Origin of the sequence: Streptomyces sp. NPDC003035 (assembly GCF_042888285.1) — a bacterium.
In the GTDB taxonomy this organism is placed as follows: Bacteria; Actinomycetota; Actinomycetes; order Streptomycetales; family Streptomycetaceae; genus Streptomyces.
In genome coordinates this window covers 140,860-198,530 of sequence record NZ_JBIAPJ010000006.1, presented here as the reverse complement: position 1 = coordinate 198,530, position 57,671 = coordinate 140,860, and the positions used below count along the sequence as shown (strand labels likewise).

48 protein-coding genes and 2 tRNA genes (1 of these 50 running past the window's edge) are annotated in these 57,671 nt (G+C 71.1%); 25 read left to right on the top strand and 25 right to left on the bottom strand.

All coding sequences use genetic code 11. The features are described 5' to 3' along the window. The 8 genes from ACFYV5_RS20760 to ACFYV5_RS20725 all read right to left on the bottom strand — a co-directional run. Positions 1–839: the 5' portion of a hypothetical protein gene (locus ACFYV5_RS20760; protein WP_389170374.1), read on the bottom strand. The gene continues 598 nt to the left of window position 1, outside the view; the window shows 839 of its 1,437 coding nt (coding positions 1–839); its start codon is at positions 837–839; the stop codon falls past the left edge of the window. A gap of 235 nt (positions 840–1,074) precedes the next feature. Beyond that, positions 1,075–2,058, bottom strand: a complete 984-nt coding sequence (locus ACFYV5_RS20755) for a BadF/BadG/BcrA/BcrD ATPase family protein (protein WP_355115509.1) — start codon at positions 2,056–2,058, stop codon at positions 1,075–1,077. After that, positions 2,055–3,320 (bottom strand): 6-phospho-beta-glucosidase, encoded by a 1,266-nt coding sequence (locus ACFYV5_RS20750; protein WP_389170371.1) that lies wholly within the window; start codon positions 3,318–3,320, stop codon positions 2,055–2,057. The genes ACFYV5_RS20755 and ACFYV5_RS20750 overlap by 4 nt, the downstream gene beginning before the upstream one ends. Before the next feature lie 9 nt (positions 3,321–3,329). Further along, entirely contained in the window at positions 3,330–4,226 is an 897-nt protein-coding gene (locus ACFYV5_RS20745) for a carbohydrate ABC transporter permease (RefSeq protein WP_389170368.1), read from the bottom strand. Between the two features lie 3 nt (positions 4,227–4,229). Then, the gene (locus ACFYV5_RS20740) at positions 4,230–5,192 is read right to left on the bottom strand and encodes a carbohydrate ABC transporter permease (protein ID WP_389170365.1); all 963 of its coding nucleotides are present in this window, start codon (positions 5,190–5,192) and stop codon (positions 4,230–4,232) included. Between the two features lie 18 nt (positions 5,193–5,210). After that, positions 5,211–6,548: an ABC transporter substrate-binding protein gene (locus ACFYV5_RS20735; protein WP_355115437.1), complete on the bottom strand. Its 1,338-nt coding sequence runs from the start codon at positions 6,546–6,548 to the stop codon at positions 5,211–5,213. A 76-nt stretch (positions 6,549–6,624) separates the two neighbouring features. Beyond that, complete coding sequence (locus ACFYV5_RS20730; protein WP_389170361.1) at positions 6,625–7,839, bottom strand: ROK family protein; 1,215 nt, start codon at positions 7,837–7,839, stop codon at positions 6,625–6,627. Between the two features lie 202 nt (positions 7,840–8,041). Beyond that, a complete protein-coding gene (locus ACFYV5_RS20725; RefSeq protein ID WP_389170357.1) occupies positions 8,042–9,109 on the bottom strand; it encodes a mechanosensitive ion channel family protein in 1,068 nt (355 codons plus the stop codon). Positions 9,110–9,357: 248 nt separating this feature from the next. Between ACFYV5_RS20725 and ACFYV5_RS20720 the strand changes: the two genes are divergently transcribed. Then, on the top strand, positions 9,358–9,921 hold the full coding sequence (locus tag ACFYV5_RS20720) for an HNH endonuclease (protein ID WP_355115443.1): 564 nt from the start codon (positions 9,358–9,360) through the stop codon (positions 9,919–9,921). 61 nt (positions 9,922–9,982) lie between these two features. On the opposite strand, the gene ACFYV5_RS20715 is transcribed toward ACFYV5_RS20720, so the two are convergent. Beyond that, the gene (locus ACFYV5_RS20715) at positions 9,983–13,012 is read right to left on the bottom strand and encodes a beta-N-acetylglucosaminidase domain-containing protein (RefSeq protein ID WP_389170352.1); all 3,030 of its coding nucleotides are present in this window, start codon (positions 13,010–13,012) and stop codon (positions 9,983–9,985) included. A gap of 201 nt (positions 13,013–13,213) precedes the next feature. Here ACFYV5_RS20715 and ACFYV5_RS20710 point away from each other — a divergent pair, with 201 nt between their 5' ends. Genes ACFYV5_RS20710 through ACFYV5_RS20700 form a run of 3 tightly spaced genes read left to right on the top strand, consistent with a single transcriptional unit; the run spans position 13,214 to position 15,841 of the window. After that, positions 13,214–13,402 carry a hypothetical protein gene (locus ACFYV5_RS20710; RefSeq protein ID WP_389171129.1) on the top strand — a complete coding sequence of 63 codons (189 nt, stop codon included), beginning with the start codon at positions 13,214–13,216 and terminating at the stop codon, positions 13,400–13,402. A gap of 43 nt (positions 13,403–13,445) precedes the next feature. Next, complete coding sequence (gene malQ, locus ACFYV5_RS20705; RefSeq protein WP_389170349.1) at positions 13,446–15,593, top strand: 4-alpha-glucanotransferase; 2,148 nt, start codon at positions 13,446–13,448, stop codon at positions 15,591–15,593. 20 nt (positions 15,594–15,613) lie between these two features. Then, a complete protein-coding gene (locus tag ACFYV5_RS20700; protein ID WP_315893271.1) occupies positions 15,614–15,841 on the top strand; it encodes a hypothetical protein in 228 nt (75 codons plus the stop codon). A 67-nt stretch (positions 15,842–15,908) separates the two neighbouring features. On the opposite strand, the gene ACFYV5_RS20695 is transcribed toward ACFYV5_RS20700, so the two are convergent. Next, positions 15,909–16,430 carry a MarR family transcriptional regulator gene (locus tag ACFYV5_RS20695; protein WP_355115451.1) on the bottom strand — a complete coding sequence of 174 codons (522 nt, stop codon included), beginning with the start codon at positions 16,428–16,430 and terminating at the stop codon, positions 15,909–15,911. 121 nt (positions 16,431–16,551) lie between these two features. Between ACFYV5_RS20695 and ACFYV5_RS20690 the strand changes: the two genes are divergently transcribed. The 4 genes from ACFYV5_RS20690 (at position 16,552) to alc (ending at position 20,660) form a co-directional block, all read left to right on the top strand. Then, complete coding sequence (locus tag ACFYV5_RS20690) at positions 16,552–17,499, top strand: EamA family transporter (protein ID WP_389170344.1); 948 nt, start codon at positions 16,552–16,554, stop codon at positions 17,497–17,499. Between the two features lie 25 nt (positions 17,500–17,524). Then, positions 17,525–18,472, top strand: coding sequence for a DMT family transporter (locus tag ACFYV5_RS20685; protein WP_389170341.1), 948 nt, complete (start codon positions 17,525–17,527; stop codon positions 18,470–18,472). Between the two features lie 40 nt (positions 18,473–18,512). Next, positions 18,513–19,427, top strand: coding sequence for a LysR family transcriptional regulator (locus ACFYV5_RS20680; protein WP_389170338.1), 915 nt, complete (start codon positions 18,513–18,515; stop codon positions 19,425–19,427). Positions 19,428–19,517: 90 nt separating this feature from the next. Further along, positions 19,518–20,660: an allantoicase gene (gene alc / locus ACFYV5_RS20675; RefSeq protein ID WP_389170335.1), complete on the top strand. Its 1,143-nt coding sequence runs from the start codon at positions 19,518–19,520 to the stop codon at positions 20,658–20,660. Positions 20,661–20,792: 132 nt separating this feature from the next. Here the strand turns inward: alc and pepN (ACFYV5_RS20670) are convergent, their stop codons facing one another. The 5 genes from pepN (ACFYV5_RS20670) to ACFYV5_RS20650 form a co-directional block, all read right to left on the bottom strand. Continuing rightward, entirely contained in the window at positions 20,793–23,366 is a 2,574-nt protein-coding gene (gene pepN, locus ACFYV5_RS20670) for an aminopeptidase N (RefSeq protein ID WP_389170332.1), read from the bottom strand. A gap of 52 nt (positions 23,367–23,418) precedes the next feature. Further along, complete coding sequence (locus ACFYV5_RS20665) at positions 23,419–24,744, bottom strand: TerD family protein (protein WP_389170329.1); 1,326 nt, start codon at positions 24,742–24,744, stop codon at positions 23,419–23,421. Between the two features lie 142 nt (positions 24,745–24,886). Further along, entirely contained in the window at positions 24,887–25,906 is a 1,020-nt protein-coding gene (locus tag ACFYV5_RS20660) for an aspartate-semialdehyde dehydrogenase (RefSeq protein WP_389170326.1), read from the bottom strand. Between the two features lie 170 nt (positions 25,907–26,076). Beyond that, positions 26,077–29,403, bottom strand: a complete 3,327-nt coding sequence (locus tag ACFYV5_RS20655) for a S8 family serine peptidase (RefSeq protein WP_389170322.1) — start codon at positions 29,401–29,403, stop codon at positions 26,077–26,079. A gap of 197 nt (positions 29,404–29,600) precedes the next feature. Continuing rightward, the gene (locus ACFYV5_RS20650) at positions 29,601–30,143 is read right to left on the bottom strand and encodes a CGNR zinc finger domain-containing protein (protein ID WP_389170319.1); all 543 of its coding nucleotides are present in this window, start codon (positions 30,141–30,143) and stop codon (positions 29,601–29,603) included. A 116-nt stretch (positions 30,144–30,259) separates the two neighbouring features. Between ACFYV5_RS20650 and ACFYV5_RS20645 the strand changes: the two genes are divergently transcribed. The 5 genes from ACFYV5_RS20645 to ACFYV5_RS20625 all read left to right on the top strand — a co-directional run bounded on the left by ACFYV5_RS20645 (position 30,260) and on the right by ACFYV5_RS20625 (position 33,919). Continuing rightward, positions 30,260–30,715 carry a VOC family protein gene (locus ACFYV5_RS20645; RefSeq protein ID WP_389170316.1) on the top strand — a complete coding sequence of 152 codons (456 nt, stop codon included), beginning with the start codon at positions 30,260–30,262 and terminating at the stop codon, positions 30,713–30,715. Between the two features lie 127 nt (positions 30,716–30,842). Then, positions 30,843–31,700 carry a pyridoxamine 5'-phosphate oxidase family protein gene (locus tag ACFYV5_RS20640; protein WP_389170312.1) on the top strand — a complete coding sequence of 286 codons (858 nt, stop codon included), beginning with the start codon at positions 30,843–30,845 and terminating at the stop codon, positions 31,698–31,700. Beyond that, on the top strand, positions 31,701–32,201 hold the full coding sequence (locus ACFYV5_RS20635; RefSeq protein ID WP_389170309.1) for an HPP family protein: 501 nt from the start codon (positions 31,701–31,703) through the stop codon (positions 32,199–32,201). A 9-nt stretch (positions 32,202–32,210) separates the two neighbouring features. After that, the gene (locus ACFYV5_RS20630; RefSeq protein WP_355115471.1) at positions 32,211–32,678 is read left to right on the top strand and encodes an NUDIX hydrolase; all 468 of its coding nucleotides are present in this window, start codon (positions 32,211–32,213) and stop codon (positions 32,676–32,678) included. Positions 32,679–32,770: 92 nt separating this feature from the next. Further along, positions 32,771–33,919: a serine hydrolase domain-containing protein gene (locus ACFYV5_RS20625; protein ID WP_389170304.1), complete on the top strand. Its 1,149-nt coding sequence runs from the start codon at positions 32,771–32,773 to the stop codon at positions 33,917–33,919. 3 nt (positions 33,920–33,922) lie between these two features. On the opposite strand, the gene ACFYV5_RS20620 is transcribed toward ACFYV5_RS20625, so the two are convergent. After that, on the bottom strand, positions 33,923–34,930 hold the full coding sequence (locus ACFYV5_RS20620; RefSeq protein ID WP_389170301.1) for a hypothetical protein: 1,008 nt from the start codon (positions 34,928–34,930) through the stop codon (positions 33,923–33,925). 154 nt (positions 34,931–35,084) lie between these two features. Next, positions 35,085–37,652, bottom strand: a complete 2,568-nt coding sequence (gene pepN / locus ACFYV5_RS20615; RefSeq protein WP_389170298.1) for an aminopeptidase N — start codon at positions 37,650–37,652, stop codon at positions 35,085–35,087. A 136-nt stretch (positions 37,653–37,788) separates the two neighbouring features. Here pepN (ACFYV5_RS20615) and ACFYV5_RS20610 point away from each other — a divergent pair, with 136 nt between their 5' ends. Beyond that, entirely contained in the window at positions 37,789–38,424 is a 636-nt protein-coding gene (locus ACFYV5_RS20610) for a DsbA family protein (RefSeq protein ID WP_389170294.1), read from the top strand. A 121-nt stretch (positions 38,425–38,545) separates the two neighbouring features. Here ACFYV5_RS20610 and ACFYV5_RS20605 read toward each other — a convergent pair whose 3' ends face one another. From ACFYV5_RS20605 to ACFYV5_RS20595, 3 genes are all read right to left on the bottom strand, one after another. Further along, positions 38,546–39,190, bottom strand: coding sequence for a superoxide dismutase (locus ACFYV5_RS20605; RefSeq protein ID WP_355115480.1), 645 nt, complete (start codon positions 39,188–39,190; stop codon positions 38,546–38,548). A 165-nt stretch (positions 39,191–39,355) separates the two neighbouring features. Continuing rightward, positions 39,356–40,774 (bottom strand): amino acid permease, encoded by a 1,419-nt coding sequence (locus tag ACFYV5_RS20600; protein ID WP_389170291.1) that lies wholly within the window; start codon positions 40,772–40,774, stop codon positions 39,356–39,358. A 115-nt stretch (positions 40,775–40,889) separates the two neighbouring features. Continuing rightward, entirely contained in the window at positions 40,890–42,284 is a 1,395-nt protein-coding gene (locus ACFYV5_RS20595) for an amino acid permease (RefSeq protein ID WP_389170288.1), read from the bottom strand. Between the two features lie 267 nt (positions 42,285–42,551). On the opposite strand from ACFYV5_RS20595, the gene ACFYV5_RS20590 reads away from it, so the two are divergent. Next, positions 42,552–43,145, top strand: coding sequence for a biotin transporter BioY (locus ACFYV5_RS20590; protein WP_389170285.1), 594 nt, complete (start codon positions 42,552–42,554; stop codon positions 43,143–43,145). Between the two features lie 4 nt (positions 43,146–43,149). Here the strand turns inward: ACFYV5_RS20590 and ACFYV5_RS20585 are convergent, their stop codons facing one another. Next, complete coding sequence (locus ACFYV5_RS20585; RefSeq protein WP_389170282.1) at positions 43,150–44,481, bottom strand: FAD-binding oxidoreductase; 1,332 nt, start codon at positions 44,479–44,481, stop codon at positions 43,150–43,152. Between the two features lie 80 nt (positions 44,482–44,561). Next, positions 44,562–46,007, bottom strand: coding sequence for an amino acid permease (locus tag ACFYV5_RS20580; protein WP_355115488.1), 1,446 nt, complete (start codon positions 46,005–46,007; stop codon positions 44,562–44,564). A 184-nt stretch (positions 46,008–46,191) separates the two neighbouring features. On the opposite strand from ACFYV5_RS20580, the gene ACFYV5_RS20575 reads away from it, so the two are divergent. Next, the gene (locus ACFYV5_RS20575; protein WP_355115489.1) at positions 46,192–46,680 is read left to right on the top strand and encodes a ribose-5-phosphate isomerase; all 489 of its coding nucleotides are present in this window, start codon (positions 46,192–46,194) and stop codon (positions 46,678–46,680) included. A 64-nt stretch (positions 46,681–46,744) separates the two neighbouring features. Next, entirely contained in the window at positions 46,745–47,554 is an 810-nt protein-coding gene (locus ACFYV5_RS20570; RefSeq protein ID WP_389170278.1) for an Fpg/Nei family DNA glycosylase, read from the top strand. Positions 47,555–47,588: 34 nt separating this feature from the next. Here ACFYV5_RS20570 and ACFYV5_RS20565 read toward each other — a convergent pair whose 3' ends face one another. Beyond that, entirely contained in the window at positions 47,589–48,818 is a 1,230-nt protein-coding gene (locus tag ACFYV5_RS20565; protein WP_389170275.1) for a GNAT family N-acetyltransferase, read from the bottom strand. Between the two features lie 107 nt (positions 48,819–48,925). Here ACFYV5_RS20565 and ACFYV5_RS20560 point away from each other — a divergent pair, with 107 nt between their 5' ends. From ACFYV5_RS20560 to ACFYV5_RS20550, 3 genes are all read left to right on the top strand, one after another. Beyond that, positions 48,926–50,071, top strand: a complete 1,146-nt coding sequence (locus ACFYV5_RS20560; protein WP_389170272.1) for a PP2C family protein-serine/threonine phosphatase — start codon at positions 48,926–48,928, stop codon at positions 50,069–50,071. A gap of 46 nt (positions 50,072–50,117) precedes the next feature. Further along, a complete protein-coding gene (locus ACFYV5_RS20555; RefSeq protein WP_355115495.1) occupies positions 50,118–50,567 on the top strand; it encodes an HD domain-containing protein in 450 nt (149 codons plus the stop codon). A gap of 175 nt (positions 50,568–50,742) precedes the next feature. Further along, the gene (locus tag ACFYV5_RS20550) at positions 50,743–50,937 is read left to right on the top strand and encodes a hypothetical protein (RefSeq protein ID WP_147978023.1); all 195 of its coding nucleotides are present in this window, start codon (positions 50,743–50,745) and stop codon (positions 50,935–50,937) included. Between the two features lie 59 nt (positions 50,938–50,996). On the opposite strand, the gene ACFYV5_RS20545 is transcribed toward ACFYV5_RS20550, so the two are convergent. Further along, positions 50,997–52,565 (bottom strand): hypothetical protein, encoded by a 1,569-nt coding sequence (locus tag ACFYV5_RS20545; RefSeq protein ID WP_389170267.1) that lies wholly within the window; start codon positions 52,563–52,565, stop codon positions 50,997–50,999. 142 nt (positions 52,566–52,707) lie between these two features. Further along, positions 52,708–52,781, bottom strand: a tRNA-Gly gene (locus ACFYV5_RS20540). A gap of 131 nt (positions 52,782–52,912) precedes the next feature. Between ACFYV5_RS20540 and ACFYV5_RS20535 the strand changes: the two genes are divergently transcribed. The 5 genes from ACFYV5_RS20535 to clpX all read left to right on the top strand — a co-directional run bounded on the left by ACFYV5_RS20535 (position 52,913) and on the right by clpX (position 57,569). After that, positions 52,913–52,989: transfer RNA gene (locus ACFYV5_RS20535), tRNA-Pro, on the top strand. Positions 52,990–53,150: 161 nt separating this feature from the next. Then, positions 53,151–54,545 (top strand): trigger factor, encoded by a 1,395-nt coding sequence (gene tig / locus ACFYV5_RS20530; RefSeq protein WP_355115499.1) that lies wholly within the window; start codon positions 53,151–53,153, stop codon positions 54,543–54,545. Positions 54,546–54,786: 241 nt separating this feature from the next. Next, complete coding sequence (locus tag ACFYV5_RS20525; protein ID WP_355115501.1) at positions 54,787–55,404, top strand: ATP-dependent Clp protease proteolytic subunit; 618 nt, start codon at positions 54,787–54,789, stop codon at positions 55,402–55,404. Positions 55,405–55,466: 62 nt separating this feature from the next. After that, entirely contained in the window at positions 55,467–56,129 is a 663-nt protein-coding gene (locus ACFYV5_RS20520; protein WP_137994695.1) for an ATP-dependent Clp protease proteolytic subunit, read from the top strand. Between the two features lie 156 nt (positions 56,130–56,285). Next, on the top strand, positions 56,286–57,569 hold the full coding sequence (gene clpX, locus ACFYV5_RS20515) for an ATP-dependent Clp protease ATP-binding subunit ClpX (protein ID WP_355115503.1): 1,284 nt from the start codon (positions 56,286–56,288) through the stop codon (positions 57,567–57,569). Positions 57,570–57,671 lie beyond the last annotated feature (102 nt).

Here is a 57,671-nt window from a genome sequence, read left to right as displayed (position 1 = left end):
ACCACGGAGGCGGCGGTGGCGGCGAGGAGACCGTGGTTGAACACCCGGTTCGTCAGGGCGTAGTTGCGGCGCTGGGCCCACACGAGGGCGGCGAGGGCGAGGATCCCGAGCGCGAGGGAGAGGTACGGCCGGTCCCGGGCGTCCTCGTCGTCCTGCTGGAGCCGCGCGGTCTCCGCCTCGTAGAGGCGCTCGGCGGCGGGCAGCAGCTCGTTCGTCATCTGCTGGTTGGCGTACCGCAGATAGGCGCCGCCGAGCGGCAGCCCCTGCCGGTTGGCGGCGCGGGCCCGCTCGATCAGGCCGGTGTAGCGGGGGAGCTGCTCGTTGAGGGTGGCGATCTCGCGGCTCGACTCGGTCGACCCCTCGGTGCTCGCGGCGGCCTTGACCAGCAGACGGGAGGCGGTCCTGATGTCGTCGGCGTACCGCTTCTGGACGTCCGGGGGCTCCTGCGCGCCGGCCAGGAAGGCGCTGGCCGCGGCGGTGTCGGCGTCGGCGAGGGAGCGGTAGATGTCGGCGGCGTCGGCGCTCAGCGGCTGGCTGCGGCTCACGACGTCGTCGGCGGAGGAGGCCCGGTCGGCGACCTCGAAGGCGGTGACGCCCCCGAACGCGACGACCAGCAGGGCCAGGACGGCACCGAGGATCTGCAGCCGTCCGGGCTCGGTCGTGGCGGCGCGGCGCAGCCGCGCCCTCGCCTCCTCCCAGGCCCCCCGCCCGGGCGGAGGCGTCGCGGCCGGCTGGATCGCGGCGGGCGGCGGCGACTGCTGTGCGGGCACGCCGGGTCCCGGCTGCACCGGAGCGGTGCCCGGCGCCGAGGCGGCGGGCGCATTCGGCGGGTATGTCAACGTGGCCTCCCCCTCGGTCCGACGTAGTGCCCGGAGGGCAGTATGACCTCAGCGGCCCCACCCGCACACCAGGATTGACGCGATCTTGTTCCTATCGTGCCTCACCCCTGCGCCGCCCCCGCGGGCGAACCCCCTGCTATGAATACGCCGCCCGGCCGGAATCGGTTCCACCACGTACGGGTGAACACGACGACGGGGCGCCCCTTTCGGGACGCCCCGCGCCGGTCGTGCGCCGTCAGGCGCCGTAGTGCTCCCGCAGCCGCGCGGCGGCCTCGGGGCCCGCCGCCACCTCGTCGAGCGCGAGCAGGGCCGCGCCCAGGACCGGTGGCGAGGTCACGACCCGGATCACGGCCTTCGGGGCCTTCACGGCCAGCAGTTCCGCGATCCCGGCGTCCAGTTCCGGGTGGCGCGCGGCGAGCACGCTCCCGCCCAGCATCACCGGCACCTCCTCGTCGAGCAGGCCCAGCCGCCCGAGGGCGACCGTCGACAGCACGACGACCTCCTCCGCGAGCCGGCGCACCAGCGACCGGGCGATCGCGTCGCCCTCCGCGCTCGTACGGAACAGCACGGGCGTCAGTTCGTGCCGCCGCTCGAACGGGATACGGCCCAGGTGCAGCGCCTCGATCAGCGCGTACATCGTCGGCAGCCCGAAGTGCGCGGGCAGGGTGCGCGCCAGCTCGGTCGGCTCGCCCCGCCCGTCCTCCGCACGCGCCGCGAACCAGAGCGCCTCCTCGGCGAGCCCGCTGCCGCCGCCCCAGTCGCCGGAGATCTTCCCGATGGCGGGGAAGCGGGCGGTACGGCCGTCCGGCGTCATGCCGACACAGTTGATGCCCGCCCCGCACACCACGGCGACGCCCCGCGGCTCGTCGAGCCCGGCGCGCAGGATCGCGAAGGTGTCGTTGCGCACCCGTACGGAACGGCTCCACCGCCGCGCGCGCAGCGCCTGTTCCAACTCCGCCTCCTCCACCGCCAGATCGGCGTTGGCCAGACAGGCGGAGACATGGGCGAACCGGGGTGGGAGACCGGCGCCGCCGGCCTGCTCCCACGCCCGCCCGACGATCTCCGCGAGCGCGTCGACCGCCGGCGCCACCCCCACCACCGGGGGCTGGAACCCGCCGCCGCGCGCCGCGCCGAGGACGGTGCCGTCCGGCGAGACGACCGCGACGTCGGTCTTGCTGTTCCCCGCGTCGATCGCGAGGAGGACCCCGTTCAGGTTCACGCCCACGCGAGGTGCTCCCGGTTGTGCGCGATCAGCCGGTCGGTGAGCCCGTCGGCGTACGCGTACTGCCCCACCAGGGGGTGCGCGAGGAGCGCCTTGAACACCCGCTCGCGGCCGCCGCGCAGCGCCGCCTCCAGGGCCAGGTCCTCGTACGCGGTCACGTTCGCGATCAGCCCGGCGTACAGCGGGTCGAGCGGGGCGACGGGCAGGGGCACGGCCCCCTGCGAGCCCACCGCCGCCTGCACCTCGATCACGGCGTCGTCCGGCAGGAACGGCAGTGTGCCGTTGTTGTACGTGTTCACCACCTGGTACGGCGATCCCCCGCCGCCCAGCAAGGACGCGGCCAGGTCCACGGCGGCCTCGGAGTAGAACGCGCCGCCGCGCTTGCCGAGCAGCGCCGGCTTCTCGTCGAGCGCCGGGTCCCCGTACATCTCCAGGAGTTCCTTCTCCATCGCGGCGACCTCGGCGGCCCGCGAGGGCTTGGTGCCCAGCTCCCGTACGACCTCGTCGTGGGCGTAGAAGTACCGCAGGTAGTACGAGGGGACGACGCCCAGCCGGTCCACGATCGCCCGCTCAATGCGCAGGTCGTCGGCGATGGCGTCGCCGTGCTCGGCGAGCAGCCGGGGCAGCACGTTCTCGCCCTCGGGTCCGCCGAGGCGTACCGCGGTCTCCCAGGTCAGGTGGTTGAGCCCGACGTGGTCGAGATGGACGTCCGCCGGGGCGACGCCGAGGAACGCCGCGAACTTCCGCTGGAAGCCGATGGCCACGTTGCACAGGCCCACGGCCTTGTGCCCGGCCTGCAGCAACGCGCGCGTGACGATGCCGACGGGGTTCGTGAAGTCGATGATCCAGGCGTCCGGGCTGGTCCGCCGGACCCGCTCGGCGATGTCCAGGACCACCGGGACGGTCCGCAGCGCCTTGGCGAGGCCGCCGGCGCCGGTCGTCTCCTGTCCGACGCAGCCGCACTCCAGCGGCCAGGTCTCGTCCTGGTTCCGGGCGGCCTGTCCGCCGACCCGCAGCTGGAGCAGGACGGCGTCGGCGCCCTCCACCCCCGCGTCGAGGTCCGAGGTGGTGACGATCTCGCCGTCGTGCCCCTGCTTGGCGAAGATCCGCCGGGCGAGCCCGCCGACCAGCTCGAGACGGTCGGTGGCCGGGTCGACGAGGACGAGTTCGGTGATGGGCAGGGTGTCGCGCAAGCGCGCGAAACCGTCGATCAGTTCGGGGGTGTAGGTGGAGCCGCCCCCCACGACAGCGAGCTTCATTGCAGTCAGCTAGCCCTTCACTCCGGTCAGTGTGACTCCCTCGACGAACGCCTTCTGGGCGAAGAAGAAGACGAGGATCACAGGGGCCATGACCAGTACGGTCGCGGCCATGGTCAGGTTCCAGTCGGTGTGGTGCGCGCCCTTGAAGGACTCGAGGCCATAACTCAGGGTCCAGGCTCCCGGATTCTCGGAGGCGTAGATCTGCGGTCCGAAGTAGTCGTTCCAGCAGGAGAAGAACTGGAACAGCGCCACGGCGGCGATGCCGGGCCTGGCCATCGGGAGCACGATCGTGAGGAGGGTGCGGAACTCTCCGCAGCCGTCGATCCTCGCCGCCTCGATGTACTCGTTCGGGATCGTCAGCAGGAACTGACGCAGCAGGAAGATCGCGAACGCGTCGCCGAACGCCATCGGGACGATCAGCGGCCACAGCGTTCCGGAGAGATCCATCTGCTTGGCCCAGAACAGGTACATCGGGATGATGACGACCTGCGGCGGCAGCATCATCATCGAGATGACGAGCAGCAGCGACAGATGCCGGCCGCGGAAGCGGAACTTCGCGAGCGCGTACGCCACCGGGACCGAGGACACCACGACGAGCACGGTGCCGAGCCCCGCGTACAGCAGGGAGTTCTTCCACCAGATGAGGAAGCCGGGGGTCTCGAAGACCCGGACGTAGTTGTCCCAGTGCCAGGAGTTCGGGGTCAGGTCGCGGGTGAGCGCCTGCTGGTCGCTCATCAGGGACGTGAGGAAGACGAACACGAACGGCAGCACGAAGAACAGGGCCGCGGCGATCCCGAGGGAGTGCACGGCGATCCAGTGCAGTGCCGCCGTGCGGCGGGCGCGCCTCTCGGCGGGGCTCGTCCCGGTGCGGGCGAGCGGGGACGCGGTGGTGGTCATGGGTGTCATGGGTCAGTCACCCGAGCCGATCAGGCCGCCGCGCCGGCGCATCAGCAGCGCGGTGCAGGCCATGGAGAGGGCGAACAGGACGAGGGCCACGACGCAGGCGGCGCCGTAGTCGAAGCGGCCGAAGCCGAGGTTGTAGACGAGCTGCGGCAGGGTCAGCGTGGAGTCGTCCGGGTAGCCCGGCTCGAACGTCTGGCCGGAGCCGCCCATCACCCCCGAGGCGACCTTCGCGGCCACGATCGGCTGGGTGTAGTACTGCATCGCGCCGATGATCCCGGTGACGACCGCGAAGAGCACGATCGGCGAGATGTTCGGCAGCGTCACGTACCGGAACCGCTGCCAGGCCGAGGCCCCGTCCAGCTCCGCCGCCTCGTACTGCTCCTTCGGCACGTCGAGCAGCGCGGCCATGAAGATGACCATGAGGTCGCCGACGCCCCACACGGCGAGGACGGTCAGCGCGGGCTTGGCCCAGGCCGCGTCGTTGAACCAGGAGGGGGCGGGGATGCCGACCGCCTCCAGGAGCGAGTTGACCGGTCCCGTGCCCGGGTTGAGCAGGAAGACGAAGGCCAGCGTCGCGGCCACCGGCGGGGCCAGGTACGGCAGGTAGAAAAGGGTGCGGAAGACCCCGGCGCCCGTCTTGATCCTGGTGATCAGCAGCCCGACGCCGAGGCCGAACACCACCCGGCAGGCGACCATGACGACGGCCAGCCAGAGGGTGTTCCGCATCGCCGGCCAGAACTTCGGCAGGTCCGAGAAGACATACGTCCAGTTGTCCAGGCCCCGCCAGGTCGGCGGATTGAGCCCGTCGTACTTCATGAACGAGAAGTACAGGGTCGAGACGAGCGGATAGGCGAAGAAGACGCCGAATCCGATCAGCCAGGGCGCCATGAACGCCGCGGTGCGCAGCGTGCCGCGCACGCGCTTCGACCGCAGCGCGGCCTGACGCCCGGCGAGGGTGTCGGTGGACATGAGAACCGGTCCTGACTCTTACTTCGCCTGGGCGATGTCGCGGTCGATCTGGGCCGCCGTCTCCTCAAGGCCCTTCTTCAGGTCCTTGACCTGGCCCTTCTCGTACTTCTGGGCGAAGTCCTGGAAGGTGTCCTGGTACGTGGAGCCGTTCACCGCGCCGTCGGAGGTGGAGGACTCGGGGTGCTGGGCGATGTCCAGGAAGACCTTGAAGCGCTCGTCGACCTTCAGGTTCGGGGACTTCAGGGCGTCCAGGGTGGAGGGGACGTTGCCGATGCCGTTGGCGAAGTTCACCACGGCCTCGGTGTCCATGGTCATGTACTTGACCAGCTTCCAGGCCGCGTTCTGCTTCCTGCTCTGCGGCGCGATGCCGATGATCGTGCCGGAGAGGTAGCCCTTTCCGTACTCGGCCACCTCGTCGTCCGCCACCGGCAGCGGCGCGACGCCGACCTCGAAGCCGACCTCGGCCTCCTTGATGAAGTTCAGCCGCCACTCGCCGTCGAGCTGCATGGCGACCTGGCCGGTGTGGAAGGGGTGCTTGGCGCCCCACTCGTCACCGAAGGTGGTGCGGTACCTGTCCAGCTTCGCGAACCCGCCCAGTCCGTCGACCAGCGACTTCTGGTACGTCAGCATCTCGGCGAAGGCCGGGTCCTTGGCGAGGTTGGACTTGCCGTTCTCGTCGAAGTACGTGTGGTCCCACTGCGACATGTAGTGGCTCGGGACCGTCTCGTAGCCGAGGTAGTTCGGCATGAAGCCGAGCTGCTCGTAGCTGTCGCCCTTCTCCTTGGTCAGCTTCTTCGCGACGGTCGTGAACTCCGACCACGTCTTCGGCGGGGCGGTGATGCCGGCCGCCTTGAAGGCGTCCTTGTTGTAGTAGAGCCCGTACGCGTCGGAGAGCAGCGGCAGAGCGCAGCGCTTGCCCTCGAACTGGGTGTAGTCCTGGAGGACCTTGGAGAAGGTCCTGTCCAGGTCCACCTTGTCCTTCTCCAGGAAGGGCTTCAGGTCCGCGAGCGCGCCGGAGGCGCAGAACTTGCCGACGTTGGACGTGGTGAAGGAGGCGGCCACGTCCGGGCCGTTCGAACCGCCCGCGCGCAGCGCCTGGTTGAGCTTGTCGTCGTTGATGTTGCCGACGACCTTCACCTTGATGTTCGGGTGCGCCTTCTCGAAGCGGGCGACGTTGTCCTGGATGGCCTTGACCTCGGTGGGCGCCGACCAGCCGTGCCAGAAGGTGATCTCGGTCGTGGCGTCGGGGTCGTCGCTCGCCTTGTTCTCGGCGGAGCCGGTACAGGCCGAGGCGAACAGGGCGATCGAGGCGGTGACGGCGAGTGCGGCAGCGGCTCTGCGCGGGCGTACGGGCATGACGAAGTCTCCCTGTGGCGGAGGGCGGGGGGCGGGGGCGGAGGGCGGAGCGGGCTGGAGGGGTGGTCCAGAGGTACTACCGGGACGTGTCGAAGACCTCGTCACGGGTGGTGGCGAGGGCGCTTTCCAGCGCCCCGCGCAGGACGGGGTGCCGGTCCACGTCCCCGAGGACGAGCCGGGGCCGGGAGGCGGCGAGCTCGGCCAGTTCGGACTGGACGCGCTCCCGCAGGGGTTCCCCGCCGGAGACGGTCACCTCGCCGGACAGGACGAGGAGTTCGGGGTCGAGTACGGCGACGAGGGAGGCGAGACCGGTGGCGAGGCGCTCGGCGTACTGGTCGAGGAGCGCCGCGTACCGGGGGTCGTCGCCGTGGTGGGCGGCGGCGTGGGTGAGCAGCCGGGTCGCGACGGGCACATAGGGCTGTTCCGGGGTGTCGATGCCGAGCGACCGGGCGATCCGGGGCACGGACTGGACGCCGGCGAGTTCCTGGAAGCCGCCGGAGTTGGCCTTGGTGACCTGCCGTACGAGCGGGGTGCCGGGCACGGGCAGGAAGCCGACCTCGCCGGCGCCGCCGGTGAAGCCGCGGTGGAGCCGGCCGCCCAGGACGAGGGCGGCGCCGATGCCCTCCTCGTTCCACAGCAGGACGAAGTCCTCGTGGCCTCGGGCGGCGCCAAGCCGCTGCTCGGCGACGGCGACGAGGTTGACGTCGTTCTCGTACTCGAACGGCATCGGGAGCACCGCCGCCAGCTCCTCCAGGAGGGTGGGGGAGTGCCAGCCGGGCAGGTGGGAGGCGTACCGCAGCCGTCCGGTGGCCGGGTCGAACGCGCCGGGGGTGCCGATGACGAGGCGGTGCACCTCGGCGCGGGTGATCCCGGCGTCCTTGACGGCACCGTCGAGGGCGGTGGTGACCTGCTGTACGACGCCTTCCGCGGCGCGCCCCGTGGTCCTGAGCTCGAACTCGCCGACGACCTCGCCGGTGATGTCGGCGACGGCGGCGCGGATCCGGTGCGGGGTCACATCGAGTCCGGCGGCGAAGGCGACCCGGGCGTTGACCGCGTACAGCTGGGCGCTGGGTCCCGGCCGGCCGGCGGTGGTGCCGGTGGCGACGACGAGCCCGGCGGCTTCGAGCCGGGCGAGAAGCTGGGAGGCGGTCGGCTTGGAGAGCCCGGTGAGCTTCCCGATCCGGGTCCGCGAGAGCGTGCCGTGCTCCAGGAGCAGGTCCAGGGCGGCCCGGTCGTTCATGGCCCGCAGGACACGCGGGGTGCCGGGGGTCCCCGGGGTCGTACCGGCCATGACGAGGCACCTGCCCTTCGGTTCTGGAGGGGCCATTCTGCTGCCCCGTAGCCCGCTCCCCCAACAACACTGTTAGGAAAGTTTCCTATTCGGTGGAAGGACCGTAGGCCGGGCATCACCGGGGCGTCAATACCCGTGGACGCACGACGCCCCCGAAGGCAACCAAAGCGTTACCTGCGGGGGCGTCGTCCGGATCGGGGTGCTACTTGCTGAGCTCCGGCTTGGCGGGCGGGATCGGGGTCGCCGCCGCGGACTGCGGGGAGGTGGTCGAGGCGAAGGCCGAGGGCGCCGCCATGGCCGCTGTCGGGTCCGCCGTGGACTCCTCCGCCTGGGCGGGGGCTCCGCCGACGATACGGATGCCGGCCGCGTCCAGCGCCCGCTTGATCCGCCACCGCAGCTCGCGCTCGACGCCCAGGGCCTTGCCCGGCATCGTCTTCGCCGAGACCCGGATCGTCATGGAGTCGAGCAGCACCTCGTTGAGGCCGAGGATCTCCACCGGGCCCCACAGCCGCTCGTTCCAGGGCTCTTCCTTCGCCATGGACGCCGTGGCCTCGTTGATCACCGACTGCACCCGGTCCAGGTCCTCCGTCGGGCGCACCGTGACGTCCACCGCCGCCGTCGCCCAGCCCTGGCTGAGGTTGCCGATCCGCTTGATCTCACCGTTGCGGACGTACCAGATCTCGCCGTTGTCGCCGCGCAGCTTCGTCACCCGCAGGCCGACCTCTATGACCTCGCCGGAGGCCACGCCCGCGTCGACCGAGTCACCGACGCCGTACTGGTCCTCCAGGATCATGAAGACACCGGACAGGAAGTCGGTGACCAGGTTCCGGGCGCCGAAACCGATCGCGACACCCGCGACACCCGCCGAGGCGAGCAGCGGCGCCAGATCGATCTGGAAGGCGCCCAGGATCATCAGCCCCGCCGTGCCGAGGATCACGAACGACGCCACCGAGCGCAGCACCGAGCCGATCGCCTCCGAGCGCTGTCTGCGCCGTTCGGCGTTGACCAGCAGCCCGCCGAGCGCCGTCCCCTCCACCGCCTGGGCGGAGCGGTTCATCCGCTCTATGAGCTTCGTCAGGGCGCGGCGAATCGCCATCCGCAGCAGGAACGCGACGATGAGGATGAGGAGGATGCGCAGACCCGTGTTCAGCCAGGTGGACCAGTTCTCCTCCACCCAGCCCGCGGCGTTCGTCGCCCTCTCCGCTGCCTCGTCCAGGGTGACGGGGACGGGCTGCGGATCGTCGGCGGTCAGCAGGGCGGACCAGGACACGTAGAACCTCCAGGCGTGATGTACGCAGAACATCCACACTAACGGGGCATCGGTGGTGGTCCCGTGCCCTGTTCGAGGGAGAGACGGACCTCACGCGGGGATGATCCGGGGTGACGATGCCGATGTGGTCGAGAACACCCCAAGCCCGTTACCGCGACGTGGTGGCGTTCCGACCAGGCATGAGGAGAGACTGAGAGCAGTTCGTCCCGGCGCGAGCCACGCGCCGCCGGCGTATTAGGAGGCCATCCGTGCCGCATGTCCTGGTCCTCAACGCGTCGTACGAGCCCCTCGGCGTCGTACCGCTCCGCCGCGCGCTCGTCCTCGTCCTCGAGAACAAGGCACTCTGCCTCGAGGAGTCCGGCGCCTTCATGCACAGCGAGACCCGCGTCATCCCCGCACCCAGTGTGGTCCGGCTGAAGCGGTTCGTGCGGGTCCCCTACCGGGGGCCCGTTCCTCTGACCCGCAGAGCGCTCTTCGCCCGCGACGGCGGACGCTGCATGTACTGCGGTGGCGTCGCAACCAGCGTCGACCACGTCGTTCCGCGCAGCCGCGGGGGTACGCACGCCTGGGACAACGTCGTGGCGGCCTGCCGCCGCTGCAACCACGTCAAGGCCGACCGGCACCTGCGCGAGCTGGGCTGGCGGCTGCGGCACCAACCCGCTCCACCCACCGGCCTGGCCTGGCGGATCATCGGGACCGGACATCGGGACCCGCGCTGGCTGCCCTACCTCCAGCCGTACGGCGCGGACGATGTGATGGCCCGGATCGACGCCGTCTCCACCACCCCCATGGGGGCCGTGAAGACGGGTTGAGCCGGGCCTTCGTCGTCCACCGGCCGGCCTCCGTCGGAGGGGCGCCTTCGGTGAGGCGTCCCTATTCGGGCTGCTGCTCCGGCTGCTGCTCCGGGTCTTCCCGCTGTCCGGGCTGCTCGGGCCGCTCGGGCTGTCCCGGCTGCCCGGACCCGCCCGCCGGCTGGGCCACCGCGTACGTCTCCACCGACCAGAGCGAGTAGCCGTACTCCGTCGCCCGCGCGTCGCCCTGGACCCGCAGGAAACGGGTGTCCGCCGCGTCCATCCGCACGCTCTCGCGCCCGCCCCGCCCGTCGGAGACCGTCGCGGCGGTGCGCCAGGTGCGGCCGTCGGCGGAGACCTGGACGCGGTAGCGGGAGGCGTACGCGTCCTGCCACCGCAGGACCACCTGCCCTATCCGGGCCGGCCGAGCGAGTTCCAGCTGCCACCAGGCGCCGTCCACCAGCTCCGAGGACCAGCGGGTGGCCGGGTCACCGTCCACGGCCGCGGCCGCGGGGAAGTCGGGCGTCTCGTCGCCGGAGGAGGAGGCCGTCGCGGTCCGCGCCAGGTCGGGGCCCGCCGTGCGGGGGAAGGCCCGGACGGTCAGGACCCGCTCCTCGCCCGCGAACGACACCGGCACCCGGTACGAGCCCGCCGGCACGTCCGGGGCCACCGATATCTCCAGCGGGACGGTCGCGCGCGTGCCGCGCGGCACCCGGGTCTCCTTCGGGAGCCGCACCGTGATCCCCTTCGGGGCCCGCGCCGCCAGCTCCCCGCGCACCTCGTCGGCGCGCCGCCCCGCCAGCCGGACGTCCACCCGCTGAACGGGCCCGCCGATCTCGGCGTCCGTCTCGCTCCGGGCCAGCTCCAGCTCGGCGCGCGGCTCGTCGGCGAACCACGGCACCAAGGAGCGCACCTCGGGATCCGTGCCCTCCCACGCGACGCGGACCGCGTCCACGCGCAGCCCCTTCACGTCCGCCTGCGTCCAGCCGGACGGGGACACCGGGCCCAGCGACCGCCAGCCCTCGCCGGGGACGAACGCCTCCACGCGCGCGGAGTCGCCCGCGCCCGGCTCCGTCATCACCGTCACCGTCTCGACGGGGCGCGCCCGCTCCAGCCGGACGGTGTACGCCGCCGGCTCACGGTCCGCCCGCCGCCCCGCGCGCTGCTCGCGGTCCGCCCCGGTCCAGGCCGCCGACTCCGTCACCGCGCGCGTGAGGAAGGGATCGAGGACCCCCTTGCCGACGGTCACCTCGCTCGCCTTCAGCGCCTCTCGCAGCGGCTCAAGGCGCAGCTGGGCCTGCCAGGCCGCCGCGCCGTCGCCCCTGGCCTGCGCCAGCAGCATGTCGACGGCCGTCTCCCCGGCCAGACCGTAGCGGGACAGCTGCTCCAGCCAGGGCCGTACCTCGTCGTCCAGCGTGCCGTCCGCGGTCGCCGTCAGGCGCTCGGGCGCCTCGCGCATCACGGTGAACGCGGCCCGCAGTTCCCGTGCCGCCTTCTCCCGCGCCGCGGGGTCCGCGGTCGTACGGCTGTGCCAGAACGCGGTCATCAGCGGCTTGAGGTACGCCGACTCGCCCGTCGGGTCCAGGATCGAGGAGGCGTCGTTGCCGGCCAGGGCCCGCAGCGCCTCGCGGGCCGCCGGGTCCGGTCCGGCCAGCTCGTCCACGGCCGCCCGCCAGGACTCCTGCGGCCGGTAACCCTTCGGGTTCCAGGCGTAGTCCGCGGCGGTGAAGAGCGGGACGCGGGAGACCGCCGCCTGTTCCATGGCGTTGGCGAGGAAGGCGGCCGAACCGGCGGCCACGGCCGGCTCGCGGCCCGTGGCGGGGCCGAGGAAGAGCCGGTCCTGGGCGTAGTCGTTGACCGGGTAGTTGTCCATGGTGACCAGCGGGTGGCGCAGCGCGTCCCGCGCGCCGGCCAGTTCCCGTCCGGTGATCGTGCGGGGGACGGCCCCCACGCCCGTCCAGGCGACCTGCACCCGGTCGTCGAGCGCGGCCGCGAGCGCGGTGCGGTACTTCGTCGCGCCGTCCTGGTAGTACTCCGTCGGCATCAGGGTGAGCGGTTCGGCGTCCGGGTGGCGGGCGGCCAGGTGCCGGGCCACCTCGCTCGCCACGCGCGCGTGGGCGGCCGCCGCCGCCTCGGGTCCGCGGCCGAAGGTGTCCGCGTCCTCGGAGCAGTGCCACTCGCTGTAGCTGACGTCCTGGAACTGGAGCTGGAAGGAGCGCACTCCCAGCGCCCACATGGCGTCGAGCTTGCGGGTGAGCGCCTTCACGTCGTCGTCCGACGCCAGGCACATGGATTGGGCGGGTGCCACGGCCCAGGCGAGGGTCACATGGTTGGCGCGCGCCCGCTCGGCCAGCGCGCGGAAATCGGCACGCTGCTCGGCGGGGTAGGGCTCGCGCCACTGGGTCTGGCGGTACGGGTCGTCACCGGGCGCGTAGAGGTAGCGGTTCAGCTTGGTGCGGCCCATGAAGTCGAGCTGGGCGAGGCGCTGTTCCTGGCTCCAGGGGCGGCCGTAGAAGCCCTCGGTCAGGCCGCGCACGGCGGTGCCGGGCCAGTCACGCAGGACGACACCGGGGAGGGACCGCCCGCCGTCGGCCGGGCCGCCGATCAGCTGACGCAGGGTCTGTACGGCGTGGAACAGGCCGTCCTCGCCGACTCCGTCCAGGGCGACCGTGTCCCGGCCCTGGATCCGGCCGGTGGCCAGCCGGTACCCGCCGCGCGGCAGATCGGCCCGCTCGGGCACGCGCAGCGTCCGCAGGGCCTCCGCGGAGGCGGCGTAACCGGCGCGGATCACGGTCCCGCCTCCCGGCAGGGACGTGTGGACGGTCCGTACCCCCGCCGCCCGCAGCACCTCGCGCAGCGCGGCGACGGCGTACGGATCGGCGTCGGCGTCCGTGAGCAGCGTCACCTCGTCGCCGAGCGGCACCGACGGACCCGTGGTCTTCGCCAACTGTGGCCGAGGCCACACCGAGGGGGCCGCCCCCTGCTCGTCGGGGACGGTGACGGGGGAGACGGGCGCGGCCTGGGCGAGACCGGGCACGGCGCCGCCGAGGAGACCACCGATCACCGCGGCGGCCACGGCCGTCGCGGTCCGCTTCCTGCGCCCGAGGTGCACGTGCGACTCCCTATGTCACGAGTGGATGACGAGCCCACCACCCGGCCGACGAGAGTGTCAATGCAGCTGGCCGAAGTGTCCGCTTTGCCTGGTCCGCTTTCGGCGAGGTGACGTTCTTCGGCCACGTTCCGCCGGTAAAACGGGGTGCGATGGGTAGGTCTGAGTCGTTGTTCACCTGTCGAGACGAACCGGGAGACCCCCGTGGCCGCGACCACCACCCCCCACTTCACCCACATACGCGTACCGAAACAGGGCCCGCTCACGAGCGAGCCGCCCCTTGCCGACGCCGCCCCTCTCACCAGCGAGCCGCCCATGACCCAGGCGGCCCCGCTCACCAGCGAACCCACCGCCCCCGGCACCGCGGGCGGCACGGAGTCCCCCGGAGCGTGACCGGTGGGCCGGCCGCCACCGTCCCAGACCTCTGGAGTGTGAAGTGACCCTGGCCCGCCTCGCCGAACTCCACGGCGTCGCCACCGCGTACGAGCCGTCCGAGGGCGTCACCGTCCAGGTGCCCGACGCCACGGTCGTGGCCGTGCTCGGCGCCCTCGACGTGGACGCCACCACCCCGGAGGCGGTCGCCGCCGCCCTCGGGGCGGCGCGACGGGCCACCGAGGACCGGTTGCTGCCGCCCACGCTGGTGCGGTGGCGGGACGAGGGCCCGGTGCGCCCGCCGGAGGACCTGCCGCCGGGCACCCGGCTGCGCGTCACCACCGAGGAGGGCGAGGTGGTGGAGGGCCCGGACTGGCAGCCGCTGCCGCTCGGCGTCCACCGCGTCGAGGCACTGGCCCCCGACGGGCGCGCCGGAGGGAGCACGCTGATCGTCGCCCCCGCGCGCGTGCCCCGGCCCGAGCGGCGGGTGTTCGGCCTGCTCGCCCAGCTGTACTCGGTGCTCTCCAGCCGCTCCTGGGGCATGGGCGACCTCGGCGACCTGCGGGAGCTCGCGAGCTGGGCGGGCCGGACGCACGGCGCCGGGTTCGTCCAGGTCAACCCGCTGCACGCGGCGGTGCCTGGGGCGCCCACCGACCCCTCCCCGTACCGCCCCTCCTCGCGGCGCTTCCCCGACCCCGTCCATCTGCGGATCGAGGACATCCCCGAGTACGGCTTCCTGGCCCCCGAGTACCGCGACGCACGCGATGCCGTCCTCGCCGACGCCGCCGAACTGCGCGAGCGGGTCCTGCGCAAGGGCGCGTTGATCGACCGGGACGCGGTGTGGGACGTCAAGCGGCGCGCCCTGGAGCTCCTGCAAACGGTGGAACTCGGCCCCGGCAGACGGGCGGAGTACCGCGACTTCCTCGCCGAGCGCGGTCGCGCCCTGGAGGACCACGCCACCTACTGCGCCCTCGCCGAGCGGCAGGGGCACCACTGGCGGAGCTGGCCCGAGGAGCTGCGCGACCCCCGCTCCGCCACCGCGGTGGTCCGCGCCGACGACGAGCTGACCGCACGGGTCGACTTCCACTGCCGGCTGGCCTGGCTGACGGACCGGCAGCTCGCCGCCGCCGCCGAGGCCGCCCGGGAGGCGGGCATGGCCGTCGGGATCGTCCACGACCTCGCGGTCGGTGTCCATCCGGACGGCTCCGACGCCTGGGCCCAGCAGGACGCCTTCGCCGCCGGCATGTCGGTCGGCGCCCCGCCCGACGCCTTCAACGCCCGCGGCCAGGACTGGGGCCTGCCGCCCTGGCGCCCGGACGCGCTCGCGGCCTCGGGCTACGCCCCGTACCGCGGCCTCCTGAGGGAGCTGCTGCGCCACGCCGGTGCGCTGCGCATCGACCACGTGATGGGCCTGTTCCGGCTCTGGTGGGTTCCCGAGGGCCGCGAGCCCACGGAGGGCACGTACGTGCGCTACGACTCCGAGGCGATGCTCGCCGTCCTCGCCCTGGAGGCCCACCGGGCGGGCGCGCTCGTCATCGGCGAGGACCTCGGCACCGTCGAGCCGGGCGTCCGCGAGCGGCTCGCGCGCCGCGGGGTGCTCGGCACCTCCGTGCTCTGGTTCGAGCGGGACTGGTCCGGCACGGCCCGCCCCCTCGCCCCGGAGGAGTGGCGCACCGACTGCGTGGCCACCGCCACCACGCACGACCTGCCCTCGACCGCGGCCCGGCTCTCCGGCGACCACGTCGCCCTGCGCCACCGCCTCGGGCTGCTCACCGGCGATCTCGGGCGGGAACGCGCCCTCGACGCGGCCGAGGTGGGCGACTGGCTCACGTATCTGGAGCGGCTCGGGCTGCTGCCGGAGGGCCCGGGCGACGAGGAGGCCGAGGTCCGGGCCGTCCACCGGTTCCTGCTGCGCACCCCGGCGGCGATGGTCGGGGTGTGGCTGCCCGACGCGGTGGGGGACCGGCGGCCGCAGAACCTGCCCGGCACCTGGGATCAGTACCCCAACTGGCGGTTGCCGGTGGCGGGCCCGGAGGGCCAGCCGATGAGCCTGGAGGAGCTGGCCGCCTCGCCCCGGCTCCACCGCCTCCTCTCGGTCTTCGGATCCCTCGGGGAGCACCGTGCCGAGCCGGGCACCTGGCCGGGCACCGGGGCGGGTGCCGGGTCAGCTGCCGGGTCCCGTACGGCACCCCCGGACGCGCGGCCCGTTTGAGGGTTCGCTACGTTTGCACCGTGGACAAGAAGAACGCCCTGCGCGCCGGTGCTGTCGCGGCCGGTACGACGCTGATGATGCTGCTCATGTCGTCCCCCGCGCTCGCGCTCACCCGCGACGACGGTGACGACCCGGCCCCCAAGCTGAGTGTCGTCGAGACCCTCGGCCTGTACGTGGCCGCGCCGATCGTGCTGTTCCTGGTGATCGCCGGTCTCGTGATGGTGCTCGACAAGTCCAAGAAGGCCTAGAGCCCCAGCCTCTCGACGAGGGCGCCGCGGCGGTACGCACGTACCGCCGCGGCGCCCTCGTGTGCGTTCACCCGGCCGTGGTCGCCAGCAGCCTGCGCAGCAGCCCGGCCAGCTGCTCCGCCTCCTCGGGCGTGAGCGCCTCCTCCAGCGCCGCCCGCTGCTGGGCCAGTCCGGCGGCCACGGCCTGGTCCACCAGCTCGCGGCCCCGGTCGCTGAGCGTCACCCGCAGCCCGCGCCGGTCGTTCGGGTCGGGGCTGCGACTGAGCAGCCCGGCCTTCTCCAGCTTGTCCAGCCGGCCCGTCATCCCGCCGGTGGTGATCATCAGCGTCGCCGTGAGCTCGCGAGGCGAGAGCGTGTAGGGCTCACCCGAGCGGCGCAGGGTCGCCAGCACGTCGAACTCCCCGAGCGCCATCCCGTAGGGGGCGTACGCCTTGTCGACCCGGCCGCGCATCGCGGCGGCCAGCCGGTAGATCCGCCCGAAGACGGCCATCGGCAGCGTGTCCAGGTCGGGGCGGACGGCCGCCCACTGGTCGGTGATGGCGTCGACGGCGTCGTGCGCGGGAGTTGCGGCAGGTTCGGTGCTTTCCATGACGGCAGTCTCCTGATCGATCGACTCGGCGGCAAGTAAGCCACTTGTCAATAAGTAGCTTACTGCTAAGCTACTTATCAGCAAGCAACTCGGACCAGTCCTGAATCAGGGGGGACCTGCCATGTCCCGCAAGGCCGCCGTCGTCGCCCTCACCGCGCTCGCCCCGATCTCCTGGGGCTCCACCTACTTCGTCACCACGGAGTTCCTGCCGCCCGACCGGCCGCTCTTCACCGGTCTGATGCGCGCGCTGCCCGCCGGGCTGCTGCTGCTCGCCCTCACCCGCAAGCTCCCGCGGGGTGCCTGGTGGTGGAAGTCCGCGGTCCTCGGCGGCCTCAACATCGGCGCCTTCTTCCCGCTGCTCTTCCTCGCCGCGTACCGGCTGCCCGGCGGGGTCGCGGCCGTCGTCGGCTCGGTCGGCCCGCTCTTCGTCGTCGGTCTGGCCGCTCTCTTCCTCGGCGACCGCCCCACCGTGCGATCCCTGCTCACCGCGATCGCCGCCGCCTTCGGTGTCAGTCTCGTCGTTCTGAAGGCGGGCGCGGCCCTCGACCTCGTCGGCGTCGCGGCCGGCCTTCTCTCCGCCCTGTCGATGTCGGCCGGCACCGTCTTCACCAAGCGCTGGGGGAGGCCCGAGGGAGTCGGTGCGCTGGCACTGACCGGATGGCAGCTCACCGCCGGCGGGCTGATCATCCTGCCGATCGCCTTCCTGGTCGAAGGTGCCCCGCCGGCCCTGGACTCCACCAGCCTGCTCGGCTACGCCTACCTCGCCTTCGGCAACACCGCGATCTCGTACTTCCTCTGGTTCCGCGGGATCGAGCGGCTGAGCGCCTCCTCGGTGACCCTCCTCGGCCCGCTGTCGCCGATCGCCGCGGCGGTCATCGGCTGGGTGGCGCTCGGTCAGGCGCTGGGGCCGGTACAGCTCGCCGGTATGGGCGTCGCCTTCGGCGCCACCCTCTTCGGCCAGCTGAACCCCCGTACTCGCGCCTCCAGGAAGACCCAATCGTTCAGTTCAGCTGAAAGGAATGGTCAGGAACTTTCGATGGACCTGGAGGTTTCCTCGGTGCGACGGTAGAGCCACACCGACCGAAGGGATCACCGTGGCACTCCTGGACCGCGTCCGCACCGAACCGAGCACGACCGACGAGCCGGCCACCGCGAAGAACCTCGCGCGGGGGGCCGGCCTCGGCGCTCTGCTCGCGCTCGTCGCCACGGTCGTCTGGTCCGGCAGCTTCGTCGCCTCCCGCGCCCTGCACGACTCCGTCCCGCCCGTCCAGGCCGCGTTCTGGCGCTGGATCGTCGCGATCCTGGCCGTCGCGCCCTTCGCGGCCCGCGCGACCTGGCGGCAGCGCCGGGTGATCCGCCGTCACCTCGGCTTCGTCACCCTCTCCGCCCTGCTCGGCATCACCGTCTACAACACCCTGGTCAACCAGGCCGGACTCACCACCTCGGCCGGCAACATGGGCATGATCATGGCCGCCTCCCCGGTCCTCATGGCCCTGTACGAAAGGCTCGGCGGCGCCCGGCTCGGCGCCCGGCGCGTGACCGGCATGATGATCGCCTGCGTCGGCGTGCTGCTCCTCGTCGGCAACGGCGCGCTGCCCACCTCCCTCGCCGCGGGCGACCTGTGGATGCTGGCCGCGGCCGTCAGCTTCGCCTCGTACAGCGCCCTGCTCAAGCGCCGCCCGGCCGAACTCGGCGGTCCCGTCTTCCTCTTCGCGACCTTCGTGCTCGGCGCGCTGATGCTCCTTCCGGCGTACGGCGTCAGCCTCGCCGTCCAGGGCGGCTTCGAGCCCTCCTTCGGCACAGTCGGCCCGCTGGTCTACGTCGGCGTCCTCTCCTCCGCCCTCGCCTTCTTCGCCTGGAACAAGGCCATCGCCCTGATCGGCGCGGCCCGCGCCGGGGTCGTCTACTACCTCCAGCCGGTCTGCGTGGCCCTGCTCTCGTACGTCCTGCTCGGCGAGGAGCTGGGGGCGGCGGGCGGCGCGTCCATGGCGCTCATCCTGGGCGGTGTGGCGCTGGCGAGCGCCGCCCGTGCCCGCGGATGAGCGGTCCGACCACGTGCGGACGGCCCGATAGGTTGCGCCCATGACCGAGTGGGACATCAAGAAGCTCCAGATCCTCCGCACCCTCCGCGACCGCGGCACCGTCACCGCGACCGCGGAGACCCTGCTCATGACCCCCTCGGCCGTCTCCCAGCAGCTCACCAACCTCGCCAAGCAGCTCGGTGTCCAGCTCCTGGAGGCGCACGGGCGCCGGGTCCGGCTCACCGACGCCGCGCATCTCGTGCTCCGGCACGCGGAGGCCGTCTTCGCCCAGTTGGAGCGCGCCGACGCCGAGCTGGACGGTTATCTCCGCGGTGAGGTGGGACAGGTCCGGGTCGCGGCGTTCTCGACGGCCGTCCCCGCCCTCCTCGTCCCCGCCGTGCAGCACCTGCGGACCGCCCACCCTCGGCTCGACGTCCGGATCCGCGAGGCGGAAGCCTCCGAGGCGTACGAACTGCTCGCCGCCGGCGACGTCGACCTGGCTCTCTCGCTCGCCGCCCACGCCCCCTCCGTGCGCGACCCCAAGTTCAGCCGGGTCCCGCTCCTCGCCGACCCCCTCGACGTCGCCCTGCCCGCCGGGCACCCGCTGGCCGACGCGCCCGGGCTGCGCCTCGCCGACCTCTCCGCCGAGCCCTGGATCTTCGGCGGCTCCGGCCCGTGGTCCGAGATCACCACCGCCGCCTGCGAAGCCGCCGGATTCGTGCCCGAACAGGCCCACAGCGCCTCCGGCTGGACCGCGATCCTCGCCATGGTCGAGGCGGGCATGGGCGTTGCCCTGGTGCCCCGGATGGCCTCCGCCGAGCGCCGCGCCGGAGTCGTCATGCGCGTCCTCTCCGCGGATCAGCCGCGCCGCCATGTCGTCGCGGCGGTACGACGCGGGGCGGAGGAGGGGATCGCGGTGGCCCGGGTGCTCGCCGCGCTCCGCCAGGCGGCCACCCAGCGGGAAACCGTTCAGTAGAAGTGACTGCGACATTGTTCAGCAGAGCTGAAAATATCTGTCGAAAACATTCGATGGACCGACCAGGTCTCGCGGGTGCACAGTCACGGCATGACCTTCGAGACGAGCCAGGACCAGGACCCGCACGCCAACGACGCCGCCCCGTACGGCGGAGGCGACCCGTACGCCGACTACCGCACCGGTGACTTCCCCTTCACCGAGCTGGTCGACCTGGCCGACCGCCGTCTCGGCGCCGGCGTCGTCGCCGCCAACGACGAGTTCTTCGCCGAGCGCGAGAACCTCCTCGTCCGCGAGCGCGCCGTCTTCGACCCGGAGCACTTCGGCCACAAGGGCAAGATCATGGACGGCTGGGAGACCCGCCGCCGCCGTGGCGCCGACGCCGAGAACGTCTTCCCCGCCCCCGAGGACCACGACTGGGCGATCGTCCGCCTCGGCGCCCCCGGCGTCATCCGCGGGATCATCGTCGACACCGCCCACTTCCGCGGCAACTACCCGCAGCGGGTGTCGATCCAGGCCACCGCCGTCGAAGGGTCCCCGAGCCCCGAGCAGCTCCTCGCCGACGACGTGAAGTGGGAGGAGATCGTCCCGCCCACCCCCGTCCGCGGCCACGCCGCCAACGGCTTCGAGATCGACGTCGAGCGCCGCTTCACCCATCTGCGCCTCTGCCAGCACCCCGACGGCGGCATCGCCCGCCTGCGGGTCCACGGCGAGGTCGTGCCCGACCCCGAGTGGCTGGAGCTGCTCGGCACCCTCGACCTGGTCTCCGTACTCAACGGAGGCGTGTACGAGGACGCGTCGGACCGGTTCTACTCCTCGCCGACCCAGATCATCCTGCCCGGCACCTCCCGCAAGATGGACGACGGCTGGGAGAACCGCCGCCGCCGGGTCCGCGGCACCAACGACTGGGTCCGCTTCCGGCTCGCCGCCCAGGGCGCCGTACGCGCCGTCGAGATCGACACCGCCTACCTCAAGGGCAACTCGGCCGGCTGGATCGCCCTCCAGGGCTGCAACGGCGATCCCTCCGCCGGCGCGGAGTGGTTCGAGATCATCCCGCGCACCCGGCTCCAGCCCGACACCCTGCACCGCTTCAAGCTCCCGGCCCAGGCCGTCGTCACCCACGTCCGACTCGACGCCTTCCCCGACGGCGGCGTCGCCCGGATGCGGCTGCACGGCACGCTCACGGAGCAGGGCGCGGCCGACCTGCGGGCCCGCTACGCGGCGCTCGGCGGCTGACACCTCCGACGCACAGCTTCCGCCCGGCGGAGCGGCCGCGCGCCGACGCCCGTCCGCCGGGCGGACCTCAGACACGACGAAGGGGCACCCCCACGGGGGAGGGTGCCCCTTCGTCGTGCGTTTCCCGGGCCGCTAGGCGGCTGCCGCGTCCGCCGCCCGCGCCTTCAGCGCGCGCTCGACGCCCGCACGGCACTCCGTCACCAGACGCCGCAGCGCCGGAGCCGGCTCGTGCTCCGCGATCCAGGCGTCCGTGGCGTCCAGGGTCTCCTGCGAGACCTGGATCGTCGGGTAGAGGCCCACCACGATCTGCTGGACGATCTCGTGGCTGCGGGTCTCCGAGATGCCCTTGATCGAGGCGAAGTACTTCTCGGTGTACGGGGCGAGCAGCTCACGCTGGTCGGTCTGCACGAAGCCGCCGATCACCGCCTCCTGCACCGCGTTCGCCAGCTTGTCGGACTCCACGACCGACGCCCACGCCTCGGCCTTGGCCGTCTCGGTCGGACGGGCCGCCCGCGCGGTCGCCGCGTGGCGGTCGCCCGCGGCGGTCCTGTCCCGCGCCAGCTCGCCCGCGATCTCCGGCTCGTCGTACACCCCGGTCGCCGCCAGCCGCTGCACGAACGCCCAGCGCAGCTCGGTGTCCACGGCCAGGCCCTCGATCGTCTCGTTGCCCTCGAGGAGCGCGGCGAGCAGGTCGAGCTGCTGCGGCGTGCGGGCGGTCGCGGCGAACGCGCGGGCCCAGGCCAGCTGGTGGTCGCTGCCCGGCTCGGCCGCCTGCAGATGCGCCAGCGTCGCCTCCGTCCACCGGTTGAGGCCCGTCTCGCGCCACTCCGGCGCCGCGTACAGCTCCAGGGCCGCCTTCGTCTGCCCCTGCAGCGACTGGACGACGCCGATGTCGCTCTCCTTGCCGATACCCGAGAGCACCAGCTCCAGGTAGTCGCGGGTGGCCAGCTCGCCGTCACGGGTCATGTCCCAGGCCGAGGCCCAGCACAGCGCGCGCGGCAGGGACTCGGCGAAGTCCCCGAGGTGCGCGGTGACGTTCCCCAGCGACACCTCGTCGAGCCGGACCTTGGCGTACGACAGGTCGTCGTCGTTGAGCAGCACGACCGCCGGACGGGCCTTGCCCTCCAGCTGCGCCACGGGCGTCAGCTCGGTGGCGGTGACGTCCAGCTCGACCCGGTCCGTACGGACCAGCTTGCCGCTCTCGTCGAGGTCGTAGAAGCCGATCGCGATCCGGTGCGGGCGGAGGATCGACTCGCCCTTGGCACCGACGGGCAGCGCCGGGGCCTCCTGCTTGACGGCGAACGAGGTGATGACACCGCTCGCGTCCGTCTCGATCTCCGGGCGCAGGATGTTGATGCCGGCCGTCTCCAGCCACGCCTTCGACCATGCCTTCAGGTCACGCCCGGAGGTCTCCTCCAGGGCGCCGAGCAGGTCCGTCAGACGCGTGTTGCCGAAGGCGTGCGCCTTGAAGTACGCCTGCACGCCCTTGAAGAACTCGTCCTGGCCGACGTACGCGACCAGCTGCTTCAGGACGCTGGCGCCCTTCGCGTAGGTGATGCCGTCGAAGTTGACCAGCACATCCTCGAGGTCGTTGATCTCGGCCATGATCGGGTGCGTGGACGGCAGCTGGTCCTGGCGGTACGCCCAGGTCTTCTCCGCGTTGGCGAAGGTGGTCCAGGCGTTCGGCCAGCGGGTGCCCTCCACGGAGGCCTGGCAGGCGACCGAGGTGAAGGTAGCGAACGACTCGTTCAGCCACAGGTCGTTCCACCACTCCATGGTGACCAGGTCGCCGAACCACATGTGCGCGAGCTCGTGCAGGATCGTCTCGGCCCGGCGCTCGTACGCCGCGTCCGTCACCTTCGAGCGGAAGACGTACTGGTCGCGGATGGTGACCGCGCCCGCGTTCTCCATCGCGCCCGCGTTGAACTCCGGGACGAAGAGCTGGTCGTACTTGGCGAACGGGTAGTCGTACGCGAACTTCTCCTGGAACCAGTCGAAGCCCTGGCGCGTGACGTCGAAGATGTGGTCCGCGTCGAGGAACTCGGCCAGCGACGGGCGGCAGTAGATGCCGAGCGGGACGACCTGCCCGTCCTTCTCGTAGGAGGAGTGCACGGCGTGGTACGGGCCCACGATCAGCGCGGTGATGTACGTCGAGATGCGCGGGGTGGGTTCAAACACCCATACGTCGTCCTTGGGCTCCGGCGTCGGCGAGTTGGAGATCACCGTCCAGCCGCTCGGCGCCTTCACGGTGAACTGGAAGGTCGCCTTCAGGTCCGGCTGCTCGAAGGAGGCGAAGACGCGACGGGCGTCCGGCACCTCGAACTGCGTGTAGAGGTACGCCTGGTCGTCGACCGGGTCGACGAACCGGTGAAGGCCCTCACCGGTGTTCGTGTACGCGCAGTCCGCGACGACCTTCAGCTCGTTCGGGCCCTGGTGCAGGTGCCTGAGCGTGATCCGCGAGTCCCGGAAGACGGCGGCCACGTCCAGCGCGTGCCCGTTGAGCACGACCTCGTGCACGGCGGGGGCGACGAGGTCGATGAAGGTCTCCGCACCGGCCTCGGCGGAATCGAAGCGGACGGTGGTGACGGACCGGTAGGTGCCGCCCTCCTGCGCACCGGAGAGGTCCAGTTCGACCTCGTACGCGTCCACGGTCAGCAGCTTCGCCCGCTGCTGCGCCTCTTCACGGGTCAGGTTTGTGCCAGGCACCCGGTCAACTCCTCGGTTTCGTGACGTTTGGCTCATCCTTCCACGGCGTGGCTCAGCGACGCACCGCACATTTCCACGGCCCGTCGCCGCTGATCCGCAGCAGTCCGGGACCGGAGACGGGCGCGCTCACACGGACCTCACCGATCTCGTTGACCAACATGTCCTGGTCCTCGGCGTCGTACTCCGGCTCGCGGGGCGGGGTGTGGTGATGCACGGTGAAGTTGGACTCGCCGTGATGGAAGAAGTCGAGGACACCGGGCGGTCCGTCGTAGACGACGAGATCGTGCGCGAGGCCCTCGATGTGGCTGTCGAAACGGCGCGCGTGTGTCAGAGGCAGCACCCGCAGCGTCCAGGGGGTGTCGGCGTCGACCCGCAGCGTCAGCGGCCGGCCGCGCGGGACGAGCGCGACGGTACGGGCCCGGACGTCGTCCTCGTACGCCATGAGCAGGAAGTCCTCGGCCCGGCCGTACGCGTCGCAGGACTCGATCGTGGTGGAGATCGAGTGGTACGACTCGATCTCCAGGAGGGCCCAGCCAGGGGGGAGGGACGGGTCGCACCGCACGGTCTCCTTGCCGCGGCCCTGGTGGACGGAGGGGCGGAAGGAGGAGGAGAAGGGGTCGACGTCGGCGACGGGGGCGACGGGGGCCGCCGGGGAGGGTGGCGCGAACGGAGCGGAGGGGGCTGCCGGGACGGTCGGGGATCCGTACGCCGAGGCCGCGGGAGAGCCGTACGACGGGACCGGCGGAGCCGGCGGGGCGGCCGGGAAGCCGTACGACGGGGCCGCGGGGGAACCGTACGCCGGGGCGGGGGTGACGTAGCCCGGGCCCGGGATCGGCGGCGGCGGGGCCTCCACCACGACGCCGAAGTCCGTCGCGAGGCCGGCGAGACCGGAGGCGTACCCCTGCCCCACGGCACGGAACCGCCAGCCGCCCGCACACCGGTAGAACTCGCCGAAGACGAACGCCGTCTCCGTCGTCGCGTCCCCGATGGGGAAGTACGCCACCGGTGCGCCCGTGACGTCCGTGACCCGCACGTCCAGGGCCGGCACCTGTCCGAAGGCCCCGCCGTCCGCGGAGGCCACGACCGCGATCCGGTCGATACCGGGCTCCACGCGCGCGAGGTCCAGCCACAGCCAGTCCGCGGCCGTGCTGCCGGGCGCGCCCGGCGCCGACTTGCCCAGATGCCGCACCGCGCCCGAGGGGTGATCGACCTGGTTGTAGAAGACGAGATCCGTGTCCCCCCGCACCCGCCCGCCGCCGTCGAGCAACAGCGCCGAGACGTCCACCTCGGGCGCCCCGGGCACGACCTGCCAGGCCACGGCGACCTGGAGGACCTGGGAGGGCACCGCGACGTTGGCACCCTTCGGTATCTGGGTCATGCGCGGATCCTGTCATCCCGGATCCCGGCTTCGAACGCGTTGTCCGAATTTCGACGGGTCGCCGGGCCGAGACCAGGGGACGCCGCGGGAAACGCCGCGGGGGCGGCCGGATGCCGGCCGCCCCCGCGTGTGTCGCACCCGATCAGGCCTGGCGGAGCTCCGCCGCGACCAGCTCCGCGATCTGCACCGCGTTGAGCGCGGCGCCCTTGCGCAGGTTGTCGTTGGACAGGAAGAGCGCCAGCCCGTTCTCGACGGTCTCGTCCGCGCGGATGCGGCCGACGTACGAAGCGTCCTTGCCGGCCGCCTGGAGCGGGGTCGGGATCTCGGAGAGCTCGACGCCCTCGGCGTCCTTCAGGAGCTCGTAGGCGCGCTCGACGCTGATCGGACGCTCGAAGCGGGCGTTGACCTGGAGCGAGTGTCCGGAGAAGACCGGGACACGCACGCAGGTGCCGGAGACCTTGAGCTCGGGGATCTCCAGGATCTTGCGGGACTCGTTGCGGAGCTTCTGCTCCTCGTCGGTCTCGAAGGAGCCGTCGTCGACGATCGAGCCGGCCAGCGGGACCACGTTGAACGCGATCGGACGCTTGTAGACGTTCGGCTCGGGGAAGGCGACGGCCTCGCCGTCGAAGGCCAGCTGGTCGGCCTGCTCGGCGACGGCGCACGCCTGGGTGCGCAGCTCGGCGACGCCCGCGACACCCGAGCCGGACACGGCCTGGTAGGTGGTGGCGATCAGCGCGGTGAGGCCGGCCTCCTCGTGGAGCGGCTTGAGGACCGGCATCGCGGCCATCGTGGTGCAGTTCGGATTGGCGATGATCCCCTTGGGACGGTCCTTGATCGCGTGCGGGTTGACCTCGGAGACCACCAGCGGGACCTCGGGGTCACGGCGCCAGGCGGAGGAGTTGTCGATCACGACCGCGCCCTGGGAGGCGACCTTCTCGGCGAGGGCCTTGGAGGTGGCGCCACCGGCCGAGAACAGGACGATGTCCAGTCCGGTGTAGTCGGCGGTGGAGGCGTCCTCGACCGTGATCCCGTCCACGACCGTGCCGGCGGAGCGGGCGGAGGCGAAGAGCCGCAGCTCATCGGCCGGGAACTTTCGCTCGGCCAGGATGGTGCGCATGACTGTGCCGACCTGACCGGTGGCTCCGACGATTCCGACCTTCACGGGGTTCCTCCGTACGTTTGTGCAGGCTGCTGCCCTCCATGATGCGTATGACCGGGCCCGCCTTGTCCAATCCATTGTCCGGGGATCGGGACGCGGAAGGGGCGGGCACCGGTTCCGGCGCCCGCCCCTCACGCGTACAGCGGTGTCACGGGGTACTGCGTCACGGGGTACTACGGAGTGACGCTGCCGATCACGACGCTGCCGGAGCCCGCGACCGTGCCGCGCGCGTTCAGCAGCTGGACCTCGCCGAAGAACTGCCGGCCCTCGGGCGCGGCACCGGCGACCAGGACCTCGGCGCCGACCGTGGCGCTCGCGCCGTTGGCCAGCGGGTAGCTCTTGGACGCGTCGACCTGGACGCTGCCCAGGGCCGCCGAGTAGTACACGTCACGGTAGTCGAAGGTCGTACCGCCCTCGGCCTGGACCGAGTAGCCGTCGATCACGACGGTGTAGGTACCGGCGGCCGGCTTGACCAGCGAGACGGCCTCCTCCGAGTCGCCGTCGGCGGCCTGGCCGACCTGCTTGCCGTTGAGCAGGACCGTCAGGTCCAGGTCGGCGGCCTTGTCGGAGGTGTTGCCGATCGCCACGTCCAGCCGCTCGACACCCTCACCGATGGTGACGGTCTTCGTCTGCTGCTCGTGGTGCTTGATCGTCGGGGTCTCGACCTTGGCCGAGCCCAGCGAGCCGCCCTTCAGCTTGCCGTCGATCGCGGCGAACTTGTTGGTGACGGTCCACTCGACGGCGGCCGGCGTGCCGACCTTCGCCTCGGCGACGGTCTTCACGGCCGGATCGAAGTCGGCACCGAGCACCGAGACGTCCAGCTTGTACGGGTTGTCCAGATCGGGCGAGGTGCGACGCGACTCGACCTCGATCTCCCAGACGCCCGGCGTCGGGTTGGCGTACGAACGCAGGTCCGGACGGCAGGTGTTGGCCGGGTTGTAGTGCGGGTAGCACGCGGTGGACGCCGTGGACTCGATGGCCACGCCGTACGGGTGGATCGCGATGAACCGGGTCTGGCTCTTCGCCTTCAGGCCGCCGAGGGCGACCTCGAGGGTCTTGGCGCCCTCCGGCACGGTCACGAAGTACGACGCGTGGCTGTTGCGCTGCACCGTGCCGGACGCGGAGGTCGCGAAGCCGGGAGCGGTCAGGTCCTTGGCGACCACGACGGTCGACAGGATCTGCTTGTCGACGCCCTCGGTGCGCTCGTCGTCCAGCTCCAGGATGGCGCTGTGGACACCGGCCGTGCGCGGCAGCGCCTCGACCTTCACGGTCACCGGCTTGTTCAGCGGCAGCGTGATGTGGTCGTACGCGGTCGCGGCCCGGAAGGTGCCGTCGTTGTACTTCCAGTTCAGCTCGTGCCGCACGCCGTACGCCGGGCCGGAGGTCCGGGTGACGGTGACGTCGTACGTCTTCTTCTGGCCGGCCTTGAGGCCGCCCTCACGGTCGTACACACCGGTGCCGGTGTGCGGGGCCGGGAAGATCGCCGTGTCGACCGGGGCCTCGACCTTGTAGTCGTGGGCGGTCGCGCCGTCCAGGATCGAGTCCCAGGCCTCGTTGATGTCGATCAGACCCGAGCCCTGCTCGTGCGCCTTGACCCCGGAGATCCGCTTCGCGGTCGAGGTGAGCGCGGTGCGCAGGGTGAGCGGCGAGACCGTGACACCCTTTTGCTTCGCGGCCGAGAGCAGCAGCGCGCTCGCGCCCGCGACCTGCGGGGAGGACATCGAGGTGCCGTTGAGCATCCCGTAACCGGCGGGCAGCGTGTAGCCGGCCTCGGGCACGCCGGAGCCGGCCTGCCAGGTCGGGATGGTGTTCACGGACGAGCCCGGACCGGTGATGGTCGGGGTGAAGCCGCCGTCCTCACGCGGGCCGCGGGAGGAGAAGGGGAACATGGCGTACGACTTGGTGACGGCCGAGCCGTAGTTGGCGGCCCAGGTCGACCTGGAGATGGCCGCGCCGACCGAGACGACCTTGTCGGCCAGGCCGGGGTCGCCGATGGTGTTGATGCCCGGGCCGGAGTTGCCGGCCGAGATCACCAGCTGCACGCCGTACTGGTCGATCAGCCGGGTGTAGAGGCGGGCGCGGACGTTGTCGCCGTCGTTCTGCGCGGGCAGGCCGCCGATCGACATGTTGACGATGTCGACGCCACGGTTGACGACGAGGTCCGTCATGCCCTCGGTCAGGGCGGTGTTGGTGCAGCCGCCGGTCCACGTGCACGCGCGCGAGGAGACGATCTTCGCGCCGGGCGCGGCGCCGTTCATCCTGCCGCCGAACAGGCTGTTCGCGGCGGTGATGCCGGCGACGTGCGTGCCGTGGGAGGACTCGGTCAGGCCGATGTTGACGAAGTCACGCTTCTGGCCCACCCAGCTGCCGCCGAGCGGGTCCATCGCGACGTCCTTGCGGATCTCGACGACGAACGGGGTCTTCTCGACGACCTCGGTGGCCGGGTTGTCGGTACCGAAGTACCCGATTTGGTACCCGTCCTTGTACGGCTTCATCGGCGCGTTGTCCGTGAAGTCGTTGTTCTGGTCGGTGTCCACGCGGACGGTGCCGGCGGCCGGGTCGTACAGCATCCCGAAGACGTCGGTGGTGTCGCCGTCGCGGTTGATGTCACCGGCCGGGTCGCCGCCCGCGGTGATCGACTCGCTGAAACGGCTCCACTGGTAGGAGCCCTCGGGCGCCTTCCAGCTCTGGGTGGCCGCGGTGAAGACCGGACCGGTGACCGGGGTGACCTGGGCGCGCCAGGTGGCGTCGCCCTCGGTCAGCGGGTCGGTGGCGGTGACCCAGTCGACGATCTTGCGCTCGCCGGTGGTGGTCTTCTGCAGGGCCGGGTGGCCGAGGTCGACACCGGAGTCGAGGACGCCGATGGTCACGCCGCGGCCGTCCGCCTTGGGGTGGTCCTCGACGAACTCGACCGCGCCCGTCTCGTGGGACGGGTTGTACGGGTTCTTCGCCGGGGTGTTCTTGCCCGGGGCCGGGTACGTCGTGGTGACGGTCGTGCCCTCGACGCCGCCGGTGGCGGCGCCCGCGTCCGGGGTGGGGTCGTCCAGCTTGATCTCGGCCTGGAGGTCGATCGACTGAACGGAGGAGAGCTTGGTCGCCGCCTTGATGGCGGCGTCCGCCTTGCCGGTCGGGATCGTGGCGCGGACGTAGCCGAGCTTGTCGTCCTGCCTGCCGACCGAGGCGCCCTGGACGGCGTCGAGCTGGCCGGCGACCTGCTCGGTGGAGCCGGGGGCGGTGGCCACGAGGATCGTGACGTTCTTCTCGCCGGACGCCTCGGCCTCGGTCAGGCGCTGGGCGTCCGTCGGGCCGAGCTTGTCGGCGGAGTCGGAGGACTTCACCGGGGGAGTGGTCGTCGCCGGATCGTCGGCGGCCAGGACCGGGGCGGCACCGGCCGCGATGAGCGCGGTCACGAGTCCGGCGGCGGCCGCGATACGGGCCGCGCGTCTGTGCCCGGAGGTCGAGCGCCCGGGTATGGAGCTCTGGGTTTCGGGGGTGGTCATTTACATCCCTGTTTGTGAAAGAAGAGGGTCCGGATTTCGGTACCGGATGACCGCTCAGCCTTTCGCAAGAGACAGGGGTTTGTGGAGAGTTGCCGGGGGCGGTTTACGGCCGTGGCACACATCCGCCACCGCGCGCGATGCGCCACAGGGAGCGTAACGGGACGGAACGGGGCGAGTCGACTCCCCTCTACCGCCGGTTAGTTGTCCTTTGTACGGGCGTAGTGACGCGAGGCCTTGGCCCGGTTGCCGCACTTCGTCATCGAGCACCACCGCCGCGTGCCGTTCCGCGAGGTGTCGAAGAAGTGCAGGATGCACGCCTCGTGGGCGCAGGCCCGGATCCGGTCCGGCGCGGTGCGCAGCAGATCGAGGTAGTCGCGGGCGGCGGTCCAGCCGGGCCCCCAGGCGGCGTCCTCGAACTCCGGCTCCTCACCCGGACCCTCCGGCGTGAGGGTGGCGCGGATGCGGCCGTGTCCCAGGACGGCGTCGACGCGCGCGACGGCGGAGGGGTCGCCGGGGAGGTCGACGATGCCGGCGAGGGCGTCACGGGCGGCGACCGTGTGCCGCAGGGTCGCCGCGTCGGCGGCGAAGCGCTCGTCGAGCCCGTTCGCGGCGAGCCAGATGGCCAGGCCCTCGGTGTCCGTGAGCAGGTCCTGGCGTACCCCGTCCAGCATCCAGCGGGTGTTGAGCAGGTCGAGCGAGACGGGCTCGCCGAGCAGGGGCCGCGGGTCGGAAACGGTCATGACGGACGCCCTCCTCGAAGAACTAACCCCTCAAGATTACGTGACCGGTTGCGCGACCGAGCCTCTAACCTCTAATGTCGAATTAAGAGGTTAGTTACTCGGAGAGGGGAACCGCCATGTCGGCGATCGGAACGCTGAACACCGGCCACATCGGACTCAACGTCACGGACCTGGAGCGCTCGCTCGACTTCTACGGGGAGGTCCTCGGCTTCGAGGTGCTCGGCGAGGGCAAGGAGGAGGGGCGGCGCCACGCCTTCCTGGGCCGGGGCGGACAGCTCGTCCTCACGCTGTGGCAGCAGGCGGAGGGCGCGTACGCGTCCACCCGGGCGGGCCTGCACCACCTGGCCTTCGAGGCCGAGTCGATCGAGCGGGTCAGGGCCGCGGAGACGGCCCTGAAGGAGCGCGGCACGTCCTTCGCCTACGAGGGCGTGGTCCCCCACGCCGAGGGCGGGGTCTCCGGCGGCATCTTCTTCCACGACCCGGACGGCACCCGCCTGGAGATCTACGCCAAAACGGGCGCGGAGGGCGCGGAAGCTCCGACTGAATCGGCCCCGACCTGCGGCTTCTTCTAGAGGCCGCCCCCGTTGTGGGCAATCGTTCCGCAGGGCGGAACGGGTGGGCACAACCCACGAACGCGCTGCCCGCGCCAAGGGCCCTCGCCCCGACCCCCGGACCCGTACACGAAAGGACCTCCAGGACATGGACCCGTATAACCAGGGCTCCCTCGCGGTCCAGGAAAGGGCCGGCGTCCGCCACCTCGCCGCCCACATCGCCCCCTCCATCACCCCCGGCATCCGCCCCATCGCCGCCGCCTTCCTCGAACTCCAGCCCATGCTGGTGCTCGGGGCGGCCGACGCCGAAGGTCAGGTCTGGAGCACCCTCCTGACCGGCGCACCCGGCTTCGTCCGGGCGACGGGCCCGCACACGATCTCCGTGGCCGCGCCCCTCCCCGCCCCCGACGGCGCCCCGGTGGGAACGATCGCGCTCGACCCCCGCACCCGCCGCCGCATGCGCCTCAACGGCATCGCCCGCCCCAGCGCCCGCGGCTTCACCGTCGAGGCGGAGCAGGTCTTCTCCAACTGCCCGAAGTACCTCCAGAAGCGAGAGCTGTACGCGCCCGAAGCGACCACCCCGCCCGGCGCCCCGCACAACGGAACGGCGCTCACCCCCGACCAGGAGCGTTTCGTCCGCGCCGCCGACACCTTCTTCATCGCGACCGTTGCCCCCGACGGCGCGGACGCGAGCCACCGCGGCGGCAACCCCGGTTTCGTCCGGGTCGACTCGCCCTCCGAACTGAGCTGGCGGGACTATCCCGGCAACGCGATGTTCCTGACCCTCGGCAACCTGGAGGCCGACGGCCGCGCGGGACTGCTCTTCCTCGACTGGCACACCGGCACCACGCTTCAGCTGACCGGCCGCGCCCACACGACGTACGGCCCCGGCGGAGTCCGTACCGCCCGCTTCCGTATCGAGCGGACGGTCGAGACCCCGACCGCCAGTCCCCTGCGCTGGTCCCGCCCCGAGTTCTCGCCCGCCAACCCACCCCTGGACTCCTGAATGCCATCCGCCTCCGCATCAGCGCGCCCCTCCGCCCCCGCCCGCCCCCACCCCCGTGCCGTCGCCACGGCCACCTCCGTCAGCGTCGCGGCGCTCCTCGCCCTCGTCGCGCTCGGCACCGTCCTGCACCAGCCCCTGCTGATCCCGCCCCTGGCGGCCAGCATGGCGCTCGTCGCCGGGGCGCCCGACCTGCCGCTCTCCCAGCCCCGTTCGGTCGTCGGCGGCCAGCTTCTCTCCGCGCTCACCGGCTTTGCCGTGCTGCTCGTCGCGGGGCCCGGCCTGTGGGGCGCGGCGCTCGCCGGCGGCCTCGCGCTCGGCGTCATGATGGCCGCCCGCACCCCGCACTCGCCCGCCGCGGCGACGGCCGTGATCGTCACCCTCCAGAATCCGCCGTTCTGGAGCTTCCTCTCCCTGCTCGCCCTCGCGAGCGTCCTGCTCGTCGCCGTCGGCTTCGCGGGTGCCCGGGCGGCGGGGCGGACGTACCCGTCGTACTGGTTCTAACCTCAGGGCATGAAGCAGGAGTTGAGGGTGGCGGCCTACGCCGTGTGTGTCCGTGACGACGCGATACTCCTCGCCCGCTGGGTGGACAGCGCCGGCGCCAAGCGGTGGACCCTCCCCGGCGGCGGGATGGACCACGGCGAGGAGCCGGTCGACACCGTCGTCCGCGAGGTCGAGGAGGAGACGGGGTACGTCACCGAGCCGGTGGCCCTGCTCGGCATCGACTCCATCCGCCGGGGCTGGCTTCGCCGGTTCGCAGGTCCGGGGGACTTCCAGGGGCTCCGGATCATCTACGAGAGCCGTGTCACCGGGGGCGCCCTGCGCAACGAGACCGGCGGCTCCACCGACCTCGCCGCCTGGCATCCCCTCGACGCCGTCCCCGACCTCGCACGCGTCGAGCTCGTGGACATCGGCCTCCAGCTCTGGCGCGAGCGGCCCCCGGTCGGCCGCTCCCGTCTCGCCGATCCGGCGAACGGCTGAAACTCGCTCAACCCCCGGGTGGCCCTCAACCCGCCGCCCGGAACCGGGGTCCCCTCCCGTGACCGCAGTACGCACACCAGGGGAGCCCGCACATGTCAGCCGTACGCACCGCCCGTACCGTCCTCGCCGCCACCGCCGTGGCCGCGCTCACCGCCACCGCGCTCGCCGCACCCGCGGTCGCCGCCACCGCACCGCAGAAGACGGACCACCGCGCCACCCAGCAGGCCCTCGACGCGGCGGTCGAGGCCGGCGTGCCGGGGGCCGTCGCCCAGGCCCGGTCCGGCCGCTCCGGCTGGACCGGCACGGCGGGCGAGCGCGGCGGCAAGGACCGCTACCGGGTCGGCTCCATCACCAAGACCTTCGTGGCCACCGTCCTCCTCCAGCTCCAGGCCGAGGGCCGCCTCGACCTCGACGACCCCGTCGAGAAGTGGCTGCCCGGCACCGTCCGGGGCAACGGCCACGACGGCCGGAAGATCACCGTCCGCCAGCTCCTCAACCACACCAGCGGCGTCTACAGCGTCACCTCCGACCCCGGTTTCCAGCAGAAGGTCTTCGGACCGGAATTCCTGAAGCACCGCTACGACACCTGGACCCCGGAGCAGCTCGTCGCCATCGCGATGACCCACGAGCCGGACTTCGCCCCCGGGACCGACTGGAACTACTCCAACACCAACTACGTCCTCGCGGGCATGGTGATCGAGAAGGCGACCGGCCGCCCGTACGGCAAGGAGGTCGAGCGCCGGATCATCAAGCCGCTGCACCTGCGCGCCACCAGTGTGCCCGGCACGACCGTCACCATGCCGAAGCCCAGTTCACGGGCGTACTCGACGCTCTCGATAGACCCGAACGCGACGAAGACGTACGACGTCACCGAGCTGAACCCGAGCCTCGCGCACGCGGCGGGCGAGATGATCTCCGACTCCAACGATCTGCAGACCTTCTACCGGGCCCTGCTCAAGGGGAAGTTGCTGCCGAAGGCCGAGCTGCGGGAGATGACGCAGGCGGTGCCCGTCAGCGCCGAGATGCCGGAGGTGCGCTACGGCCTCGGGCTCATGCGGCAGAAGCTGAGCTGCGGCAAGGAGGTGTGGGGCCACGGCGGAGGCATCCACGGCTCCGCCTCGGAGGCCGTCACCACCAGGGACGGCGAGCACTCGCTCGCCCTGAACTTCAACGCCGACTGGACGGGTGACACCCAGACCGTCATCGAGGCCGAGTTCTGCGGTACGGCCCCGAAGAGCTGACCCTCACCGGGGCAGGACGACGACGTAGGCGGCGGGCTGCCGGTCCGACGCGGCCATCAGGGCCGTACGGACCACGGTGGCCTGCTGGTCCATCGCCTCGCGCAGCTTGCGCGGGGTGATGTGGACGACCGTGATGCCGAGCCGCTCCAGGTGCTCGCGCTTGCGGGTGTACTCCGACCACAGCGCGTCGTCGTCCTGCCGCGGCGCCCGGGTGTCCAGCTCCACCGCCACCGCGTGGTCCGGCCAGTACGCGTCGAGACCGCCCAGGTGCGGGCCGCCGGGCAGCCGCAGGTCCACGTTCCACAGCGGGTCGGGCAGGGCGAACTCCCGCACCATCTCGTACAGCCGCTCCTCGGCGATGCTCCGGCCCTCCGCGAGCAGCGAGTCCACGGCGTCCACCACATGGGACCGGGTCAGCAGCCGGGCCCGGTTCAACTCCCGTACCACCGCTCCGGGTTCGCAGTGCCCGCCGCGCACCGCCTCGGTGAGCAGCCGGCGCACCACGCCCGCGTCGGTCAGGCCGGAGACGGCGTCGGCGAGGGCCCGGGGGACCGGGGCGACCGGCACCCCGGTGATCTCCAGCGGCTCCGGCATGTCCTGGGCGCGCACCACCCGGGCCCAACCGGTGGACCGCAGCCGGCGGGTGCGCGGCACCAGGACGTCGATCAGGTCCAGGGAGAGCAGCGGCGGGGCGGACGAGAAGCGGTGCAGGGCGAGCGCGGCGAGCCCGGTGATCATCGCCTCCGACCCCTGGGTGGGCACCCCGCCGGAGCGGCGGGCGTAGAGGAGCGCGGCCCGCAGCCGGTCCTCGCTGGTGGGCTGCCCCGGGTGCAGCAGAAAGACGCCGGGAAGAATCTGCTGCCATCCGTCGCCCGGCCTGCAGTGCGCGGAGATCTCGGCGCCGGACAGACCCTGAGCGCGCAACTCGGCGACGGAAACGACGCGTTGCCGGTTCGCCGGGAGGGCGGGGAGGGGGAGCGGGCGGGGGCTGATGGGGGTGTTGTGGTTCATGACGGGGGTCTTCCGCTTCCCGAGCCCCCGCTAACCGCTGTTACAAGCGCGTCGCCAAACCGGGACAACCTCGTCCTAAAGTACGCACGTTCGACTGCCGATGGGGTGCGGCCCTCCTCGTCGAGGAAGCCGCACCCCGCGGCACTCCTCCGGGCTACGCCCCGGCGTCCCCAGCGTCGCACGCCTGTGCGCGCAGCGCCCGTGCCAGGTCGTCCCGGCCCTCGAGAACCAGACGCCGCAGCGCCGGCGCGGCCGACTCGTGCGCGGCGAGCCACGCGTCCGTCGAGGCCAGGGCCTCCTCGCCCCGCAGGCTCGGGAACAGGCCCCTCACCACGTCCATCCCGATCTGGATCGAGCGCTCGTCCCACACCCGCTCGATCGCCGCGAAGTACTTCTCCGCGTACGGCGCGATCAGCTCCCGCTGGGAGGGCTGCACGAAGCCCGCGATCGTCGCCTCCACCAGCGCGTTCGACAGCTTGTCCGACTCGACGACCTGCGCCCAGGCCTGCGCCTTGACCGCCGCCGAGGGCCGGGCCGCCAGACAGCGGACCTGGTGGCGCTTGCCGGTCGCCGTGTCGTCCCGGGCCAACTCCTCGCCGATCCGGGCCTCGTCGGCCCGGCCGTGCGTGGCCAGCGGCTCCAGGAACGACCAGCGCAGCTCCTGGTCGACATCGAGCCCGTCGATCTTCGCCGTACCGTCGAGCAGGCCCTCGAGCAGCTGGAAGTCCGCGTCGGAGCCGGCGACGGACGCGAAGAACCGCGCCCAGGTCAGCTGGTGCTCGCTGCCCGGCTCGGCCAGGCGCAGCTCGCGCAGCCCGCCCTCGGCGAGCAGCCGGCCGCCCTCCGCACGCCACGCGGGCGCCGCGTAGTGCGTGACCGCCGACCGCGCCCAGGCGTGGACCATCTGCAGCACGCCGATGTCCGTCTCACGACCGGCGAAGTCCAGGACGACCGCCACGAAGTCCCGGGCGGGCATGAGACCGTCCCGGGTCAGGTTCCACAGCGCCGACCAGCACAGCGCGCGCGCCAGCGGGTCCGTGATGCCGCCCAGATGCGACCGCAAGGTCGCCAGGGAGCGCTCGTCGAAGCGGATCTTGCAGTAGGTCAGGTCGTCCTCGTTGACGAGCACCAGGTCGGGCCGGTCCGAGCCCGCGAGCTCGGCCACCACGGTCCGCGTCCCGTCGATGTCCGCCTCGGCCCGCGCGTACCGTACGAGCTCGCCCTCCACCGACAGCTTGTACAGGCCGACCGCCGCCCGGTGCGGACGCAGCGCGTCGCCGTCCTGGAGGACGGCCAGCTCTGTGATGCGCCCCTCCGCGTCGTACGTGACCACCGGGGTCAGCGTGTTGACGCCCGAGGTCTGCAGCCAGGAGCGCGACCACGCCTTCATGTCGCGCCCGGAGGTCTCCTCCAGGACCGACAGCAGATCGGTCAGACGCGTGTTCCCGTACGCGTGCCGCTTGAAGTAGCGGCGGGCGCCCTCGAGGAAGGCGTCCCGGCCCGCGTACGCCACGAGCTGCTTCAGGACCGAGGCGCCCTTGGCGTACGTGATGCCGTCGAAGTTCAGCTTGGCGTCCTCCAGGTCACGGATGTCGGCCGTGATCGGGTGGGTGGACGGCAGCTGGTCGGCGCGGTACGCCCATGCCTTGCGGTTGTTGGCGAAGGTCACCCAGCTGTTGGTGAAGCGGGTCGCCTCGGCCAGCGAGAAGGAGCCCATGAAGTCGGCGAAGGACTCCTTCAGCCACAGGTCGTCCCACCACACCATGGTGACGAGGTCGCCGAACCACATGTGCGCCATCTCGTGCAGGATGACGTTCGCCCGGCGCTCGTACGCCGCCTGCGTGACCTTGCCCCGGAAGATGTACTCCTCGCGGAAGGTCACCATGCCCGGGTTCTCCATCGCGCCGAGGTTGTACTCGGGGACGAAGGCCTGGTCGTACTTCCCGAAGGGGTACGGATAGTCGAAGTTGTCGTGGAAGAAGTCGAAGCCCTGCTTGGTGATCAGGAAGACGTCGTCCGCGTCGAAGTGCTTGGCGAGCCCCTTGCGGCACATCGCCCCGAGCGGGATCTCCAGCTCGGTCCCGTCCTGAAGGGTCCGCTTGTACGTGTCGGTGACGTAGTGGTACGGCCCCGCGACGACACAGGTGATGTACGTCGAGATCGGCGCCGTCTCCGTGAAACGCCACACGCCGTCGGCGTCCTGCTCCCCGGCGCCGTTGCTCCACACCGTCCAGCCCTCCGGCGCCGTCACCGCGAAGCGGTAGGGCGCCTTGAGGTCGGGCTGCTCGAAGTTCGCGTACACGCGGCGGGCGTCGGCCGGCTCGTACTGCGTGTAGAGGTAGACCTCGCCGTCCTCCGGGTCCACGAAGCGGTGCATGCCCTCGCCGGTCCGGCTGTAGGCGCACTGCGCGTCCACCACGAGCACGTTCTCGTCCGCGAGGCCGTCCAGCGCGATCCGCGCGCCGTCGAAGACGACGGCCGGGTCGAGCGCCCGCCCGTTCAGCTCGACCGAGGTCACCGCGGGGGCGATCAGGTCGACGAAGGTGGCGGAGCCGGCGCCGGTGCGGCGGAAGCGGATCGTGGTCACCGAACGGAAGGTGCGCACGTCCTCCCCGGACTCGCCGACCGCCGAGCGCAGGTCGAGGGCGACCTCGTACCCGTCGACGGACAGCAGCGCGGCCCGCTCGCGGGCCTCGTCGCGGGACAGATTCTCACCGGGCACGGTCACTCCTTCGTGGCGCGTTCGAAACAGCACCGATCCTCCCATGTGCCACTGACGTTCGGCACTCGGGGAATGCACCCGCCGCCCGAGGACGTTGCCGCTTCTGGCGCACAGACACCCGTCCCTGAGGAGTGACATGTCCGAGAGCAGGACCACCGCCGACTTCTGGTTCGACCCCCTGTGCCCCTGGGCCTGGATGACGTCCCGCTGGATGCTCGAGGTCGAGAAGGTGCGCCCGGTCGACGTGCGCTGGAAGGTGATGAGCCTGGCCGTCCTGAACGAGGACAAGCTGGACGAGGTCCCGGCCGAGTACCGGGAGATGCTGGAGACCCAGGCCTGGGGCCCGGTCCGCGTGGTCATAGCGGCCCAGCAGCTGCACGGTGACGAGGTCGTCGGCAAGCTCTACACCGCGCTCGGCACCCGCTTCCACAACAAGGGCGAGGGCCCCACGCGCGAGGCGATCTCCGGGGCCCTCGCGGACGTCGGCCTGCCGGCCGAGCTCGTGGAGTACGCCGACAAGGACACGTACGACGCCGAGCTGCGCGCCTCCCACAAGGAGGGCATCGACAAGGTCGGCCAGGAGGTGGGCACGCCGGTCATCTCCGTCCCGGGCGCGGACGGCGACCAGGTCGCCTTCTTCGGTCCCGTCGTGACCCCGGCCCCGCGCGGCGAGGCGGCGGCCCGGCTGTGGGACGGCACGCTGCTGGTGGCGTCGACGCCCGGCTTCTACGAGATCAAGCGCACGCGGACGGCGGCGCCGAGCTTCGAGTAGTCCGCCCCGGCACCATGGAAGAACCCCCGTGATTCACGTCATCACGGGGGTTCTTCGTTCTTCCGCCCGCCCGGTGAAGGTTGAGAAGACGATCACGAGCAGGACGACCGAGGGGTGCTGATCAGATGGAGATCAGCGGGACGGACGCCTTGGCGGCCTGGTAGCGCTTGTTCACGTCCTGCCAGTTGACGACCTGCCACATCGCCTCGATGAAGTCCACCTTCTGGTTCTTGTACTGCAGGTAGAAGGCGTGCTCCCAGGCGTCGAAGACCAGCACCGGGATCGAGCCCTGGCCCACGTTGCCCTGGTGGTCGTAGACCTGCTCGACGATCAGCCGGCCGCTGATCGGCTCGTACGCGAGGACACCCCAGCCGGAACCCTGGGTGGTCGCGGAGGCCTTGGTCAGCTGGGCCTTGAACTTCGCGAAGGAGCCGAAGGACTCGGTGATGGCGTCCGAGAGGTCCCCCACGCCGTCGGCGGCCAGCGGCTCGCCGCCGCCGCCGTCCTTCGGGCTGTTCATGTTGTTCCAGTAGATGGAGTGCAGGATGTGGCCGGAGAGGTGGAAGGCCAGGTTTTTCTCCAGGCCGTTGATCGAGCCCCACTGCTCCTTGTCGCGCGCCTCTTCCAACTGCTCCAGGGTGTCGTTGGCGCCCTTGACGTACGCGGCGTGGTGCTTGTCGTGGTGCAGCTCGATGATCTGCGGATTGATCACCGGCTCCAGCGCCGCGTAGTCGTACGGCAGTTCCGGAAGGGTGTAGATCGCCATGTGCCGAGCCTCTCGCTGCTGGTGCTTATTGCAATCTATATGCAAGTGCAGGCTAACAGCAGTAGAGCTCCGAAGTTGATCAGCCGTTGGGCCTAGGTCTCGCGTCGGAAAACGCAAGAACCCCCGGACCGAGAGGTCCGGGGGTTCCGTGCGTACGCGGCGGGGTCAGGCGTCCTGCGACACCGGCCCGCGCGCCTTCTGCACGACGAGGCCGATCGCGGCGAGCAGCACCGTGAGGCCGCCCGTCCAGTACAGCTGGACCCGGGTGCCCTCCTCACGGGCCATCAGGAAGAAGATCACCGCCATGCCGGCCAGCGCCACCCAGGTCAGCACCGGGAACGCCCACATCTTCACGACCAGCTTCTCCGGCGCCTCGCGCTCGGTCCGGCGGCGCAGCAGCAGCTGCGAGACGGCGATGAAGAACCAGACGACGAGGATGATCGCGCCGATGGTGTTCAGGAGCCAGACGAAGATGTCGTCGGGCCGCCAGTAGCTCAGCAGCACACAGAGGAAGCCGAAGACCGAGGAGACGAGCACCGCGGGGCGCGGCACGCCGCCGAAGGTCCGGCCCAGCGCCTTCGGGCCCTGACCGCGGGCGACCAGCGAGGTGGCCATCCGGGACGCGCCGTAGATGTTGGCGTTCATGGCCGACAGCAGGGCGATCAGGACGACGACGTTCATGATCTGGCCGGCGGCCGGGATGCCCAGGTGGTCGAGCGTGGCCACGTACGGGCCCTTGGCGACGACCGCCTCGTCGTCCCACGGGACGAGCGTGACGATGACCGCCATCGAACCGATGTAGAAGAGCGCGATGCGCCACATCGCCGTACGGACGGCCTTGGCGACACCCTGCACGGGGTGCTCGGACTCGGCCGCGGCGATGGTGACCGTCTCCAGGCCGCCGTACGCGAAGACGGAGGCGAGCAGACCGACGATCAGACCCTCGGAGCCGTTCGGGAAGAACCCGCCGTCACCGGTGAGGTTCGCGGTGCCCGGGGCGTCCGAGCCCGGCAGCACGCCGACGATGGCGAGTACGCCGATGCCGAGGAAGAGGACGATCGCGCCGACCTTGAGCGCGGCGAACCAGAACTCGAACTCGCCGAAGTTCTTCACCGCCGCCAGGTTGGTCGCGCAGAACACCAGCATGAAGAGGGCCACCCAGGCCCACTCCGGGGTGCCCGGGAACCAGCCGGTCATGATCTTCGCCGCGCCGATGCCCTCCAGGCCGACGGCCACGCAGAGCAGGAACCAGAAGGCCCAGCCCGCGGTGAAGCCGGCCCACGGGCCGATCGCGCGCTCGGCGTGGACGGAGAAGGAACCGGAGGCGGGGTTCGCCGCCGACATCTCGCCGAGCATGCGCATCACCAGCATGACCAGGAGCCCCGAGATCGCGTACGCGACCACGATCGAGGGACCGGCGGCGGCGATACCGGCGCCTGAGCCGACGAAGAGGCCGGCGCCGATGACGCCACCGAGGGCGATCATCGAGAGATGACGCTGCTTGAGGCCGTGCGTGAGTCCCTGTGAGAGGGGTGCCCGGTCGTCCTTGCGGTCGACGGGCTCGGGCGCGGTGGTCCGTGACATGGGCCGCCCTGTTCATTGGCTGAGACGGGGGAACGGCCCACAGTCTGAGCGGGCTCCCCGCTCACAGGGAACAGATGTCCGCTATACGGTCACGATCTTCACACAAAGTGAAGGATCATGACCGAGCCGTACGCAGCTCCCGCAGCCAGGCCACCAGCAGGACGGCCCCGGTGGCCGCGCCCGACCACAACACCTGCGGCCGAGCCCCGTCATCGGTCAGCATCAGCACCAGGACGGCACCCATCGCGGCCAGCGCCGCCCAGGTCAGCCAGGGGAAACCCCACATCCGCAAGGTCAGGGTCTCCGGCGCCTCGCGCTCGATCCGGCGGCGCAGCCTCAGCTGGGAGACCGCGATCAGACCCCAGACGAAGAGGAGGACGGCGCCGACCGCGTTGAGCATGTAGAGGAAGACCGAATCCGGCCACTTCAGATTCAGCAGCACCGAGACGAAGCCGAAGGCGACCGACGCGAGCACCGCCCGGCGCGGCACCCCGCCGGCCGAGACCCTCAGCAGCCCCTTCGGCGCCTCGCCGCGCTCGGCGAGCGAGAAGACCATCCGCGAGGAGCCGTACAGATTGGCGTTGAGCGCCGACAGCAGCGCCACGAAGACCACGACGTTCATGATCTGGCCGGCCGACGGCACCCCGAGGGAGTCGAGCACGGCGACGTACGGCGACTGGCCCGGCTTCATGGAGGTCCAGGGCAGCAGGGTCACGATGACCAGCATCGAGCCGACGTAGAAGAAGAGGATCCGCCACACGGCGCTGCGCACCGCGCGCGCCACGTTGCGCGCCGGGTCGTCCGACTCGGCGGCCGCGATCGTCACGACCTCCAGACCGCCGAAGGCGAAGACGACGGCGAGGACTCCGGAGACCACGCCCTCCCAGCCGTTGGGCAGGAAACCGCCCTGGCCGGTCAGATTCGCCGTCCCCACCGGATAGGTGTCGGGAAGCCACCCGACGATCGCCAGCGTCCCCAGGATCAGGAACAGGACGATCGCGCCCACCTTGAGCGCCGCGAACCAGAACTCGAACTCGCCGAAGTTCTTCACCGCCGCGAGGTTGGCGACGGTGAACACGATCATGAAGATCAGGACCCAGCCCCACTGCGGGACGCCCGGCACCCAGCCGTGCGCGATCTGCGCCGCGCCCGTGGCCTCCACGGCGAGGACGACGACCAGCAGGAACCAGTACAGCCAGCCCACCGAGAAGCCCGCCCAGCGCCCGAGCGCCCGCTCGGCGTGGACGGAGAAGGCGCCCGAGGCCGGCATGGCCGCCGACATCTCGCCGAGCATCCGCATGACCAGCATCGCGAGCGTGCCCGCGATCAGATACGAGAGGACGATGCCGGGCCCGGCGACCGCGATGCCCGCGCCCGAGCCGACGAAGAGACCGGCCCCGATCACCCCGCCGAGCCCGAGCATCGTCAGATGACGCTGCTTCAGCCCGTGGGAGAGCGGCTCCGGTTCGGGGGCGAGGGGAGCCGGGGAGGAGGGCGGCGCGTCGTGCATGGGAAGGGCTCGTGCTCTCGCTGGATTCACCAAGGGATTTATGGAGAACCCACAGTCTCCCCGGTGACGGCCCCTTGACGCAAAAGGGACCTCTCGGCGAGCTTCCCAGTGACAAGCATCACGTGGCGCGCGGGATTGGGCGCTGCTGTTTGTCCGATTCCGACGAAGGGCTCAACCTCCGCTTTGTGAGCGGCTGATGGTGATCGAGCGTTCACTCCTCGACTACGGTCAACATGACCCTGCCACTCTCACCCCTGCGGAGTACCGATGAGCACCGCCGCCGCACCCGTCCGTTCCCTCCGCCCGGGAACGGTCCTCGCCGACCTCGTCCCGGCCAGCCGGGCCCGCGACATCGCGCTGGTCGTCGGCGGCGCCGCGCTCACCGGCATCGCCGCGCAGATCGCCGTCCCGGTCCCCGGCTCCCCGGTCCCCGTCTCCGGCCAGACCTTCGCGGCCCTGCTCGTCGGCACGGCGCTCGGCGCCCGCCGCGGCTTCCTCTCCCTCGCCGTGTACGCCCTCGTCGGCATGGCGGGCGTGCCCTGGTTCGCGCAGGCCACCTCGGGCTACGCGATGCCCTCCTTCGGCTACATCCTCGGCATGCTGCTCGCCGCCACCGTCGTCGGCGCCCTCGCGCGCCGCGGAGCCGACCGCTCCGTGCTCCGCACCGCGGGCACGATGGCGCTCGGCTCCCTGATCATCTACGCGGTGGGCGTGCCGTACCTCGCCCTCGCCACCGGCATGTCGCTGCCGCAGGCCGTCGCGGCCGGCCTGACCCCGTTCCTGATCGGCGACGCGCTCAAGGCCGCGCTCGCGATGGGCGTGCTGCCCACCGCCTGGAAGCTCATCGGCCGGAAGAGCTGAGACGCTACCCGGGCACGATGTTGTAGTTCCTGCGGAAGAGGTTCGCCGGGTCGTACATCCCCTTGACCCGGGCGAGCCTCTTGCGCGTCTCGGCGTCGTACAGCCCCTCCGTACGCTCGCCGTCCCCGAACAGGAAGTTCAGCGCCCGGCCGGTGGCCCACGGAGCGACCGTCAGCTCCACGCGCGCGTGGAGCTCCTTGATCGGTCCCGTGCCGTCCTCGCCGATCGGGTACAGCGCCCGCACGAGGAAGCGCGCGTCGCGGTGCGGCACCGCGTTGGGCCGCTCCTGGGCGAGCGCGCCGCCCAGGTGGCTGATCTGGAGCACGGCCATCCGGTCCGCCGCGGGCCCGGTGAGCCGCAGCAGTTCGGCCGCGGCGTCCACCGGCAGATCGCTCACGGTGATGCCGTCGCCCCAGTAGGCGTGGGGGAAGTCCGGGTCGCTGTGGATCGTGTGGCTCTCGGTGTACGGCATCTCCCGCAGCGAGTCCGAGAGCGCGGGACCGATCGCCCGCAGCGGCGCCACGAGCCGCTCGCCCTCGGCCGCGTCCCCGGTGAACGCGAGCCGCACCGACACGACGTAGGCGCCGCGCAGCGGCTCCGGCAGCATCGGGGCGTCCGGGTAGACGAGCGCCGCGAACGTCGACGTCACCGTGTCCGGCACGGTCTCGGCCCACTCCCGGTACGCCCGCACGATCGTGGCCGGATCCACCCGGCGCCCGTCGAAGGAGATGTCCCCGCCGTACAGCCGCGCGACCGGGACCAGGCCCACCTCCAGCGCGGTCACCACACCGAGGTTCTGACCCCCGCCGAGCAGCGCCCCGTACAGCTCCGGGTCGCTCGCGGCCGTCACCTGCCGCAGGGCGCCGTCCGCCGTGACCACGTCGAGCGCGCGCACATGGTCGGCGGTCCAGCCGAACTCCCTGGCGAGGATCCCCACACCACCGCCCAGCGTGTACGAGACGGCCCCCACGCCCGGCGCCGACCCGTTCAGCGGGGCGAGGCCGTGCGGGGCGGCCGCCTCGACGACCTGCCCCCAGCGCACCCCGGCCTCGATGTGCGCGGTCCGCGCCACGGGGTCGATCCGGACCCCGTCCATCCGCCGGGTGGTGATCAGCATCCCGCCCTCGGCCGCGCCGGGCAGCCCGTGCCCGGTGGCCTGGACACCGACCGGCAGCCCGCGTTCGGCGGCGTACGAGACGGCCGCCCGGACCTCCTCGGCGTCGGTGGCCCCGACGACGACCTCGGGGCGGACGGTGAAGCCGGTCTGGAAACCGGCGATCTCCTGGGCGTACCCGGGGTCGCCGGGGCGGAAGACGTACTGGGCGGCGATGGACATGAGAAGGCTCTCCGTTCCCGAGGTGGTCGGTGTACGGAGAGCCTCCCGCTCATACCTGACATCGGCCGTCAGGTATGGATTCAGTCCTTCGTGACGGGCTCCGCGGTCTTCCCGAAGCGCTCGCGGACCACGGCGATCGCCACGACCAGGCCACCCACCAGCAGCGACAGCAGGACCTGCTCACGGGCGGAGCCGCCGTTGTAGAGCATGTAGCCGAGGACGAAGACGATCATCGCGATCGTCGCCCAGGTGAGGTACGGGAAGAGCCACATCTTCACGAGCAGCTTCTCCGGGGCCTCCCGCAGGATGATCTTCCGCATGCGGAGCTGCGAGAAGCAGATGACCAGCCAGACGAAGAGCGCGATCGCGCCGGACGCGTTCAGCAGGAAGGCGAAGACCGTGTCGGGCCACTTGTAGTTGAAGAAGACGGCGACGAAGCCGAAGACGACCGACCCGATGATGGCGGCCCGCGGCACGCCCTTCTCGGTCGTCCGGGCGAAGGCCTTCGGCGCGTCACCGCGCCGGCCGAGGGAGTGGGCCATGCGCGAGGCGGTGTAGAGGCCCGAGTTCAGGCAGGACAGCACCGCGGTCAGGATGATGACGTTCATGATCTGACCGGCGTGCGGGATGCCGATCGAGTTGAGCGCCGCGACGTACGAGCCGTCCTTCTGCAGCGACGGGTCGTTCCACGGCAGCAGCGAGACGACCACCAGGATCGAGCCGAGGTAGAAGATGCCGACCCGCCAGATCACGCTGTTGGTGGCCTTGGCGACCGCGCGGCGCGGGTCCGAGGACTCCCCGGCGGCGAGGGTGACGATCTCGCTGCCCATGAAGGAGAAGACGACCATCAGGATGCCCGTGAGGATCGCGCCGTAGCCGTTGGGCAGGAAGCCGCCGTGCTCGGTGAGGTTGCTCAGTCCGGCCGCCGAGGTGTCGGCGCCGGGCAGGACACCGAAGATCGCCAGCCCGCCGACCACGATGAAGGCGGCGATGGCGACGACCTTGATGCCGGCGAACCAGAACTCGAACTCACCGTAGGAGGCGACCGAGCCGAGGTTGGTGGCGGTCAGGACGACCATCACGATCAGCGCCCACGCCCACTGGGGGACGGACGGGATCCAGCCGTTCAGGATGTCCGCGCCCATGGTCGCCTCGACGGCGAGCACGACGACCCAGAAGAACCAGTACAGCCAGCCGATGGAGAAGCCCGCCCAGCGTCCGAGCGCCCGGTCGGCGTGCGCCGAGAAGGAGCCGGAGGTCGGGTTGGCGACGGACATCTCGCCGAGCATCCGCATGACGAAGACGACCATCGTGCCCACGAGCGCGTAGGACAGCAGGATGCCGGGGCCCGCGGCCTTGATGCCGGCCGCGGAGCCGCCGAAGAGTCCGGCGCCGATGACGCCACCGATGGCGATCATCGAGAGATGGCGGTTCTTCAGACCGGCCTTCAGTCCGTCGGAATGCTGGGAATCACCGGTGGTTCCGGTGTTCCCGCCTTCCTTCGTAAGGGTCGGCTGCGTGTTCATGAACGCTTCCTAACGTGAGAGGGGCGCTCGGGTCGCGAGCTGGAGCATTGAAACCCGTGACCCGGGGTGATCGGAAGACCAGATTCCGGATCGTTGTGCGAAATCCGTAGGTCCAGACCAGTACGGGTGACGGCCCCGACCCCGCTGACCGCTACCCGGGACCCCGCGTGCCACACTCGGAACCATGCGCGTGTACCTCGGCTCCGACCATGCCGGTTTCGAACTCAAGAACCACCTCGTCGAGTGGCTGAAGGCCCATGGCCACGAGCCCGTCGACTGTGGACCCCACATCTACGACGCCCTGGACGACTACCCGCCGTTCTGCCTGCGTGCCGCCGAGAAGACGGCCGCGGACCCGGACAGCCTGGGCATCGTCATCGGCGGCTCCGGCAACGGCGAGCAGATCGCCGCGAACAAGGTGAAGGGGGTGCGCGCGGCCCTCGCCTGGAGCGAGCAGACCGCCGCCCTCGGCCGCGAGCACAACAACGCCAACGTCGTCGCCATCGGCGGCCGGATGCACACCCAGGAAGAGGCGACGAAGTTCGTCGAGATCTTCCTGAGCACCCCGTACTCCGGTGACGAGCGTCACACCCGCCGGATCGACATGCTCTCCGCGTACGAGACGACCGGCGAGCTCCCCCCGATCCCGGCCCACCACCCGCAGCAGGGCTGACCGCCCGTCCCCCGTGCCGCCGGCTCACCCCGGCGGCACGGCCATGCCGTCGAGGAGAACAGCAGTGCCCGAGGGGCATACGATCCACCGCCTCGCCGAGGACCACCTGGAGCGCTTCGCCGGACGGCCCGTGCGCGTGAGCAGCCCGCAGGGCAAGTTCTCGGACAGCGCCGCCCTGCTCGACGGCCGGGTCCTGGACGGTGTCGACGCCCACGGCAAGCACCTCTTCCTCGGTTTCGAGGACATCGGCTGGGTCCACGTGCACCTCGGCCTGTTCGGCAAACTCGGCTTCGGTACGACTCCGGCGCCGCCGCCCACCGAGACGGTCCGGCTGCGCCTCGTCAACGACGACCACTACGCCGACCTGCGCGGTCCGACCACCTGCGCGCTGATCACCGAGCCCGAGAAGCGGGCGATACACGACCGCCTTGGCCCGGACCCGCTCCGCGGTGGCGACGATCCGGACAAGGCGTGGCGCCGGATCTCGACGTCCCGCACGACGATCGCGGCCCTGCTCATGGACCAGAAGGTCATCGCGGGCGTCGGGAACGTGTACCGCGCGGAGGTCCTCTTCCGGCACGGCATCGACCCGTACCGCGCGGGCAGGGATCTGACCCGCCCCGAGTGGGACGCGATCTGGGACGACCTCGTGGACCTGATGCGCGAAGGTGTCCGCCACAACCGCATCGACACCGTCCGCCCCGAGCACACGCCGGAGGCGATGGGCCGCCCGCCGCGCGTCGACGACCACGGCGGCGAGGTCTACGTCTACCGCCGGGCCCTCCGCCCCTGCCACATCTGCGGCGCCGAGATCCGCACCGCCGACCTCGCCGCCCGCAACCTCTTCTGGTGCCCAGGCTGCCAGCAGCGCTGACGCTCCGGCCCCCCCCGCCCACGAGGCTGCCGCGTCAGAACCCGTGCGGCAACCACGGCGCGACAGGCGACCCGAACGCCACCGACGCCTCCACCAGGGCCCCGCCCCGAAGCTCCCGCACCCGCCCCGCCGCGGCCAGCGAGGTCAGGCTCACGCCCCCCAGGTACGCAGCCCCCAACTCCCGTACGGACAGCGAAAGATCCGCGGCCTCGTCCGTACGGACGCACACCGCCCCCTTCGCGTCCCCCGTCAGCCGCCAACGCCCCTCGTTCCAGGGACAGAACGCGTCCGCCACCTCGAACACCACGTCCACCGGCGCCTGGTACGTCCGCGCCGACAGCGCCGCACCCACGTCCACCAGACGCAGGTGCAGCGAGTCACGCTGCGTCGGAGCGCACCGCCGCACATCCGTCACCAGGTGCTGCCAGGCGTCGTCCACCGGCCTGCCGTGGATCCGGACCGAGGACGTCAGGTCGATCGAGCAGAGGAACCGCCACAGCGCCGCCTCCGCCGCTGGGTCCAGCGCCCCCAGATCCTTCAGCAGCACACTGCCGTCGGCCCCGGCCGGCGACCACTCCGGCTTGATCGCGTACAGCGCGTACCCGACGACCTCCCCGTCCCGCTCCGCCAGCACGCACTGCCGCGGCGAGGCCCCGCCCCGCTCGCCCTCCGGGTCGATCAGCGGCAGCCGCTCCCAATGGGGCCGGCGGGCCAGCATGCCGGGCCGGCGCGGCACCAGCCGCGCGTAGACGGCCTCGCAGGCCGCGGCCGCCTTCACCGGGTCGGCCTGCCGCAGCACCACCTCGTCCGTCCCCTCCGGCACCGTGAGCCCCACCCGGGTCGTGTCGATCGACGCCCGCGTCTGGTACGTGGCGATGCCGTAGCCGAACCGTCCGTAGATCTCCGGTTCCGACGCCGTCAGGACGGCCAGCGGCTCGCCCCACGCGCGTACGTCATCGAGCTGACGCCGCATCATCGAGCTGAGGATCCCGCGCCGTCGGTGCGTCGCGGCCACGCTCACCATCGTGACGCCCGCCGTCGGCACGATCGCCCCACCCGGTACGGACATCCGGAAGGTGAACGCGCCCGCCGTGCCGACACAGCTCTCGCCGTCCCAGACCCCGATGAAGCGGTCGTGCTCGGTCAGGTCCTGCCAGAGCCGCCGCTCCTCCGGGGCCTCCGGAACGCCTCCGAAGGCGAGCTCCAGAGTCCCGTACCAGTCGTCCCACTCGGCCGCGTCCAGCACCCGCAGTTCAGTCGTCATATGCCATCGATATCAACGCCCGGCAAGGGAACGCGACCCGATTTCGCGCGCAATGTCTGAGGGGTCCCCCTGCACGAGGTCCGACCGGGTGGATAGGGTCCAGGCCAATGAGAAATCGCCCGGGTGTCGCTTCGTACTCGGCCCGGATGCGCAAACGCGCGCACCGGGTCCGCATCTCCCTGCGCAGATCCGGTGTCGACTACTTCCGCGGCGAGGGCTCCGACTGGGTCGCCTTCGCCGGTCTGCTCCTCACCATTCCCGCGATCACCTGGGGCACACTCACCAATCCGGTGTGGTGCTCGCCCGCCGCGCTCGTCCTGCCGATCGTGGCCGGCGGACTGCTCCTGCGCCCCGCGAGCCTGCTCGGTCTGTACGCGACGGCCGCAGGCGCCCTGATCGTCGAGTCGATCGTGCTCGGCCCGTACACCCAGGGCCCGGTCCGCGTCACGCCCGGCACGGTGCTGGTCGTCGCGGCCTGTGGACTCTTCGGGCTGCTCATCGCCCAGTTCCGGGCCCGGGTCGGCGTGCCCTGGCGGCGCGGCGGCACCATGCTCTTCGACCTCCGCGAACGCATCCGGGCCCAGAGCGCCCTGCCGCGGCTCCCCAAGGGCTGGCACCGCGAGATGGCGCTGCGCCCGGCCGGCGGCCAGTCGTTCTCCGGCGACTTCGTCGTCGCGGCCCGCACGAACGGCGGCCGCACACTGGAGGTCCTGCTCACGGACGTGTCCGGCAAGGGCATGGACGCCGGCTCGCGCGCCCTTCTCCTCTCCGGGGCCTTCGGTGGTCTGCTCGGCTCTCTGCCGCCGCACGGCTTCCTGCCGGCCGCCAACGGCTATCTGCTGCGCCAGGACTGGGACGAGGGCTTCGCCACCTCCATCCACCTGGTGCTCGACCTGGAGTCCGGGGACTATGAACTGCTGTCCGCCGGCCACCTTCCGGCGCTCCAGCTCCACGCGGGCACCGGACGCTGGGAGGAGAAGTCCGGCGAGGGCCCGCTCCTCGGCGTCTACGACGGCGCCGAGTTCCACCCGGTCAAGGGCTCGCTCGAGCCCGGCGACGTCCTCATGCTCTTCACCGACGGACTCGTCGAATCCGCCGACCGGGACATCGCCGAGGGCATCGACCGCCTCACGGGCGAGGCCGACCGCTACGTCGCCTCCGGCTTCGAGGGCGCGGCCTGGCACCTGATCGAGGCCTGCGCGAAGGACGTCAACGACGACCGCGCCCTGCTGCTCATCAGCCGCCGGACCTGAGCTCCCCGGGGCAGCGCTCCGTCGCACCGCGCCGTACAGTCGGTCCATGCCGTACCTCACCCTCGCCCAGGTCGAATCGCTCGCCGTCGCGGCCCACGAGGGCCAGACCGACAAGGCGGGACGCCCGTACGCCGAGCACCTGCGGGCGGTGGCCGAGGGGGTACGGGCGCGGGGCGGGAGCGAGGAGCAGATCGCCGCAGCCTGGCTGCACGACTCCGTCGAGGACGACGCGCTCTCCGTCGAGTGGCTGGATTCGGCCGAACTCCCGCGCTCGGTCAAGGACATGGTCCTCGCGCTCACCAAGCGACCGGGCGAGGGACCGGAGTCGTACACACGGCGGATCCTCGCCGTCCCGGGCGCCCTCCTCGTCAAGGAGGCCGACCTCGCGCACAACGCGGACCCGGCCCGCCTCGCCCTCCTCGACGAGCCGACCCGCACCCGGCTGACCGCCAAGTACGCCACCGTACGAGGACTGCTCGGGCTCACCGACAGCTGACCCGAGCCGGAAACGATCAAGACGAATTCTCGCGGGTTGGCTCGATTCCTCCGTCCACGATTCGTCACCCGGGGCCGGTGGGCAAGAAGTTGGTGGCACGATGGATGCAGCGGGGGTGTTCTGTGACGTGCGCTCCCGGGCGGCAAGGTGGGACCGACCGAGGGTGTGATCAGTTGTGGCCATTTCACTGTCTGTGGTGCTGCTGTTGGCGATCATCCTGGTGGTGCTGATCCGCGGCGGAAACCTCAAGGCCGGCCCGGCCGTGGTCGCGGTGCTCTTCGGCTTCTTCCTTGCCTCCACGGGCATGGCCGACGACATCCAGCGCTTCCTCGACTCGATAACGCAGACCGTGAGCTCCATCAAGTTCTGAACCGGCCACGGGCCCCCGTCGATCCCGACGGGGGCCCGTGACAGGTGTGCCGCGGCGCGTCAGAAGAAGCTGACGCCCCTCCAGCCCGAGGCGTGCAGGGTCACCGGGGCGCCCAGCGAGCCGTCCTCGGCGGCCGGGTGGAGCAGCAGCGCGCCCGAACGGTCACCGGTGACCAGATCGCTCCGCCCGTCGCCGTCCAGGTCCCCGACGACGGCCACGGAGGGCCGCTGACGCGCGGACCAGCCGGACGGGGCGACGGTGGTCGGCGTCCCCAAGGCCCACAGCTCGGTGGTGCCGTTCTCGACGGGGTAGTACGCCACCGTCCCCTTCTTCGTGTCCCGTGCCCAGAAGAACGGCAGCCCGACCTCCTCGGGGCCCTCCGCGAAGTGCACCGACTTCGACGCCCAACCACTCGCGGCGAGGACGTACGGATCACCGGCGTAGAGCTGCCCCCCGTTGTTCAGGTGGAAGAGCAGGAGCCGGTCCCCCTCCTTGGCCAGCAGCATGGGCATGGTGCTCTCGCTCCGGCTCAGCGAGATGTCCGTGACGCGCGACCAGTCGTACCCGGTGATCTCCACCGGCGCGCCGAAGCCGCCCTCGCCGTTCCCCGGGTACGCGAACAGCTTCCCGTCCCGCAGCGCGACGATGTCGTTGCGGACATCGTTCGGCTCCTGCGGGCCGTACCGGTTGACGAGCCAACTCGCCCGTGCCAGCCGCGCGTTCGACCAGTCCCGGCCGTCCGCGACGACCGGGGCGCCGAAGCCGCCGCCCTCCTGGCCGACGCGCAGGGTGAGCTTCCCGTCCGCGCCGACACCGAGGAGATCGGCGCGGCCGTCGCTGTCGTAGTCACCGAAGCGCTCGACGAACGGGTAGGTGATCCAGTAGTCGGCGGACGCGCGGTCGGACTGATTGCCCGCGCGGTCGCGGGCCCGCACCCAGACGGAGCCCGGACCGGTCGATTCGGGGGTGACGAACGTCGTCGTGGCGGTTCCGTCGGCTCCGACCGGCACCATGGTGTCGGCCGTGCAATCGGCGGTGGTGTATTTCGGGTCGACGCAGAAATGCGTTGCCTCGGTCCCCGCCGGAAGGCTGACACGCACCGTGCGGACCGTCCCGGGCGGCGCCCCGTTGGGATACGCCTCCTTGTCCGCGAAAGCCACAGCCGGCGCGCCCGGCCTCGTCCGGTCCACGTTGAAGCCGCACGGCGCGGTCCAGGCGGAGGCGCCGCTCGTGCTCTCCAGCCGGGCCTGCCACCAGTAGCCCTCGCCCTCGGGCAACCGGTCCTCGGGCACCCGCAGCGTGGCGTAGCTCCCCGCGGACGCGCCGATGGACAGGTCGAGGATCGGCGTGGTGGCTCCGGCATCGCTGCCCTGCCACAGCACGTAGTGCACCTGCGGGTGCCCCTCGGTGCTGCTCTGGCCGTCCACGCGCAGGGTCAAGCTGACATCGGTGTTCCCGATCCAGGGCAGCGCGCCGGAGGTCACGCACGTCCCCCCGGGCAGCGTCTTCGGATCTCCCGGCGTGTACGGATACTCCTCCGCGGCCTGCGCCGTCCCGCCCCCCAGCAGCCCGGCCGCGCACGCCAGGGCCAGCGAGGCCGCCCCCAGCCAGGTGTTCGTTCTCTTCATGGGTCCCCTCCCCGACAAGCAGCTGACCAGAGTTGATCACTGCGGGGCGAACCTATCGGGAGGTTCGGACATCCGGCCCGGGGTTTTCCGGCGGCGAACGACTCCGGCCCGGCCCCTCGAAAGGGGCCGGGCCGGAGTCGTATGGAGCGGGCGACGGGAATCGAACCCGCGTAGCTAGTTTGGAAGACTAGGGCTCTACCATTGAGCTACGCCCGCACAGGTCGCGCCGCAGGTCACGAAGGCCGCGGCACGGACAGCATCGTAGCGGGTCCCGGGCGGTCCCCGCACACCCCATAAAGAGGGGGCGTCGCACCGTCCTCGTGCATGTACCCTACGTGTCGCACCGACGGGGTGTGGCGCAGCTTGGTAGCGCGTCCGCTTTGGGAGCGGAAGGCCGTGGGTTCAAATCCCGCCACCCCGACCACCATGATCGCGCGATGCAAGATCGCGTTGTGGGCCTCATCCCGCTTGCGGTTACTATGCAAGCTGCGTGCCCGTGTGTCTCTCTGACCGGGCCGATCGGCCGGAACCGCCACCCAGCGGCATCGGCAGAATCCAAGAATCAGCCACCAAGGAGACCGAACCGTGAAGAGCGCCGTGGAGACCCTGAACCCGACCCGGGTTCGGCTCACTGTCGAGGTGCCCTTCGAGGAGCTCAAGGACAGCCTCGACGCGGCGTACAAGAAGATCAACCAGCAGGTCACGGTCAAGGGCTTCCGTAAGGGCAAGATCCCGGCTCGTGTGATCGACCAGCGGTTCGGCCGTGGTGCGGTGCTGGAGGAGGCCGTCAACGACGCCCTTCCGAAGTTCTACACCGAGGCCGTCAACGAGGCCGAGGTCAACCCGCTGGGTCAGCCCGAGGTCGACATCACCGAGCTGAAGGACGGCGAGCTGCTGGCCTTCACCGCCGAGGTCGACATCCGCCCGACGATCGAGATCCCGGACTACTCCGGCATCGAGGTCACCGTCGACGCGGTCGAGGTCACCGACGAGGACGTCGAGAAGTCCGTGCAGCAGCTGCGCGAGCGCTTCGCCTCCACCAACCCGGTCGAGCGCGCCGCCGCCGAGGGCGACGTCGTCACCCTCGACCTCGAGGCCAAGGTCGACGGCGAGGTCCTGCCCGACGGTGTCGCCCAGGGCGTCTCGTACACCATCGGTTCCGGCGAGCTCCTCGACGGCATCGACGAGGCCGTCACCGGCCTGGAGGCCGGCGGCGAGGCCACCTTCACCTCGCAGCTGAAGGGCGGCTCCGCCGAGGGCAAGGACGCCGAGGTCACCGTCAAGGTCACCGCCGTCGCCGCCCGTGAGCTCCCCGAGCTCGACGACGACTTCGCGCAGCTCGCGTCGGAGTTCGACACCCTCGACGAGCTCAAGGCCGACAGCCGCAAGCGTCTCGAGAACATGAAGCAGTTCGACCAGGCCACCCAGGCCCAGGAGCGCGTCCTCGACGAGCTGCTGAAGCTGGCGGACGTCCCGATGCCCGAGAAGCTGCTCGAGGACGAGATCAACACCCGCAAGCACAACCTGGAGCACCACCAGCTCGGCCAGATGGGCCTCGACCTCGCGAAGTACCTGGAGATCCAGGGCAAGACCGAGGAAGAGTTCCTGGCGGAGACCAAGGAGCAGGCCGAGAAGGGCATCAAGACGCAGTTCATCCTGGATGAGCTCGTCAACAAGGAGAAGCTCAACGTCAGCCAGGAGGAGCTCACCGAGCACCTCATGCGCCGCGCCGCCTCCTCCGGCATGAGCCCCGACCAGTTCGCCCAGGCCGTCGTCGAGGGTGGCCAGGTGCCGATGCTCGTCGGCGAGGTCGCCCGCGGCAAGGCCCTCGCGGTCGTCGTCGAGGCCGCCAAGGTCGTCGACACCAACGGTGAGGTCGTCGACCTCGAGGACGACGAGGACGAGGCCGAGGCCGCCGCCGAGACGGTCGAGGCCGTCACCGGTGACGCCGAGGTCGCCGAGGAGAAGAACGAGGCCTGAGCCTCGCTCGAACCGCAGGTCCACGGGCCCGGACGCACTGCTGTGCGCCGGGCCCGTGCCCGTATCCGGGGCCCGGTTCCGGGCTCCGCGCGGGCGTCGACAACCTTGCGCTCCCAGCGAACAGTTAGGGAACCGGGATGGTGTTGTCCTACCTGCGCGTTAGGGTCCATGAATACGAGGGCACTGCCCTCAGAACGAGACGCGAGACGGCCGTCGCCGTCGGAGACGAGCAGGTGGATACGTGACGAATCTGAAGCCTTACGCCGCGGGTGAGCCGTCCATCGGTGGTGGCCTCGGCGACCATGTCTACAACCGGCTGCTCGGCGAGCGCATCATCTTCCTCGGCCAGCAGGTCGACGACGAGATCGCCAACAAGATCACCGCGCAGATGCTGCTCCTTGCCGCCGACCCGGACAAGGACATCTACCTGTACATCAACAGCCCCGGTGGCTCGGTGACGGCCGGTATGGCCATCTACGACACCATGCAGTACATCCCCAACGACGTCGTCACCATCGGTATGGGCATGGCGGCCTCCATGGGCCAGTTCCTGCTGACCGGCGGCGCCAACGGCAAGCGCTTCGCGCTGCCGAACACCGACATCCTGATGCACCAGGGCTCCGCCGGCATCGGCGGTACGGCCTCGGACATCAAGATCCAGGCCGAGTACCTCCTTCGCACGAAGAAGCGCATGGCCGAGATCACCGCGCACCACTCCGGTCAGACGGTCGAGGCGATCATCCGCGACGGCGACCGTGACCGCTGGTTCACCGCGGAGGAGGCCAAGGACTACGGCCTCATCGACGAGATCATCTCTGCCGCTTCGGGCGTTCCGGGCGGCGGCGGCACGGGCGCCTGAGCGCCGGCAGTCCGCTGAACAGCCCCAGCCCACCGAACGCCACCAGGACGGTGAACATCCAGATGCAGAACAACCTCTCCCCGAGCGGCCTCTACACCGGCGCTCCGATGGACAACCGGTACGTCGTCCCGCGCTTCGTGGAGCGTACGTCGCAGGGCATCCGTGAGTACGACCCGTACGCCAAGCTCTTCGAGGAGCGCGTGATCTTCCTCGGCGTGCAGATCGACGACGCCTCCGCCAACGACGTCATGGCGCAGCTGCTGTGCCTGGAGTCGATGGACCCGGACCGCGACATCTCGATCTACATCAACAGCCCCGGTGGCTCCTTCACCGCGCTGACCGCCATCTACGACACGATGCAGTTCGTCAAGCCGGACATCCAGACGGTCTGCATGGGCCAGGCGGCCTCCGCCGCGGCCGTGCTGCTCGCCGCCGGCACGCCCGGCAAGCGGATGGCCCTGCCGAACGCCCGTGTGCTGATCCACCAGCCCTCCGGCGGCACCGGCCGTGAGCAGCTCTCCGACCTGGAGATCGCGGCCAACGAGATCCTGCGGATGCGGACCCAGCTGGAAGAGATGCTGGCCAAGCACTCCTCGACGCCGATCGAGAAGATCCGCGACGACATCGAGCGCGACAAGATCCTGACCGCCGAGGACGCCCTCGCGTACGGCCTGGTCGACCAGATCGTCTCGACCCGCAAGAGCACGGCCGCCGCGGCAGCCTGACGCTCGGCCTTCCCCTGGCACGGTCGGCGTGGCTGAATCACGACCATGCGAACCGTGCCAAGGGGGGCCCGAACGGGGGGCCCGGCAAGGTACCGTCGAATATGAGGCACCAGGAGTCGCTGAACCAAGCGCTCCCAGGCGAAGGGGAAGCACCTCGTGGCACGCATCGGTGATGGCGGCGACCTGCTCAAGTGCTCGTTCTGCGGAAAGAGCCAGAAGCAGGTGAAGAAGCTCATCGCAGGACCCGGTGTGTACATCTGCGATGAGTGCATCGACCTCTGCAACGAGATCATCGAGGAAGAACTCGCGGAGACGAGCGAGGTCCGGTGGGAGGAACTCCCCAAGCCGCGCGAGATCTACGAGTTCCTCGAGGGGTACGTCGTCGGGCAGGAGCCCGCGAAGAAGGCCCTCTCGGTCGCGGTGTACAACCACTACAAGCGCGTCCAGGCCGGCGAGAACAGCGGCGGCGCGGGCCGTGACGACGCCATCGAGCTGGCGAAGTCCAACATTCTGCTGCTGGGCCCCACCGGGTCCGGCAAGACGCTGCTCGCGCAGACCCTGGCCCGGATGCTCAACGTCCCGTTCGCCATCGCCGACGCGACGGCGCTGACGGAGGCCGGCTATGTCGGCGAGGACGTCGAGAACATCCTGCTCAAGCTGATCCAGGCGGCCGACTACGACGTCAAGAAGGCCGAGACCGGGATCATCTACATCGACGAGATCGACAAGGTCGCCCGGAAGAGCGAAAACCCGTCGATCACGCGTGACGTGAGCGGTGAGGGCGTCCAGCAGGCGCTCCTCAAGATCCTGGAGGGCACCACCGCCTCCGTACCGCCGCAGGGCGGCCGCAAGCACCCGCACCAGGAGTTCATCCAGATCGACACGACGAACGTGCTGTTCATCGTGGGCGGCGCCTTCTCCGGCCTGGAGAAGATCATCGAGTCGCGTGCGGGCGCCAAGGGCATCGGCTTCGGGGCGACGATCCGCTCCAAGCGCGAGATCGAGGCGAGCGACCAGTTCCAGGAGGTCATGCCCGAGGACCTGGTGAAGTTCGGGATGATCCCGGAGTTCATCGGCCGTCTCCCGGTCATCACCTCGGTGCACAACCTCGACCGCGAGGCCCTGCTCAAGATCCTCATCGAGCCGCGCAACGCGCTGGTGAAGCAGTACCAGCGCCTCTTCGAACTCGACGGCGTGGAGCTGGACTTCGACCGCCCGGCCCTGGAAGCCATCGCCGACCAGGCGATCCTGCGCGGCACGGGCGCGCGCGGTCTGCGGGCCATCATGGAAGAGGTCCTGATGTCGGTGATGTACGAGGTCCCGTCCCGCAAGGACGTGGCCCGGGTCGTCATCACGGCGGACGTCGTGCGCAACAACGTGAACCCGACGCTGGTCCCGCGGATCGTGAAGAACGACGGACGGCACGAGAAGTCGGCGTAGGACGAGAACACACAGGGGCGCCCGGCCCGGTGTCGCCAAACCGCCCGGCGCCCCCGGGGGTGGCCGGCCGCCCGGCGGGGGTCGCGCCGCCGTGGAGCGCAT

Coding starts and splice junctions, on each gene's coding strand:
- alc (WP_389170335.1), top strand. CDS start 19,518: ATGACCTTCGAGACGAGCCAGGACCAGGACCCGCACGCCAACGACGCC.
- ACFYV5_RS20645 (WP_389170316.1), top strand. CDS start 30,260: ATGTCGGCGATCGGAACGCTGAACACCGGCCACATCGGACTCAACGTC.
- ACFYV5_RS20590 (WP_389170285.1), top strand. CDS start 42,552: ATGAGCACCGCCGCCGCACCCGTCCGTTCCCTCCGCCCGGGAACGGTC.
- ACFYV5_RS20625 (WP_389170304.1), top strand. CDS start 32,771: ATGTCAGCCGTACGCACCGCCCGTACCGTCCTCGCCGCCACCGCCGTG.
- ACFYV5_RS20665 (WP_389170329.1), bottom strand. CDS start 24,744: ATGACCCAGATACCGAAGGGTGCCAACGTCGCGGTGCCCTCCCAGGTC.
- ACFYV5_RS20695 (WP_355115451.1), bottom strand. CDS start 16,430: ATGGAAAGCACCGAACCTGCCGCAACTCCCGCGCACGACGCCGTCGAC.
- ACFYV5_RS20730 (WP_389170361.1), bottom strand. CDS start 7,839: ATGGCCGGTACGACCCCGGGGACCCCCGGCACCCCGCGTGTCCTGCGG.
- ACFYV5_RS20595 (WP_389170288.1), bottom strand. CDS start 42,284: ATGCACGACGCGCCGCCCTCCTCCCCGGCTCCCCTCGCCCCCGAACCG.
- ACFYV5_RS20690 (WP_389170344.1), top strand. CDS start 16,552: ATGTCCCGCAAGGCCGCCGTCGTCGCCCTCACCGCGCTCGCCCCGATC.
- ACFYV5_RS20580 (WP_355115488.1), bottom strand. CDS start 46,007: ATGAACACGCAGCCGACCCTTACGAAGGAAGGCGGGAACACCGGAACC.
- ACFYV5_RS20585 (WP_389170282.1), bottom strand. CDS start 44,481: ATGTCCATCGCCGCCCAGTACGTCTTCCGCCCCGGCGACCCCGGGTAC.
- ACFYV5_RS20740 (WP_389170365.1), bottom strand. CDS start 5,192: ATGTCCACCGACACCCTCGCCGGGCGTCAGGCCGCGCTGCGGTCGAAG.
- ACFYV5_RS20575 (WP_355115489.1), top strand. CDS start 46,192: ATGCGCGTGTACCTCGGCTCCGACCATGCCGGTTTCGAACTCAAGAAC.
- ACFYV5_RS20745 (WP_389170368.1), bottom strand. CDS start 4,226: ATGACACCCATGACCACCACCGCGTCCCCGCTCGCCCGCACCGGGACG.
- ACFYV5_RS20545 (WP_389170267.1), bottom strand. CDS start 52,565: ATGAAGAGAACGAACACCTGGCTGGGGGCGGCCTCGCTGGCCCTGGCG.
- ACFYV5_RS20620 (WP_389170301.1), bottom strand. CDS start 34,930: ATGAACCACAACACCCCCATCAGCCCCCGCCCGCTCCCCCTCCCCGCC.
- ACFYV5_RS20735 (WP_355115437.1), bottom strand. CDS start 6,548: ATGCCCGTACGCCCGCGCAGAGCCGCTGCCGCACTCGCCGTCACCGCC.
- ACFYV5_RS20605 (WP_355115480.1), bottom strand. CDS start 39,190: ATGGCGATCTACACCCTTCCGGAACTGCCGTACGACTACGCGGCGCTG.
- ACFYV5_RS20610 (WP_389170294.1), top strand. CDS start 37,789: ATGTCCGAGAGCAGGACCACCGCCGACTTCTGGTTCGACCCCCTGTGC.
- ACFYV5_RS20560 (WP_389170272.1), top strand. CDS start 48,926: ATGAGAAATCGCCCGGGTGTCGCTTCGTACTCGGCCCGGATGCGCAAA.
- ACFYV5_RS20650 (WP_389170319.1), bottom strand. CDS start 30,143: ATGACCGTTTCCGACCCGCGGCCCCTGCTCGGCGAGCCCGTCTCGCTC.
- ACFYV5_RS20750 (WP_389170371.1), bottom strand. CDS start 3,320: ATGAAGCTCGCTGTCGTGGGGGGCGGCTCCACCTACACCCCCGAACTG.
- ACFYV5_RS20600 (WP_389170291.1), bottom strand. CDS start 40,774: ATGTCACGGACCACCGCGCCCGAGCCCGTCGACCGCAAGGACGACCGG.
- ACFYV5_RS20630 (WP_355115471.1), top strand. CDS start 32,211: ATGAAGCAGGAGTTGAGGGTGGCGGCCTACGCCGTGTGTGTCCGTGAC.
- ACFYV5_RS20635 (WP_389170309.1), top strand. CDS start 31,701: ATGCCATCCGCCTCCGCATCAGCGCGCCCCTCCGCCCCCGCCCGCCCC.
- ACFYV5_RS20520 (WP_137994695.1), top strand. CDS start 55,467: ATGCAGAACAACCTCTCCCCGAGCGGCCTCTACACCGGCGCTCCGATG.
- ACFYV5_RS20655 (WP_389170322.1), bottom strand. CDS start 29,403: ATGACCACCCCCGAAACCCAGAGCTCCATACCCGGGCGCTCGACCTCC.
- ACFYV5_RS20565 (WP_389170275.1), bottom strand. CDS start 48,818: ATGACGACTGAACTGCGGGTGCTGGACGCGGCCGAGTGGGACGACTGG.
- ACFYV5_RS20680 (WP_389170338.1), top strand. CDS start 18,513: ATGACCGAGTGGGACATCAAGAAGCTCCAGATCCTCCGCACCCTCCGC.
- ACFYV5_RS20640 (WP_389170312.1), top strand. CDS start 30,843: ATGGACCCGTATAACCAGGGCTCCCTCGCGGTCCAGGAAAGGGCCGGC.
- ACFYV5_RS20555 (WP_355115495.1), top strand. CDS start 50,118: ATGCCGTACCTCACCCTCGCCCAGGTCGAATCGCTCGCCGTCGCGGCC.